This window comes from Sphingosinicella sp. LHD-64 (genome assembly GCF_031157375.1).
Lineage (GTDB): Bacteria > Pseudomonadota > Alphaproteobacteria > Sphingomonadales > Sphingomonadaceae > Allosphingosinicella.
Map to the genome: position 1 here is coordinate 53,365 of NZ_JAVIFV010000005.1, position 55,893 is coordinate 109,257.

Sequence of the window (55,893 nt, forward strand, 5' to 3'; positions counted from 1 at the left end):
CCTTGATCGGGCCGACTGCGACCGGTGTGATCGACAGGCGCTTGACGCCGATGCCGATCAGCGCGAGCGCCTCCAGCGCCCGCCCGCCCATCTCGCCGCATACGCCGATCGGCACGCCATGCGCGTCGGCTTGTATGACGACCCGCTTGAGGAAGCGCAGGATCGCCGGCGAGAGCCAGTCGTAACGCTCGGCCAGCGCCGGATTGGAGCGGTCGGCGGCGAACAGGAACTGGGTGAGATCGTTGGTCCCCACCGACAGGAAATCGAGCCGGGGCAGCAGCACGTCGAGCATCTCGGCGAGCGCGGGCACCTCGAGCATTGCGCCGTAGCGGATCTGGGTCGGAAGCTGCTTCCTGCGGTCGGCGAGCCAGGCGCGCTGCTGCTCGACCAGCGCCCTGGCCTCGTCGAACTCCCATGGCTCCGAGACCATCGGGAACATGACGTCGAGCTCGCGCCCGGCCGCCGCCTCGAGCAGCGCGCGCGCCTGCGCCTTCATCAGCGTGTCGCGATCGAGCGCGAGCCTCAAGGCCCGCCAGCCCATGGCGGGGTTCTCCTCGCCATTCTCGCTGGCGCGCAGATAGGGAAGCTGCTTGTCGCCGCCGACGTCGACGGTGCGGAAGATGACCGGCTTGTCCCCCGCCGCCTCCAGCACCGAGCGGTAGAGCCGCTGCTGGCTCTCGCGCCGCGGAAGAGTAGCAGAAACAAGGAACTGGAACTCGGTCCGGAACAGACCGATGCCGTCGGCGCCGACCGCGTTCAATGCGGCGACATCGTCGCGCAGGCCGGCATTGACCATCACCGAGAGGCGTACGCCATCCGTCGTGACCGGCGGAAGATCCTTGGCGGCAGCATATTCGGCGCGGCGCTTCTGACTGGCGGCGAGTCTCGCGTCGAACGCCTCGTGCACCGCCTGGGTCGGCCGCGCGAAGGCGACGCCCTCGCCGCCATCCAGGAGGACGAGGTCGCCCTCGGCGATCTGCTGACGAACATTGCGCACGCGGCCGATCACGGGGATCCCCATGGCGCGCGCGACGATCGTGACATGGGCGGTCAGGGACCCTTCCTCCAAAATCACACCCTTCAATTTGCGCCGGTCATATTCGAGCAGCTCGGCCGGTCCCAGGTTGCGCGCGATCAGCACGGCGTCCTGCGGCAGGCCGGCCTGGGCGGCGGTGCCGAGCTGGCCGGAGACGATCCTCAGGAGCCGGTTCGACAGATCGTCAAGATCGTGCATCCGGTCTGCAAGCAACGGGTCGCTGATCTGGCGCATGCGCTGCTGCATGCGCTGACGGACGCGCTCGATCGCCGCCTCGGCGGTCAGGCCGGAATCGATCGCCTCGTTGATCCGGCGCGACCAGCCCTCGTCATAGGCGAACATTTTGTAGGTCTCGAGCACCTCCTGATGCTCGCCGACCGTGCCGAACTCGGCCTGGCCGGTCATCGCGTCGATCTGCTCGCGCATCCGGCCGAAAGCGGAAACGACGCGGTGGCGCTCCGCCTCGATATCCTCGGCGACGGTATGCTCGATGAGGACGCGCGGCTGGTGATAGACCGCATGGCCCTTCGCCATGCCGATGACGAGCCGCTGGCCGGTGAGCCGGGCCATGCCGGAATCCCGGTTCTCGCCGGCCGCGGCGCTGGCGCGGTCGGCCAGGCCCGCATTGGCGATCAGCTCGGACAGCACCATCGCGACGGTCTGCAAGGCCTCGATCTCGAGCTCGTCATAGGCGCGCGGATCGGCATGCTGGACGGCGAGCACGCCGATCGCCCGCTCCTTGCGGATGATCGGCACGCCGGCGAAGCTGTGGAACAGCTCCTCGCCCGTCTCGGGCCGGTAGGCGAATTCGGGGTGGCCGGCCGCCTCGGCGAGGTTGAGCACCGCAACCTCGCGCGCGATCGTGCCGACCAGGCCTTCGCCCTGCGCAAGCTTGGTGACATGGACCGCCTCCTGCTTGAGGCCGACCGTGGCGAACAGTTCCAGGACGCCGTCGCGCAGCAGGTAGATCGAGCAGACCTCGCTCGCCATCGCCTCGGCGATGATCTTCACCACCTTGTTGAGCTTGGCCTGCGCGCCGAGCTTGGAGGCCATCACGTCATGAAGGCCCGTCAGGATCTCCCGGGCGGACGTGGCGGACTGGGTGGGCATGGCCGAGCGCTATCAGAAAGCGCGGGTGGTTTCCAATGCGTGGGTGAGGATTTAACGGGGCAGGCCGACGCCGCCGACCGGCTCGGTCTCGGTGCCGTTCTCGAAGCCGGCGATAAGCGGCCGCGCCCGCGCGATGGTCGCGCGTACCGACGGGAGCTGCAGCGAGGCGGCGTGGCTCTCGCGCCGGTCCCAGACCTCGGTGATCCAAATTCCGTCCGGGTCGCCCGGATCCCTGGCGACCACGTAGGAGAGGCAGCCCGGCATCGCCTCCGTGCCTTCGAGAAGCAGGGCGATCAACGCGTCGCGCTCGCCGGCCACTGCTCTCATCTTGCCGATCAGTCCGAACATGCCTGGTCCCCCTCTCGTCTGTGCGAAGGCCGGAACTCCCGCCAGAGTGAGCGCCAGGCCACCCGCCAGAACCTCGCGCCGCGCCAACATCATAGACCCGACCTCCGATTCCGGATGGCTAGCACTGCGGCCGGACCGCCGCCACAGCCGGCTGCATGTCAAGCCGCGTGCATCGGGCGCGCGGGATTGATAGTCAGCGCTCGATGCGACTCCACGCCGGCCTCCTCTCCCTCGCCCTGCTTGCGGGCTGCGCCGGCCATGTCGCAGACTATGTCGGCCCACGATCGACCATCATCACGCCGCAGCTCGTCCGCTACGGCTACACCGTCGTCGAAACGCGCTGCGTCGGCGAGACGCTGGGGCGGACGGTCCGACCGGGGCGGCTGCGCGACCTTGCGGCCGCCGCGGGCGCGGTCAACCGCGGCTTTTACAACCCCGCCGAATTGGGCGTGCGCGATCTGGTCTGGGTCGCGACCACGATCGGTAGCCGTACCCGCTCCGCACTCGAGCAGGCCAATCGCGACTGCGGCGTCGCGGCTGAGCCCGCGCAGCCACCGGTCGTGGCGGTCGCCGCGCCGCCGCCGGTGCCGCCCGCCGCCTGGCTCAATCTCGGCGCGGCAGGATCGGGCCAGTCGATCGCCGTCGATGCCGCGACGATCGAGCGGACCGAGGGGCGGCGAGCCGCCTGGTTCCGGCTGACCGATCCCGGTGCCGATCCCAGCCCCGACCTCTTCCATCTCGTTGTCGATTGCGGCGCGCGCACGATTGACGCGACCGAACGGCGGCGGATCGGCGCCGACGGTTCGGTCGTGGAGCGGCGCGAATATCCGAGCAACCCGCTGCCGGTAGAAGACGACACCGTGATGCAGATCGCCTGGATGTCGCTCTGCACCTAACCCCTGTCGTCATTGCGAGGAGCGAGGCGACGAAGCAATCCAGACTGCCCCGGCGCTGCATTGGATTGCTTCGCTTCGCTCGCAATGACGGAAGTGCTAAACTGAGCGCCGCTCCAGCGCATGGGCGGCTTCGTCCATGAGCTGGGCGAGGATGGTCGCGACCGGCGCTTCGTCCTTGACCATCCCGACCGATTGGCCGGCCATCACCGAGCCAGTCTCGACATCGCCCTCGATCACCGCGCGGCGCAGCGCCCCGGCCCAGTAATGCTCGATCTGGAGCTGCGCCTCCATCATCTCGACCTTCTCCTCGTCGAGCAATTGGGCGACCTCGCGCTGCTTGGCGGCGAAGCTCTCCATCTCGCGGTTCTTGAGCGCGCGGACCGGGATGACCGGCAGGCGCGGGTCGATCTGGACCGAGGTGATCGCATCGCGCGCCGAGGCGCGGATGAAGGCCTTCTTGAAATTGGGATGGGCGATGCACTCGGTCGCGCAGACGAAGCGGGTGCCGAGCTGGACGCCGACCGCGCCCATTTCGAGATAGCCGGCGATCAGGCCGCCATGGCCGATGCCACCGGCGACGAAGATCGGCACGTCGGCCGCGAGCGGCGGCAGGATCTCCTGCGCCAGCACCGAGGTCGAGACCGGCCCGATATGGCCGCCGGCCTCCATCCCTTCGATCACCAGCGCATCGACGCCGGAGCGGATCAGCTTTTTCGCCAGCGCCAGTGCGGGCGCGAAGCAGAGGAGCTTCGCCCCGGACGCCTTCACCTTCTCGATCGCCCCGGCCGGTGGAAGGCCGCCGGCGAAGACGACGTGGCTCACCTCGTGACGCGCGCAGACCTCGATCAGCTCCGACAGCACCGGGTGCATGGTGATGAGATTGACGCCGAACGGCTTCGCGGTGCGCGCCTTCGTCTCGGCGATCTCGGTGTCGAGCAGGTCGGGTGTCATCGCTCCGCAGGCGATCACCCCGAAGGCGCCGGCATTGCTGAGCGCGGAGACGAGGTTGCGCTCCGAGATCCAGCTCATCGCGCCGCCGAGCACCGCGTACTCGCAACCCAGGAATTCGGCACCGCGCGCCATCAGGCGCTTCAGGCGGTCGTGGCCGATTGAGGTAGAAACGTCGTTCATCGAAATCCCGTCATTCCAGCGAAAGCTGGAATCCCTTTGCCTATTAAGAAAGCGAGATTCCAGCTTTCGCTGGAATGACGAAGAGGATCAGGCGGCGTCCTCTTCGGCATCGAGGCCGTAGGCGGTGTGCAGCACGCGCACGGCGAGCTCGGTATATTCCTCGGGGATCAGCACACTCACCTTGATCTCGGATGTGGTGATCGCGACGATGTTGATGCCGCGGTCGGCGAGCGTCTTGAACATGGTCGCAGCGATGCCGGCGTTCGAGCGCATGCCGACGCCGACCGCGCTCACCTTCACGACGTTGGTGTCGGTCAGCATCTCCGCGAAGCCGATCGACTCCTTGAGCTTTTCCAGCTCCGCCGCCGTGTGCGCCAGCGAGGCCGTCGGCACGGTGAAGGTGAGGTCGCTCGCCTCGCCGGCGCGCGGGATGTTCTGGACGATCATGTCGACGTTGATGTTGGCGTCGGCGAGCGGCCCGAACACGGCGGCGACGACGCCGGGCCGGTCGGGAATGCCGGTCAGCGTCACCCGCGCCTCGTTCTTGTCATAGGCGATGCCGGTGATGACGTTGCGTTCCATATTGCTGTCCTCGATGGCCTCGTCGGAAACGATCATCGTCCCGGGCTTGTCCTCGAACGAGGACAGGACCTTGAGAGGCATGTTGTAGCGCATCGCCAGCCCGACCGAGCGGGTCTGGAGCACCTTGGCGCCGACGCTCGCCAGCTCCAGCATCTCCTCGTAAGTGACGAGATCGAGCTTGCGGGCGCGCGGGACGATGCGGGGATCGGTGGTGTAGACGCCGTCGACGTCGGTGTAGATGTCGCAGCGGTCGGCCTTCATCGCGGCGGCAAGCGCGACCGCCGAGGTGTCGGAGCCGCCGCGGCCGAGCGTCGCCACTGCACCTTCGGCCGTCACGCCCTGGAAGCCCGGAATGACGGCGATGCCGCCGCCGTCGAACACGCGCTCCAGAACGTCGACGTCGATCGTCTCGATCAGCGCGGCGGCGTGGCCCGAGGCGCGGATCGGGAGCTGCCAGCCCATATAGGATTTGGCCGGGAGCCCCATGCCCTGCAGCGTGATCGCGAGCAGGCCGCTGGTCACCTGCTCGCCTGACGCCACCACCACGTCATATTCGCGCGGATCGTAGAGCGAGGCGGCCTCGCGGCAGAGCTGGACGAGCCGGTCGGTCTCGCCCGCCATCGCCGAGACGACGACGGCGACCTGGTTGCCCGCCTCGACCTCCGCCTTCACGCGCGACGCGACGTGGCGGATCCGCTCGATCCCCGCCATCGAGGTGCCGCCGAATTTCATCACGATGCGGGCCATGAGGAGCGCGCTTACGGAGCCGTTACGGGTCTGGCAAGCCAATCGGGAATCGCGTCCCCGGCGATCAGCTCCGCGACTTCGATCCGCTTCCTGACCACCGCCCATCTGTCGCCGTCGACCAGAACCTCGGGCGTGACCGCGCGGCTGTTGTAGCTGTTCGCCATCGCCGCCCCGTAGGCGCCGGCGGTGCGGAAGACGACGAGGTCGTCCGCGGCCACTTCGTCCATCTCGCGCGCGGTCGCGAAGGTGTCGCCGCTTTCGCAGACCGGGCCAACGACCGTGGTGGTCATTTTCGGCCCCTTGGGCTCCACCGCCCCGATCTCGTGCCAGGCATCGTAGAGCGCCGGGCGCATCAGATCGTTCATCGCCGCGTCGACGATCAGGAAGGGGTGGGTCGCGCCGGGCTTCACCCGGATCACGCGGGTCAGCAGCACGCCGGCATTGCCGGTGATCAGCCGGCCGGGCTCGAACACCAGCCGGACGCCCCAGTCGCCGGCGATCCGCCGGACCATCGCGCCGTAGTCAGCGGGACTGGGCGGCTCGGGCAGGGCCGGATTGTAGGGAACGCCGAGGCCGCCGCCGAGATCGGCGACCTCGATCGCGCAGCCGACGGCGCGCAGCTCGGCGATCAGCGCGCCGACCCGGGCGAAGGCCGCTTCGAGCGGGGCGAGGCTGGTCAGCTGGCTGCCGATATGGACGGCGACGCCCTGCACCTTCATGCCCGGCAGCCGGCGGATCCGCGCATAGGCGGCGGGCGCGTCGCCGATCGGGATGCCGAACTTGTTCTCGGCGGAGCCCGTGGTGATCTTGGCATGGGTGCCGGCCGCGACGTCCGGATTGACCCGGAAGCCGACCGGCGCCGCGAGACCCATCGAGGCCGCGACCTGCGACAGCATCTCGGCCTCTTCCAGCGACTCCAGATTGAACTGGTAGAGGCCACCCTCGAGTGCGCGGGCCATCTCGTCGGCGGTCTTGCCGACGCCGGAGAAGACGATTTTCTCGGCGGCGATCCCCGCCGCGCGGGCGCGAGCATATTCGCCGCCCGAGACGATGTCGGCGCCGAGTCCCTGCCGCGCCAGCGTCGCCAGCACCGCGACATTGGGATTGGCCTTGACCGCATAGGCGATCAGCGGATCGGCGAGGCCGGCCAGCGCCGCCTTCATCACGCCCGCATGGCGGACCATGGTGGCGGTCGAATAGACGTAGACCGGCGTGCCGATTTCGGCCGCGATCCGGGGGAGCGGCACGCCCTCGCAATGGAGGACGCCGTCCTTCAGGTGAAAATGATCCATTCGGAGCCTTCGCTGTCGATCCGCTTCCACGTCACCCCGGCGAAAGCTGGGGTCTCTTTTCCTTTGGCGGCGAGAAGTGCAAGGAGATTCCAGTCCTCCGGAACGACGAACGAGATCATGGCGACCACCATCGACCCCAAGGAAGCCGCCCATTTCGGCCAGCTCGCCGCCGACTGGTGGGACCCGAAGGGCAGCTCGGCGATGCTGCACAAGCTCAATCCGGTGCGGCTCTCCTATGTCCGGGCGCGGATCGACGCGCATTGGGGGCTGGACGAGCACGACCTGAAGCCGCTCCGGGGCAAGCGCGCCGTGGACGTGGGTTGCGGCGCGGGGCTCCTCGCCGAGCCGCTGTGCCGGCTGGGGGCGGAGGTGACCGCACTCGACGCGGCGCCGGAGAATATCGCAGCGGCGAAGCTGCACGCCGAGGGGCAGGGGCTGACGATCGCCTATCGCGTCGGTGGCACCGAGGCGCTCACGGGGCGCTACGACCTCGTCACCTCGATGGAGGTGGTCGAGCATGTCGCCGACGTGCCGGCCTTCGTCGCGGGGCTGGCCGATGCGCTGGCAAAGGACGGGCTGCTGGTCATGTCCACGCCCAACCGCACCGCCTGGTCGCGGCTGGTGATGATCGGGATCGGCGAAGGACTGGGGCAGATACCGCGGGGCACGCACGACTGGGACAAGTTCCTGACGCCCGGGGAGCTGACCGCCGAGCTCGCGGCGACGGGGCTGGAGGTGACCGACGTCACCGGCCTCGGCTGGACGCCGACGCGGGGATTTGCGCTCACCGAGGATGTGTCCCTCAACTATCTGCTGACGGCGCGGCGCGCGGCCAGCATCTGACGCGAATGTTCCCAATGTTCGCAGTGGCCATGGCGGGTGCGTTCCCCGACCTTTTTCAAGCCTCGGGGACGTCTCGAAGAGGGCGTCAAAACGAACGAATCAAAGAGCCGGCGATCCGGGCAAAGCCCGAGTCGCGGCAATGGTGTCAGTCGAAATCCTATTTGTATCCAACAATCCAGAGAGTCCGCTTTCGACCTCTTGCGGTCTAGGCCAGTGGCAGAATGTGCCCCTCCTGGTCATTTGCAACTCGCCCCTTAAACCTCCTCAAGCATCCGGTTGGAGAGGCGAGTGGCGCCAGCTAACATCGCGGGATGTCCAAATCCGAATCATCGCAATTAATGGATTCTATCGGAACTTGGATTAGGCGGATCGACGACACCCCGGGATGGAAGGAATGGCAGCGAGCTAAAATCGCTGCTGCCATGGACTCAGTTGAGGGGTACCGACATCGAGCAAGCGATCTACCTGATGAATTCAAGTTTCCAGACGATATTGAATCTCAACATGAAGCCATAATGTCCTACCTTAATCTTAATGTCTGCCTACATTCTCTCCAGCAATGTGAATTCTATTTTCGAAGATTTCCGTTTAGATCTTCATGGATATCCAAGGAGGATCACATTCGTAACATATGCGAGATGTATTTTAGTAGGTTCTACGAATTCAAATCACGCTTGAAACGTTGCTTGAACGCTATAAACATGACTATCGACGGGGAATTGGATGTCGGAAAAACTCTAAAAGGGTTTGCAAGGGATTTTGATCAAGAACTTAGGGCACGAAACGCAATTCACCACCACGACCAGTTTGACGACTTGGCGATCCAAGGGATCGGTATTGCCACAATGATGGGTACTGACGAACGAGTCGGTCCGGGCTGGCAACTTGTAGCCCGCATTGGCTATCGGCGCTCCTCCCGAGAATGGGCTGAACGGGTGAAGCGGCGCAGCAAGGACGTCGAGCACTACCTTGACGCGGTAGCGAAAGCTATGTTGGAACATTGCACATTCTTGGACGAGCCTGTCGACAGCCAAGAAACGAAAAAGAAAGCTGTCTGAAAAGTTCGCAGCTTAGCGACGCCCTCAGGCCGCCTATTCCCTTTCCTCCCGGCTCAACCTTGTCATCAGGATCGCCGCGCGCTGGGCCTGGCGGGTGAGGCTGTCGAGGTCGATCCATTCGCCCGGCGCATGGCTGCCGCCGCCGGCGGCGCCGAGGCCGGCGAGGGTGTCGGCGTCGCCCGCGACGAAGCTCGAATCGGCGGCGCCGCGGCGGGCGGGGTCGTATTCGGGCATTTCGGGCAGGCCGAGGTCGCGGTTGACCGCGTTGAGGCGGGTGAGGATGGCGCGGTTGCCCGCGGTCGGCGCCATCGGCGGATAGCCGTCCTCGGCGAAGACCAGCTCGGCCTGGGTCTGCGGCAGGTGCTGCGCGACGATCGCCTGCATCCGGGCGCGGACGCGCGCCTCCTGATCGGCGGAGAGGGTGCGGATGTCGCCGCGGGCGACCGCCTGCTCGGCGACGATGTTGGTCTTGCCCGAGGCGGTGACGCGGAAGCCGTCGGCGTCGATGCTGGCCGGCGTGCCGCCCGCCATCACGCCGACATTGTAGGTGAGGTTGGGTTCGGGCAGCTCGCGGCGGAAGGCGTCGAGGATGCGGGCCAGCTCGTAGATCGCGCCATAGCCGAGCCGCTCGCCGAAAACGCCCGACGAATGACCGGAGCGGCCGCGCGTGGTCAGCGTCCAGCTCGTCGAGCTGCGCCGCGCGACGGTGCCGAAGTCGCGGCCGTCCTGTTGCGCCAGATTCTCGAACTCCAGCGCGACGTCGGCCCAGCGGCCGGCCTCGATCAGGTCGCGCCGCGCGGTCGCGATCGGCGAGCCGGGACGCTCCTCGTCGCCGGTGAGCACGACCATGATGTCGGCGTCGCGCAGCGTCCCCGCCGCCTGCATCGCGCGCAGCGCCGCGACGATTACCGCGATGCCGCCCTTGTCGTCGCCGATGCCGGGGCCTGTGGCGCGGTTGCCCTCGCGGGTGAAGGTCTGGAACGGGCTGTCGGCCTCGAACACCGTGTCGAGATGGCCGATCAGGAGGATGCGCTTGCCGCGGCCGTTGCCGCGATGGGTGGCGACGATATGGCCCGCCCGCCCGGTTTCGCGCATGTCGATCCAGCGCACCTCGAAGCCGAGCGGCTCAAGCTCGGCGCGGGCCATCTCGCCGACTGCGGTCACGCCTTCGAGGTTCAGCGTGCCGCTGTTCCGGTTCACCATTCGCTCGAGCAGGGCGATGGTGCGGTCGCTCTCCTGCGTCGCGACCTCGGCTATGCGGCGTTCGGGCGCGCTGAGCTCGGCCCGGGCGGCGGCAGGGAGGAGGAGAAGGGCGGCGATGAGGGGGAAGATGCGCATGCCCCTTGGTGTCCGCCCGGACCCCTCGCGGTCAAGCCCGGCTGTCCGCATCCGGACGCTCGACTGTTCGCGCGCGAACTTGTTTCGACGTCCGCATGCGCCGGGAATTCCGGATTTCCGCCATTTCCGGCGCTGGCACGATGCTTGCCTGCTAAATTTGTAGCACATGGCAAAATGGAGGGCTCAATGATCAGACAGTTCATCGCGGTGGCATCGGCCGCCCTGCTCGCATGCGCGGCACAGCCGCCGGCATCGGCCGAGGTGCCGGACCGGATCGGCTGGGCGATCGGCCCGGCCGGCGACGCGGCCGATCAGGTTCAGCTGTCGCTCCGCTACCGGACCGCGACCAGCAACAGCACCTGGAGCAGCCGCATCGGCGTGGCGGAATTGCGAGGTATCGCCCCTGCGCAGCTCGCCGCCGCGTCGGCCACCGACGTGCGGTTCCAGATCGTGCGCGAGGCCGGGCGGTTCTTCTGCGACGGCAGCGTGCGTCGCGGCAGCGGCGCCGGCGATTGCAGCTTCGAGGCCGATGCAGGCTTCGCGGCCACCCTCGCCGAACGCGGCGTCGGCCGCCCCAGCCGCGAGGACAGCTTCCATCTCGCCCTCGCCCGGGTCGGGATCGCGCTGGTCGACGAGCTGGCGCGGCAGGACTACCGGACGCCGGGCGTCGACGGCCTGGTCGCGGCCGGCATCCACCGGGTCGATGTCGATTATGTGCGGGCGATGGCCGAGGCCGGCTACCGGGTCGGCACGGTCGACGGTCTCGTCCAGATGCGGATCCACCGGGTCACGCCCGATTATGTGACCGCGCTCGCCGCGGCCGGCTACCGGCCCGATGCCGACATGGCGGTGCAGATGCGCATCCACGGGCTGACCCCGGACTATATCCGCGCACTCGCCGCGGCGGGCGGCGAACGCTTCACCACCGACGACCTGGTCGCGATGCGCATCCATGGCGTGACGCCGGCCTTCGTCGCCGAACTGCGCGATCTCGGCTACCGGGGGCTGTCCGCCGACAACCTCACGGCGATGCGGATCCATGGCGTCACCGGCGATTTCGTCCGCCGCCAGATCGGCGCAGCCGGCGACCGGCCGAGCCCGGACGAGCTGGTCAGCCGCCGCATCCACGGCGGCAGGTGAACAGAACCCGGACGGCGTTGCGACTCTCTCAATTCGCTCATCCTGAGTAGGGACTGAGCGAAGTCGAAGGCCCGTATCGAAGGACCTGTCGGAGACTCCCTGCGCCCTTCGATACGCCGCCTCGACAAGCTCGGCGGCTACTCAGGATGAGCGGATGAAGTGGCTCGAAGGGTGTCAGCGGCCGCCGACGCCGAATTCGAGGAACAGGCCGATGCCGCCGGAGAACTGGTCGCGCGAGCCGAAGGCGCGCACGATCGGGGAATCGGCGGCGTCGCCGACCAGGCGGTCGTACCCGGCATAGGCATAGAGACCGAGGCCCTGGTTCAGCATGTGTGTGATACCGGCTGTCGCGCCGACCGCATAGACGCCGCTGCCGAGACGATAGACCGGAAGCCCGGTCGCCGCTGCCACCCCGTCGTCGACCCCGAAATAGGCGCGGTGGTAGCGGCCGTTGGCGATGCGGGCACGCGGGCCGATCGAGAAGATCGTGCGGTCGCCGCTGCGCATCACGAAATCGGCGCTGACGTCGCCGACCCAGCCGTCATGGCCGCCGATCCCGCGCCGGCCCTCGACGCGGAGGCGGAAATTGTCGGTCACATAGGCCTGGGCGAAGGCGCCGGCCTCGACCGTGAAGCCGACATCGCCCACCGCGGCGCCGACATCGTCCTCCTCGCGCTTGTTCTGGAAGCGGATGGCGGGACCGAAATCGAAACGGCTGCTGGGGCCGAGGAAGCCGAAGCCGGCGCCTTCGTCGGGCGCCTCGAACGGGCGCGGCGCGCCTTCGCGCCTCAGGCCCAGGATCGGCATCGGGTTGATGCCGTAGGAATCGGCGCCCGGATATTTGGGATAGATTTGCGGTCCCGCGCCCAGGGTGACGATCCAGCCGCGGCCTTCACTCTCCTGCGCCGCAGCGGGGGTCGCGAAGAACGGCAAGGCCGCGGCGATCACCGCAAGCGCACCAGCATGAAGTCTTCTCTTCATCGTCGCCCCTCTTTGGCTGCGCGCGATCGTTGCGGCGGTTTCATAACCGCGCAACGCAAGGGCCGGTTCCCGAAGTCGTTCGAGGAGGAGCCTATTCGAACTCCAGGATCACTGCGTCGACGGCGAGGCTGTCGCCAGGCGCGGCCTTCACGGACTTGACCGTTCCGGCCTTCTCGGCACGCAGGATGTTCTCCATCTTCATCGCCTCGACGACGGCGAGCGGCTGGCCGGCTTCGACCGCATCGCCCTCCTTGACGTGGAGCGCGGTGAGCAGGCCGGGCATCGGGCAGATCAGGAATTTGGAGAGGTCCGGCGGCACCTTCTCGATCATGTGCTGGGAGAGCTCGGCGACATGGACGGGGAGGATCTCGACCAGGTGGCTCGCGCCATGGCTGGCGAGGCGCCATTTGCGCCCGGCTTTGGCGATCTGGACGATGTGCGGGCGCCCGTCGACCGCGCCCTTGAAGCGCAGCTCGCCCGGCTGCCATCCGCCGAGGATCTCGTGCGGATGATCCTCGCCGGCGCGGTGGACCAGGGTCGCGCCCTCCGCCTGCTCGACCCGCAGCCGATGCTCGGCGCCGGCAATCCGCACGACCCGGTCCACGGGCGCGGCGACGGTTTCCCCGAGTTGGCCGCTGATCGCGGCGGCGCGGGCGTCGGTCTCGTGGGCGATCAGCGCCGCGATAGCCGCAAGATCGGCAAGCAGCTGGTCATTGGCCGGCGCGCCGTGGAAGCCTTCGGGATATTCCTCGGCGATGAAGCCGGTGGTGATGTTGCCGTCGCGGAAGCGGGAATGCTGCATCAGCGCGGAGAGGAAATCGATATTGTGGCCGATGCCGTCGATGCGGAAGGCGTCGAGCGCGCGGATCTGCCGGTCGATCGCCGCCTCGCGGGTCGGCGCCCAGGTGACGAGCTTGGCGATCATCGGATCGTAGAACATCGAGACCTCGCCGCCCTCGGCGACGCCGTCGTCGACGCGGGTGCGCAGATCCTCGTTGCGCCCTTCCGCCGGCGGGCGGTAGCGGACCAGCCGCCCGGTCGAGGGCAGGAAGCCGCGATAGGGGTCCTCGGCATAGACGCGGTTCTCGATCGCCCAGCCATGGATCTTCACGTCGTCCTGGGTGAAGGCGAGCTTCTCGCCGGCGGCGACGCGGATCATCTGCTCGACGAGGTCGAGCCCGGTGATCTCCTCGGTCACCGGGTGCTCGACCTGGAGCCGGGTGTTCATCTCGAGAAAGTAGAAGCTTTCGCCTGTGGCATCGGCGCCGGAGACGATCAGCTCGACGGTGCCGGCGGAATGATAGCCCACCGCCCGGGCGAGCGCGACCGCCTGCTCGCCCATCGCCTTGCGCATGGCGGGCGTGACGAAGGGCGACGGCGCCTCCTCGACCACCTTCTGGTGGCGGCGCTGGATCGAGCATTCGCGCTCGTTCAGATAGACGATGTTGCCGTGCTGGTCGCCCAGCACCTGGATCTCGATGTGGCGCGGGTCCTCGACGAACTTCTCGATGAAGACGCGATCGTCGCCGAAGCTGGCGAGCCCCTCGCGCTTGGTCGCCTCGAAGCCTTCGCGCACGTCCTGCTCGGACCAGGCGAGGCGCATGCCCTTGCCGCCGCCGCCGGCCGAGGCCTTCATCATGACCGGGAAGCCGATGTCCTGCGCGATCTTCACCGCCTCGTCGGTGTCGGCGATCTCGCCGAGATAGCCGGGGACGACGTTGACCCCGGCCTCCTTGGCCAGCTTCTTCGATTCGATCTTGTCGCCCATCGCCGCGATGGCGCCCGGCGGCGGACCGATGAAGGCGATGCCGGCCTCGGCCAGCGCTTTGGCGAAGCTCTCGCGCTCGGAGAGGAAGCCGTAGCCCGGATGCACCGCCTCGGCCCCGGTCGCCTTGCAGGCCGCGATGATGAGATCGGCCTTCAGATAGGATTCGGCGGCAGGCGGCGGGCCGAGCCGCACCGCCTCGTCCGCCATCAGCACGTGCGGCGCGCGGGCGTCGGCATCCGAATAGACGGCGACGGTCTTGATGCCCATCTTGCGCGCCGTCTTGATGACTCGGCAGGCGATCTCGCCCCGGTTCGCGATCAGGATTTTCTTGAACATTCCGCCCCGCTCTATCTTATCGTCATGCCGGACTCGATCCGGCGTCCATCTTCTCTCTCGCGCACGCACCGGAAGAAAAGGTGGGCGCCGGATCAGGTCCGGGGCGGGGCGATTGGGGATGCATCGCTTTAATGCCCAGCTTCGCGAACATCGCGGCGTCCTTGTCGTCGCCGGCATTGGGCGCGGTCAGCAGCTTGTCGCCGGTGAAGATCGAATTGGCGCCGGCGAGGAAGCAGAGCGCCTGCGTCGATTCGCTCATGCTCTCGCGGCCGGCGGAGAGGCGGACCATGCTTTCGGGCATGGTGATGCGCGCCGCGGCGACGGTGCGGACGAACTCGATATCGTCGATCTTGGCCAGCGGCGTATCGGCCAGCATGTCGCCGAGCACCGTGCCTTTCACCGGCACCAGCGCGTTGACCGGCACGCTTTCCGGATGCTGCGGCAGGGTCGCTAGCGCATGGATGAAGCCGACCCGGTCGTCGCGCGTCTCGCCCATGCCGACGATGCCGCCGCAGCACACCGACATGCCGGACGCACGGACGTGGTCGAGCGTTTCGAGGCGGTCCTCGAAGGTGCGGGTCGAGATGACCGCGTTGTAGCGCTCCGGCGAGGTGTCGATATTGTGGTTGTAGTAATCGAGCCCGGCCTCGGCGAGCATGCGCGCCTGTGTCTCGCTCAGCATGCCGAGCGTCATGCAGGTCTCCATCCCCATTGCCCTGACGCCCTTCACCATCTCGACGATGGCGGGCATGTCGCGGTCCTTGGGGTTGCGCCAGGCGGCGCCCATGCAGAAGCGGGTCGAGCCGTGATCGCGCGCCTGGGCGGCGGCCTGGAGCACCGCGCGCACGTCCATCAGCTTGGTCGCCTTGAGGCCGGTCTCGGCATGGACCGACTGGCTGCAATAGCCGCAATCCTCCGGGCAGCCGCCGGTCTTGATCGAGAGCAAGGTAGAAAGCTGCACCTCGTTCGGCGCGTGATGGGCGCGGTGGACGCGCTGGGCTTCGAAGACGAGGTCCATCAGCGGGAGATCGAACAGGTCCGCAATCTCGGCGCGGGTCCAGTCGTTCCTTACCTCTTCGTCGTGCTGAACTTGTTTCAGCATCCATGCCTCCATCCACACCATCGCGCGTGTTCCAAGATGGACCCTGAAACGAGTTCAGGGTGACGACCAGTGTGTGACCTCATTCGGCAGCCTCGTCGATGCCCTCGGGGGGCAGGTTGTGGCCGAGGAGGCGCAGGACCTCGCCGGCGGCGTTGATCAGGTTGGTGCCGGGGCCGAAGATCGCCTGCACCCCGGCGTCGCGCAGGAACTGGTAGTCCTGCGCGGGGATGACGCCGCCGGCGACGACCTTGATGTCGCTGCGGCCGGCATCGCGCAGATGGCCGATCAGCTCGGGGATCAAGGTCTTGTGACCCGCAGCGAGACTGGAGGCGCCGACCACGTCGACATCGGACGCGATCGCCAGCTCGGCGGCTTCCTTCGGCGTCTGGAAGAGCGGTCCGGCGACAACGTCGAAGCCGAGATCGCCGAACACGGAGGAGACCAGATTGGCGCCGCGGTCATGGCCGTCCTGGCCCATCTTGGCGGTCAGCATACGCGGCTTGCGACCCTTCTGCCGCGCCACCGACTGCACGCCGTCGACCAGCCGGTCCCAGCGCGCATCCTCGGCATAGGCGCCGCCATAGATGCCCTTCACCGGCGTGGGATTCGTGCCGTAGCGGCCGAACACGTCCTCCATCGCCCGGCTGATCTCGCCGAGCGTGGCGCGCTGGCGGGCGGCCTCGACCGCGAGGCCGAGGAGATTACCATTGCCCTTTGCGCCCTCGCGCAGCGCGTCGAGCGCGGCCTGGCAGGCGGCTTCGTCGCGCCCCGCCTTCACGCGCTTGATCCGGGCGATCTGCGCCTCGCGGACCGCATGGTTGTCGACGTCGAGGATGTCGATCGCGTCCTCATTGTCCTTGCGGTACTTGTTGACGCCGACGATCACCTGTTCGCCGCGGTCGATCCGCGCGGCGGTGGCGGCGGCGGCGCTCTCGATCATCGCCTTGGGCCAGCCCGCGGCAACTGCTTTTGCCATACCGCCCTCGCGCTCGACCCGCTCGATGATCTCCCAGGCCTTGTCGACCAGCTCCTGCGTCAGCGCCTCGACATAATAGGAGCCGCCAAGCGGATCGACGACGTTGCACATGCCGGTCTCCTCCTGGATGACCAGCTGGGTGTTGCGCGCAATCCGGGCGGAGAAATCGGTGGGGAGCGCGATCGCCTCGTCGAGCGCGTTGGTGTGGAGCGACTGGGTGCCGCCCAGCATCGCCGCCATCGCCTCGATCGTGGTGCGCATGACGTTGTTGTAGGGGTCCTGCTCGGTGAGCGAGACGCCGGATGTCTGGCAGTGGGTGCGCAGCATCTTGCTGCGTTCGTCCTTCGCGCCCAGCTTCGTCATTACCCGGTGCCAGAGCACGCGCGCGGCGCGCAGCTTGGCGATCTCCATGAAGAAGTTCATGCCGATCGCGAAGAAGAAGCTGAGGCGGCCGGCGAACTTGTCGATGTCGAGCCCGCTCGCGACGCCGTATTTCACATATTCCATGCCGTCGGCGATGGTGAAGGCGAGCTCCTGCACCTGCGTCGCCCCCGCCTCCTGCATGTGATAGCCGGAGATCGAGATGGAGTTGAACTTCGGCATGTTGGCCGAGGTGAAGGCGAAGATGTCCGAGATGATCCGCATGCTCGGCTCGGGCGGGTAGATATAGGTGTTGCGGACCATGAACTCCTTCAGGATGTCGTTCTGGATCGTGCCGTCCAGCGCCGCCTGAGGGACGCCCTGCTCCTCGCCGGCGACGATGAAGAAGGCGAGGATCGGGATCACCGCGCCGTTCATCGTCATCGAGACGCTCATCCGGTCGAGCGGGATGCCGTCGAACAGGATCTTCATGTCGTCGATCGTGTCGATCGCCACGCCCGCCTTGCCGACGTCGCCGACGACGCGGGGATGGTCTGAGTCATAGCCCCGGTGCGTGGCGAGATCGAAGGCGACCGAGAGACCCTTCTGCCCGGCGGCGAGGTTGCGGCGGTAGAAGGCGTTGGATTCCTCGGCGGTCGAGAAGCCCGCATATTGGCGGATCGTCCAGGGGCGGCCGGCGTACATGCTGGCGCGCACCCCGCGGGTGAAGGGCGCGAAGCCGGGAAGGCCGGGGTCGATGTCCGCTATGTCCTCCGCCGTGTAGAGCGGTTTGACGGCGATGCCCTCGGGCGTGTGCCAGGTGAGGTCCTTGCCCTTCACCTCCTTGGCGGCGAGGGTGTCCCAGTCGGCAGGGGTGGATTTCTTGTCAGACATACTCGACTTCCCCCTCTCCCCGGCGGGGAGAGGATACGAAGGCTTGGCGGCTGTGCCGCCTAGCCGGAGTTGGTGAGGGGGCTCGGCGCATCCGGAAATGCCGAGCCCCCTCACCCCAATCCTCTCCCCGTCGGGGAGAGGGGGTTCTAGCGCCCCTCACGCGGCGTCTCCATGATCTCGGTCAGCACCCCGCCCATGTCCTTGGGGTGGACGAAGAAGATCGGCGTCCCGTGCGCGCCGATCCGCGGCTCGCCGAGGATACGGGCGCCTTTCCCCTCGAACCACGCCTTGGCTTCGTGGATGTCCGGCACCTCGAAGCAGACATGGTGCTGCCCGCCGAGCGGGTTCTTCTCCAGGAACTTCACGATCGGCGAGTCCGCGCCCAGCGGCTCGATCAGCTCAATCTGGCTGTTCGGCGTGTCGATGAAGCACACCTTCACCCCCTGCGCCGGCAGATCGAACGGCGCCCGGATCACCTCCGCCCCCATCAGGTCGCGATAAGTGGCGATCGATTGCTCGATCGACGGGGTGGCGACCCCGACATGGTTGAGACGGCCGAGTTTCATGGCACCGCCCTCTTTACTACGTCCCATTTTGGTAGCTTGTCGGCGAAGAGAGGGATGTCTTTGTGGCCCCGAGTCCCATTGAGCCAATCCTGAAACTCAGCGTCCTGCCTTGGACGAAATTCAGAGCCTACATCAAAGCTGACGAGGAGAGTTTCGGTCTCGAGCAGTCGATCCATTTCAACCAGCCAAGCCTCGGTTGCCAAACCGAGATGAAGGTTGACGAGCAGACTCCCCGTGTTGCCCAGTACAACTTGATATCCGCCGATCGAAGGATCAAAGCCCGTTTCTCTCGCTAAATCCTCTGCCCGAAGTCGCTCATCAGCTAGGGCACGTTCGCTGGCTCCGGCGCTGTAAACCGTGGCATGCACCCGTTCCGAATCAACGACATAGCCATTCAGGGTTTGGACGTTGTGCGTGCGGAGGATAAAGCTCCAGCCTTCTGGTCGCATGAGCTTGCGTTCCACACTGCACGTTAGATTGAGCATTTGACGACCTCAGAGCGGAATATTGTCATGCTTCTTCCACGGATTCTCGAGTTGCTTGTCCCTGAGCTTCCGTAGTCCCAGCGCGATGCGTCGCCGCGTCGAATGCGGCATGATGACCTCGTCGATGAAGCCTTTGCTCGCCGCCACGAAAGGGTTGGCGAAGCGGGCTTCATATTCGGCGGTGCGTTCGGCGATCTCCTCCGGCGTCTTGCCGCGGAAGATGATCTCCACGGCACCCTTGGCGCCCATCACGGCGATCTCGGCGGTCGGCCAAGCGTAGTTGAGGTCGCCGCGCAAGTGCTTGGAGGCCATGACGTCATAGGCGCCGCCATAGGCCTTGCGGGTGATGACGGTGATCTTCGGCACGGTCGCCTCGGCATAGGCGAAGAGCAGCTTGGCGCCGTTCTTGATGATCCCGTCATGCTCCTGCGCGACGCCGGGGAGGAAGCCGGGCACGTCGACGAAGGTCACGATCGGAATGTCGAACGCGTCGCAGAAGCGCACGAACCGCCCCGCCTTCTTCGACGATTTGATGTCGAGCACCCCGGCCAACACCATCGGCTGGTTGGCGATCACGCCGACAGTGCGGCCTTCGACGCGGCCGAAGCCGGTGATGATATTGGCGGCGTGCGCCGGCTGGATCTCGAAGAAGTCGCCGTCGTCGACGACCTTCCGGATCAGCTCGTGCATGTCATAGGGCCTGGCGGCGCTGTCCGGGATCAGCGTGTCGAGGCTATCTTCCTGCCGGTCCCAGGGATCGCTCGAGGGACGCTCGGGCAGATCGTGGCGGTTCGACAACGGCAGGAAATCGAAGAAATCGCGGGTCGCGAGCAAGGCGTCGATGTCGTTCTCGAACGCCACGTCGGCGACACCCGACCTGGTCGTGTGGGTGACGGCGCCGCCCAGCTCCTCCTGCGTCACCACCTCGTTGGTAACGGTCTTCACCACATCCGGGCCGGTAACGAACATGTAGCTCGAGTCCTTCACCATGAAGATGAAGTCGGTCATCGCCGGCGAGTAGACGGCGCCGCCCGCGCAGGGTCCCATGATCAGGCTGAGCTGCGGGACGACGCCCGAGGCGAGCACGTTGCGCTGGAACACCTCGGCGTAACCGCCGAGCGAGGCGACGCCCTCCTGGATGCGCGCGCCGCCGCTGTCGTTGAGACCGATGACCGGCGCGCCGACCTTCATCGCCATGTCCATGATCTTGCAGATCTTCTGGGCGTGCCGCTCGGAGAGCGAGCCGCCGAACACGGTGAAATCCTGCGCGAAGACGTAGACGAGCCGGCCGTTGATCGTGCCCGAGCCGGTGACGACGCCGTCGCCGGGGAACTTGGTCGCCTCCATGCCGAAGTCGGTGCAATTGTGCTCGACGAACATGTCATATTCTTCGAAGCTGCCCGGATCGAGCAGCACCGAGAGGCGCTCGCGCGCGGTCAGCCGGCCCTTGGCGTGCTGCGCGGCGATGCGCTTCTCGCCGCCGCCGAGCCGCGCCTGCTCGCGGCGTGCTTCCAGCGCTTCCAACGTCGTCGCCATCAGGCCCTCGCAAATATCGGACGTTCCGCCCTTCCAGTGTTGCGCGCGAAGCGCAAATGTGAATTTGTGAAGATGCATATGGGGAGTTTGCAAATATGAGCGCGCCGCGCCGCCTCTTCGCCGGCGCGCGGGCGCGGGCGCTGCGCGGACGGCTTGGCCTCAGCCAGTCCGCCATGGCCGCGCGCGTCGGCCTTTCGGTCTCCTATCTCTCGCAGCTCGAGAGCGACGACCGGCCGATGACCGATGCCGTCCTCGCCGCCTTCTCCCGGGCCTTCCCGAGCGACTGGGCGGAGATCGGCCCGGACGACCATGCTGCGCTCGTCGCCCGCGCGGCGGCGGCGGCGAACGACCCGACCGTGCCCGGCGCGCTGGCCGAGGATGCGCTGCTCCGCGGCGTCGCCCGCCAGCCTCTGCTCGCCGAGCGCCTGGTCGCCGTCCACGACGCCTATCGCCGCAGCCAGGACCAGCTTCGCAGTCTCGACGATGCGCTGGAGCGGGGGACGGGCGGCGGCATGCCGCTGCCCTGGGACGAGGTCCGCGAATGGTTTCACGATGCCGGCAATTATGTCGACGCGATCGACCGCGCCGCCGAGCGGCTTGCCAGAGAGGTCGGCCCTGATGGAATCGGGGCGCGGCTTGCGGAACATGGCGTCGAGCTCGTGATCGCGACCGGCGCGGAGCTGCGCAGCTTCGATCCCGCGACCCGCCGCCTCGCCGTCGATCGCTCGATCCCGCCCGAGAGCCGCCTGTTCCAGATGGCGCACCAGCTGATGCGATTGGAGCTCGCCGATACGATTGCGGGCGTTGCCGGGAATGCAGGCCTGCATTCGCCCGAATCCGTCCAGCTGCTCAGCGTGGGCCTTGCCAATTATGCGGCTGGCGCCTTCCTGATGCCTTATGCCCCGTTCCGCGCTGAGGCCCGTCGCCTGCGCCACGATATCGACGCGCTCCGTCAGGTGTTCGGGGTCAGCTTCGAGCAGGCCTGCCACCGCCTTTCGACGCTCCAGCGGCCCGGCGCCGCCGGCATCCCCTTCTATTTCTGCCGGGTCGACATGGCGGGTAACATCACCAAACGGCACTCGGCGACGCGCCTGCAATTCGCCCGCTTCGGTGGCGCCTGTCCCCTGTGGATGGTGCATGAGGCGGTGGCGATTCCCGACCGCATCCTCGTCCAGCTCGCCGAGACGCCGGACGGGGTGCGCTACGTGTCGATGGCGAAGGGGCTGGTGAAACCTTCGGGGAGCTATGCGCGCCCGAGCCGGCGCTACGCGGTCGCTTTGGGCTGTGAGGCCGCCCACGCCGCCGACTTCATCTATGCCGATCAGCTCGATCTGAGCGGCGCCGGCAGCGCCACGCCGATCGGCGTCTCCTGTCGCATCTGCCCCCGCGAGAATTGCGACCAGCGCGCCTTTCCGCCCGCGGGCCGCGCGCTCAGCGTCGATCCGGACCGGCGCGCAATCGTCCCCTACGGTTTCGCCTGACGCCCGCGGTCAGCGCCCCAGTCGCCGCCAAGGCGCGCCTGCTCGCGGCGCCGTTCGAGTTCTTCGATGGTGGTCTGCATGGTGCGGTGAAAGACCTTACCGCGCCAAAGGTCAAGCGCATGTGGCGCGGCTATTTGTAGAAGCCTTCGCGCAAATTGATGCCGTGTTCGACCCAGGCCTTCATCGCGCACAGCATCTGCGCCCAGCCCTGACAATTGCCATAACTGCCCTGCAGGCCGCGCTCGGTCTGCCGCCAGCCTTCCTCGGCGATGGTCACGAAGGTGCGCTCGTCGCCCTTCGGCTCGAAGGTCATCGTCACCGTCGTCTGATAGCCGGACGGGGCTTCCGCCGGGGCATCGCTCACCCCGTCGGGCGGCGGGCCCTCATAGGCCTCCCATTTCAGCACGATCCTGCGGTCGGGCACGACCTCGATCACCTCGACGGGAAACGCGCCGGGAAAATCGGCGAAATCCCATATCACGGTCACGCCCGGCTCGATCCGGCCCTTGGCACCGCCGGTGGTGAAATAGCGCGACAGCGTGTCCGGATTGGCCACCGCCTCGAACACCTCGTGGACGGGCCGGGCGATGAAGCCGCTGATCTTGAACTTGAGATCCATGGCGATTCTCCTTGATCGCCGCGCTTATATGTTATAAAACTACAACATGTCAATCGAGGCGCGGAACGACCGGATTTTCAAGGCGCTGTCGGCGGCCACGCGGCGCTCGATCCTCGATCTGCTCAAGGACGATCCGCAGACTACCGGCACGCTTTGCGCGTCGTTCCCGGACCTCGACCGCTGCACGGTGATGCAGCATCTGAAGGTGCTGGAAGAGGCGGAACTGGTGATCGCCGAGCGCCGGGGGCGGGAGCGGTGGAATCACCTCAATCCGCTCCCGATCAAGCACATCCACGACCGCTGGATCGGCCCCTATGCGGCCCGCGCGGTCGGCCTGCTCGATCGGCTGAAAAGCGATCTCGAGCGGGCCTAGCGCCCGTCGAAGCTCGGCGGGCGCTTCTGCAGGAATGCGATGACGCCCTGCCTGAAATCCTCGGTTCGCTCAGCGTCGCGCTGGGCGATCCGCTCGGCGCCGAGCGCCTCGGTCAGCGTCCGCCGCTCGGCCTCGCGGGCGCGGCGGCGGAGCAGGCCTGTCATCGGCTTTCGACGCTCCAGCGGCCCGGTGCGGCGGGCATTCCCTTCTATTTCTGCCGGGTCGACATGGCCGGCAACATCACCAAGCGGCACTCGGCGACCCGCCTGCAATTCGCGCGGTTCGGCGGCGCCTGTCCCTTGTGGATGGTGCACGAGGCGGTGGCGATCCCCGACCGCATCCTCGTCCAGCTCGCCGAGACGCCGGATGGAGTGCGCTACGTCTCGATGGCCAAGGGGCTGGTGAAGCCGTCGGGCAGCTACGCCCGCCCCAGCCGCCGCTACGCCGTCGCACTCGGGTGCGAGGCGGTTCATGCGGCGGACTTCGTCTATGCGGACCAGCTCGACCTGAGCGGCGCGGGCAGCGCGACACCGATCGGCGTCTCCTGCCACATCTGTCCGCGCGACAGTTGCGAGCAGCGCGCCTTTCCGCCCGCCGGACGGGCGCTCAGCGTCGATCCCGACCGCCGCGCGGTGGTGCCCTACGGTTTCGCCTGACGGCGCGCGCGCCAGCGGCTCGGCGGCATGCGATAGGCCCGCCGGAACAATTGGTTGAAGTGTGAAATATCGTTGAATCCGACGTCGAGGGCGATCTCGGTGACGGGCGCCGCGCCGTCCTCCAGCCGCTCGGCGGCGGCGCGGAGGCGGAGGCCGATCAGGAACTGGGTCGGGCTGATGCCGACGAGACGTCGGAACTGGCGTAGGAAATGGAAGCGGCTGATCCCGGCCGCGGCAGCGAGGTCGGTCAGCTGGTTCGGCTCGTCGAAACGGCTTTCGAGAAAGCGGACCACGTCGAGGATGCGACGCGCCTCCTGCTCGGACGACCGGCCGACCGACGCCGGCTCCAGGCCGAATGCGTCGACCAGCAGGGCCACGACGACATCCTCCAGTGCCTCGCGGCTGCGTGCGACCTGACGGATCGCCGCCTGCATGGCGAGATTCCGGGGGCCGGGGGCGAAGATCGCCGTGGCGAAGCGCGGCTGCGCGCCGGCCTCCTCCGCGGCCTCTTCCAGAAGGCCGTCCGCGATCGCGACCACCGAACGCCGGTTGCCCTTGTCGTCGAGATGCGCGCAGCCGAAACTTTCGCCCGCATTGCCGAAGATGATCGACCCCGGCGCGACGATCGCCTCGCCGCTCTCGCAGTGATATTTGAACGCCCCGGATTCCACGACGCCGAAGATCGGCCCGTGATAGCGCCGCTCGAACACCGCGCCGGCATAGCCGCGCCGCAGGTCCTCGCCGGCCGCATAGAGCGCGCTGCGCCGCGGCAAAGCCGGGCCGGTCGTCTCAACCAGGAATTCGCCGTCCGTCGCCATGAACCGCTCCCGCGTTCCGGCGCCCACCATGTCTGATTCTACAGCAATATTCCCCAAGCGCGAGTCCCCAAGCGCAGGATATCCGTCGCAGCGATGTACAATGCGGCGCAGGCGGACGCGCTCTTCTTCGGCGGCGGGGCGACCTGGTTCGGCCTTCCGGGCCTCGCCGCGCTGCTGTTCGCGGCGCTGCCGTCGCCGCTGCGCGCGACACCGAATTACAGCGAAGGCTTGGGCGGGAAGGGCATGGACGCAATGAAACGGTACGACGGCATCATCCTCGCGATCGGAACCCTGGGCTACGGCCTCGTCTGTCTCGCCTTCGGCAATTTCGGCCTGCAATGGCAGCCGGTGCCGGAATGGGTACCGGGCCGGACGCCGCTCGCCTATCTCAACGGCGCGGTGCTCGCCGTGGCAGGCGCGTTGCTGCTCTGGCCCGCCGCTGCCCGCCGGACCGCCGGATTCCTCGCCGGCTACATCCTGCTCTGGGTATTGCTGCTCAAGCTGCCGAAGGTGCTGGCGGCGCCGCTGACGATCCTTCCCTGGCTGGGCTTTGCCGAAATCCTCTCGCTCGCGGCCGGCGCGCTGATGCTGGCGGCGCTGCTCGATCCCACGCCACGGCGGGCATGGCAGCAGGTGGCGCGCTACGGCTACGGCATCTGCCCGATCGTCTTCGGCCTCAGCCATTTCGCCTATCCGGACTTCACCGCCGGCATGGTCCCGGCGTGGATCCCCGCCCCGCTCTTCTGGGCCTGGGCGACCGGGGCGGGCCATTTCGCCGCCGGCCTCGCGATCCTGAGCGGCGTGCTCTCGCGCCTCGCCGCAACCCTGCTCGCCGCGATGATGGGTTGCTTCGTGCTGCTGCTGCACCTGCCCCGCGTCATCGCCGAGCCGGCCAGCCATATCGAATGGACGATGCTCACCGTCGCGACGATGCTGGCCGGCGCCGCGTGGATCATCCGCGCCGGTATCACGCCCCGCGAAAGGTCGGCGGCTGCTTCTGGAGAAATGCAAATACAGCCGACCTGAAATCCTCGGTCCACCCGGCCTCGCGCTGCGCGATCCGCTCGGCCCACAGCGCCTCGCTCAACGGCAGCTGCTCGGCTTCGCGGGCGAGCCGGCGCAGCAGGCCGTAGGCTTTCGTCGGCCCCCGGGCGAGCCGGGCGGCCAACGCACCGGCCTCGTCGAGGAGCGCCTCGTCGTCGACGACGCGGCTGATCATCCCCCAGTCGGCGGCCCGGTCGGCGGGAATGCGCTCGCCCATCATCATCATCTCCATCGCCCGCGCCCGCCCGACGAGGCGGGGCAGCAACCAGGTCGCGCCGGCATCGGGAATGAGCCCGATGTTGATGAAGGCCTGGAGGAAATAGGCCGAGCGGCCGGCGATGACGATGTCGGCGGCCAGCGCAAGGCTGCAGCCGGCGCCGGCGCACGGGCCGTTGACCGCCGCGACGATCGGCAGCGGGCAGGCGAACAGCGCCTCGACCAGCGGATTGAAATGCGCCTCCAGCGCCGCCCCGACATCCTCGGGCAGGCCGCCGTCCGACGCGAGGTCCGCCCCGCTCGAAAAGCCGCGCCCCGCGCCGGTGACGAGCAGCGCGCGTGCGCCCGAATCCGGCAGGCTCTCCACCGCCGCCCGCATCTCGTCGAGCAGCCTGGCGCTCAGCGCATTGAGGGAGTCGGGCCGGTTCAGCGTCAGCGTCGCAACCGCGTTGATATCCTGGTCGAGGCGGATGGTTTCGAAAGCCATGCGCGTTCGTAACGCGGCTATGTGCCGAAGCCTAGCTGCGGCGACAGGCCTTTCCCGTTTTGCCCGCCGCGTCTAGGCGGCGCTTTCGGCGACCGCCGCCTCGAATGCGGCGCGAAGGCGCTCCGATACGCTGGGGCCCGGCCTGGGCGGCACGCCGAGATGGATGGTGCGCAGCTCGTCCATGAAGTCGTCCCAAAGCGCCGGGCCGCCCTCCTCGAGCAGCTGGGCGCGAACCGAGAGCTCGTGGGTCACCGGCAGGTGGCGGCGGCCCCAGGCGCCCATATGGGCGAACAGCGGCACAAGCTGGATCGCCTTCTCGGTGAGGCTGTAGATCGCCTTCTGCTTGTGGGTCGGATCCTCGACCTTCGACAGCAGGCCGGACGCGACCAGCCGCTTCAGCCGGTCGGCGAGGATGTTGGAGGCGATCCGTTCCTCCGATTCGTTCAGCAGCACCCGGAAATGGCGGCGATTGCCGAACATGAGGTCGCGGATGACGATCAGGCTCCAGCGGTCGCCCAGGGTCTCCAGCGTCAGGTTGATCGGGCAGCCGGAACGTTGATCGGTCATAGTTCCCAATATAGGCGCAAAAAAACCGCTTGCAATATGAAATCAGTTGCCCTAGTCACAGCAACTGGTTGCAAATCAAAAGCAGTTCGATCGAGGAGAGAAGAGATGTCCAAGCTTACCGTCAGTGCCTTCACCGTCTCCGTCGATGGCTATGGTGCCGGTCCCGACCAGAGTGTCGAACACCCATTGGGCCGTGGCACAGAGCATCTGCACGACTGGCTGATCCCGACCCGGACCTTCCAGCAGCTCTCCGGCCGGGAGGGCGACACCGGCATCGACGACGGGTTCGCGCAACGCAGCTTCGAGAATGTCGGCGCCTGGATCATGGGCCGCAACATGTTCGGACCCGTCCGCGGGGCATGGCCGGACGAGAGCTGGCGCGGCTGGTGGGGCGAGAACCCGCCCTATCACGTGCCGGTGTTCGTCCTCACCCATCATGCGCGGCCGCCGCTGGAAATGGCGGGCGACACTGTCTTCCATTTCATCACCGGCGGCATCCGCGAGGCGCTGGACCGCGCCCGGGCGGCGGCCCGGGACAAGGACATCCGGATCGGCGGCGGCGCGTCCACGGTCCGCCAGTATCTGGAGGCCGACCTGATCGACGAGATGCATCTCGCCGTGTCGCCGATCCTGCTCGGCCGCGGCGAGCCGCTGTTCGCGGGCATCGACCTTCTCGCGAAAGGTTTTGCCGTGACAGAGCACGTCACCAGCGAACGCGCCATGCATATCGTCCTCACCAAGGGAGCCTAGAACCATGAGCCTCGTCCTCTATGCCCATCCGCTGTCCTCCTATTGCTGGAAGGTGCTGATCGCGCTCCATGAGAACGACACACCCTTCACGCTGCGCCAGCTCGACTTCGACAACGAGGAGGTCGGCCGGGAGTTCGCGGAACTCTGGCCGATCGCGAAGATGCCGATCCTGACCGACCACGGCCGGACGATCGTCGAATCGAGCGTCATCATCGAATATCTCGGCCTGCATCACCGCGGGCCGGCGAACCTGGTGCCGCATCACGCCGATCCGGACGCCGCGCTCAAGGTCCGCGAAATGGACCGGGTGTTCGACAATTACGTCATGATGCCGATGCAGAACATCGTCTTCGATCGCATCCGGCCGGCGGACTCGCGCGACCCGTTCGGGGTCGCCGGTGCGCGGACCCTGCTCGACAAGGCCTATGGCTGGCTGGAGGGCGAGCTTGCGGGCCGCACCTGGGCGGCGGGCGAGGATTTCAGCCTGGCCGACTGTGCCGCGGCGCCGTCGCTTCACTATGCCGAGAAGGTCCATCCGTTCCGCGACCGCTTGCCCGTCCTGGCGGCCTATCTCGACCGGCTTGAGGCGCGGCCGAGCGTCGCAAGGGTGCTGGAGGAAGCCAGGCCCTATGCCCATATGTTTCCGCAGGAACCGGCGGCGTAAGCGTCAGTGATTGTGCCGCGGCGTCTTCGAGGACGTGCCGCGATACTTGAGCGCGAACTCCAGCACGCCGCCTTCGGCGAGCTGGCCGGTCTTCTCGCGATAGAGTTCCTCCCAGGGGGTGGCGCTGTCGGGAACGGGCGGCACGGGCGCAGCCTTGCGGCGCGCGATCTCGGCCTCGGCGACCAGCGCGTCGCAGGTGCCGGCCTCGAGATCGATGCGGACGATGTCGCCGGTGCGCAGCCACGCCAGGCCGCCGCCGGCGGCGCTCTCTGGCGAGGCGTTGAGGATCGAGGGGCTGTCGGACGTGCCGGACTGGCGGCCGTCGCCGATCGTCGGGAGAGAGAGGATGCCGCGCTGGATGAGCGCGTCGGGCGGCTGCATGTTGACCACCTCGGCCGAGCCCGGCCAGCCGAGCACGCCCGAGCCGCGGATGACGAGGATCGAGTTCTCGTCGATGCCGAGCGCGGGATCGTTGATCCGGTGGTGATAGTCGTCCGATCCGTCGAACACGATCGCGCGGCCCTCCAGCACGCCGTCCTTGATGTAGCGGTCGCGAAAGGCATCGGAGATGACGCTGGTCTTCATGATCGCGAAGTCGAACAGATTGCCCTTGAGGACGAGGAAGCCGGCGCGCTCCCTGAGCGGCTGGCCGTAGGGGCGGATCATCTCACGATCGGTCGCTTCGCGCAGGCCTTCCGCCAATGTCCGCCCGGTGACGGTCAGGCAATCGCCGTCGAGCTTGCCGGCCTGGAGCAGTTCCCAGAGCACGGCGGGGACGCCGCCGGCGCGGTGGAAGCGCTCGCCGAGATAGGCGCCGGCGGGCTGCATGTTGACGAGCAGGGGGATGTCGTAGCCGTGCGTCATCCAGTCGCTCTCATGCAGCTCGACGCCGGCATGACGGGCCATGGCGACGATGTGCGGCTGGGCGTTGCTGGAGCCGCCGAGCGCGCTCACCGCGCGGATCGCGTTGAGGAAGCTTGCGCGGGTCAGGATCCCCGACGGCCGCAGGTCCTCATAGGCCATGTCGACGATCCGCCGGCCCGTTTCGTAGGCGATCTGGCCGCGCTCGCGATAGGGCGCGGGAATGGCGGCGCAGCCGGGGAGCGAGAGGCCGAGCGTCTCGGCGACCGCGTTCATCGTCGAGGCGGTGCCCATCGTGTTGCAATGGCCGGGCGAGGGCGCGCTGTCGCAGGCCCGGCTCAAGAATTCCTCCTCGTCGATCTCCCCGGCCGCCAGCTTGCGCCGCGCGCGCCAGATCACCGTCCCGGAGCCGACCAGCTCGCCCTCGTGCCAGCCGTCGAGCATCGGTCCGCCGGAGAGGACGATGGCGGGGATGTCGACGGTCGAGGCGGCCATGATCCCGGCCGGCGTCGTCTTGTCGCAGCCGGTGGTGAGCACCACCGCGTCGATCGGATAGCCGTTCAATATCTCGACGAGGCCGAGATAGGCGAGGTTGCGGTCGAGCGCCGCCGTCGGCCGGCGGCAATTCTCGAAGATCGGATGGACCGGGAATTCGATCGGCACGCCGCCCGCGTCGCGGATGCCGTCGCGCACGCGCCTGGCGAGATCGAGATGGATGCGGTTGCAGGGCGACAGATCGGAGCCGGTCTGGGCGATGCCGACGATCGGCTTGCCCGAGCGCAGCTCGCCCGGCGTCAGGCCGTAGTTCATGAAGCGCTCGAGATAGAGCGCCGCCATGTCGCTGCGGCCCGGCGCGGCGAACCAGTCGCGCGAGCGGAGGGGGCGGGCGGGGGTGCGGCGCATCTTCAGCCCGTCATCTCCTCGAGCTCGCGGCCCTTGGTCTCCTCGATGATCTTCGCGACGAAGACATAGGAGACGACCGCGCTCAGCGCGTAGAAGCTGTAGGTGATCGTGAGGCCGATATTGGCGGCGAGCCAGGGGAAGGTCGCGCTGATCGCGAAGTTCGCCGCCCATTGCGCGAGGCCGCAGACGGCCAGCGCGGAGCCGCGGATCTGGTTCGGGAACATCTCGCCCAGCATCACCCACATGACGGGTCCCCAGCTGACGTTGAAGAAGATGACGTAGAGATTGGCCGCGACCAGCGCGACGATCCCGGTCGACTCCGCAAGCTGGAGATTGCCGGCGGCGTCGAGTGTGCCGTTGGCGAAGGCGTAGACCATCGCGAACAGGGTCACGGCCATGCCGGCCGAGCCGATCATCAGCAGCGGCTTGCGCCCGATCCGGTCGATGACGAGCACGGTGAAGATGCAGGCGGCGATCGAGACGGCGCCGGAGACGACGTTGATCTGCAGCGCCTGGTCCTCGGTGAAGCCGCCGAGCTGCCAGAGCGTCGCGCCGTAATAGAAGATGACGTTGATGCCGACGAGCTGCTGGAAGATGGCGAGGCCGAGACCGGCCCAGACGATCATGCGCAGCTTGCCGGTCGCCGGATTCCTGAGGTCGGAGAGGCGCGGCTGGTGATCGGCGACCAGCGAGGCGCGGATCTCGGCGACCTTGGCGCGCGCCTCGGCCGGGCCGAACAGGCGGGTGAGCACCCGCTCGGCGTCGGCGTCGCGGCCCTTGACAACGAGATAGCGGGGGCTTTCCGGGATGAAGAGCAGGGAGACGAGGAACACCGCGGCCGGAATGGCCTGCATCCAGTACATCCAGCGCCAGGCCGGATAGCCGAGCCAGAACGGTTCGGTCGACGCGCCGGCATGCTGGGCGAGCAGATAGTTGACCACGAATGCGCCGGTGAGGCCGGTGATGATCATGATCTGCTGGATGCTCGAGAGACGGCCGCGGATCGCCGCCGGCGTCACCTCGCTGATATAAGCGGGGGAGAGGACCGACGCCGCGCCGACCGCCATGCCGCCGAGCACGCGGGCGACGACGAACAGCGCGGTCGATCCTGCCGCGCCGGCGACGAGCGCGCTGACAAGGAAGGCGATCGCGGCGAGCAGCATCACGTTGCGCCGCCCGATCACGTCGGCCAGCCGCCCGGCGAGGAAGGCGCCGATCGCGCAGCCGATCAGGAGCGAGGAGACGGTGAGGCCGAGCTGGGCCTCGGTCAGGCCGTAGGCGCTCCTGAGGCCCTCCTGGGTGCCGTTCACCGCGCCGCTGTCGTAGCCGAACATGAAGCCGCCGATCGTCGCCACCGCGACGATCGCGCCGATGAAGGCGATATTGGCCCGGCCCGCGGGACTGTCGTTCATCCTCTCCTCCCTTTCCGCCCGGTTCAGGCCGGTGTCGATCCAGTCATGGTAGCGATAACAATCAGAATGTCAGCCGGAGATTTGCAAGGTCTGTCGAAAAATCGCCGGCATCGCTTCAGGCGCCGGCCGGGGACAGCGCGGTTCCGCGCCCGCGACGGTCGGCAGACGCGGCGACCTTGCGCGGCGCGGCGGCGGATTCCCGGATGACGACCGAATGGTCGAGCACGTGCTCGGCGCCCTCGGGCTCCTCGCCGGCGCGGCGCGCGCGAAGGTCGGCGAGCAGCATGTCGACCGCCGCCGCCGCCATCGGGGCGATCGGCTGCCGCACCGTGGTGAGCTCGGGCCAGACCGTCGTCGCCGGCGCGGTGTCGTCGAAGCCGACGACGCTGAGGTCGCCCGGCACCTCGAGCCCGGCGCGGTGGGCGACGTTGATCACGGCCGCGGCCATGTCGTCGTTGGAGGCGAAGATCGCGGTCGGGCGCGGATCGCGCGCCAGCAGCCGCTGTGCGGCGATCAGGCCGGAGCGATAGGTGAAATAGCCCTGCTCGATCGGCGCCCGGGCCGGATCGAGGCCGGCGTCCTCGAGCGCGGCGAGGAAGCCGTTCTGGCGCTCGCCGCTCGCCGTGTTGTTCGGATGGCCGGCGATGAAGCCGATCGCGCGGTGGCCGAGGGAGACGAGGTAGCGGGTCATCGCCGCGGCCGCCTCGCGGTCGTGGATGCGCACGTTGAGCCCGCCGGGCTGGGGCAGGCCCATCGCCACCGTCACCACCGGCGTGCCGGCGGCCGCCAGCTCGGCATGGACGGGGATCGATTCCGACAAGGGCGGTGGCAGGATCACCCCGTCCACGCCGGAGGCGGCGAAGCGCCGGGTCGCCTCCGCCTGCTCGTCGGCGCGCTCGGATTCGCAGGCTTCGAGGACGATGTGGCAGCCGGCCCGGCGCGCGGCGTCGAGCGCGCCGACCAGGAACTGGCTCAGATAGGCGGCGGAGGGATTGGCGTAGAGCAGGCCGATATGGGTGGCGTCGCCGGCGGCGAGGCTGCGCGCCGCGGTATTGGGCGAATAATTGAGCCGGCTGATCGCCTCGAGCACCGCGGCCCGCGTGGATTCGCGCACGTTGCGCTCGCCGTTGATCACCCGCGAGACGGTCATCGCCGAGACGCCGGCCTCGCGCGCGACGTTCTGAATCGTGACGCTTCCCCGTCCCCGCCGGCTCGGCCTCTTCATCCCGCTCCCTTCGCCATGTCTCGGGCGGACACTATACCCGCACGCGGCTCTTGCAAATCTTCTCCGGTTGACGCTGACGCGCCCGTCGGACTAGGAATTGGTAGCGCTATCATAATCGGCCGCTGGATCGCAAACGGCAAGCGCACAGGGAGGATGACGAAATGGCGACCCTCGCGAAGCATGGACCGATGCGCTGGGCCGCGGCAGCGGTGGCGGCCTGCACGCTCGCGCTGACCGGCTGCATCGCCCTTGCCGGGGCGAGCCAGGGGGACCAGCGCCCGGCCTACAAGGACCCGTCCCAGCCGATCGAACGGAGGGTCGAGGACCTGCTCGCGCGCATGACGCTGGAGGAGAAGGTCGCCCAGATGCAGTCGGTCTGGGAGCACAAGGATCGCATCCAGACACCCGCCGGCGACTTCTCCCCCGAGCGCGCCTCCGGCGCCTTCCCGCACGGCCTCGGCCAGATCGCCCGCCCCTCCGACCGGCGCGGCGTCGCGGCCGATGCGAACGGCCCCGCCGGCGCCACCGCCGGCCAGGTCAACCGCAACGCCCGCGAGACCGCCGACTATATCAATGCCGCGCAGCGCTGGGCGGTCGAGCGGACCCGGCTCGGCATTCCGCTGATCATGCACGAGGAGGCGCTGCACGGCTATGTCGCGCGCGACGCGACCAGCTTTCCGCAGTCGATCGCGCTCGCCAGCAGCTTCGATCCCGCCATGGTCGAGCGGATCTTCAATGTCGCCTCGCGCGAGATGCGGGCACGCGGCGCCAATCTCGCGCTCGCCCCCGTCGTCGACGTCGCGCGCGATCCGCGCTGGGGCCGGATCGAGGAGACCTATGGCGAGGACCCCCATCTGGTCAGCGAGATGTCGCTCGCCGCGATCCGCGGTTTCCAGGGGACGACATTGCCGTTGGGCCGCGAGCGGGTGTTCGTGACGCTGAAGCACATGACCGGCCACGGCCAGCCCGAAAGCGGCACCAATATCGGCCCGGCGCCGTTCGGCGAGCGGACGTTGCGCGAAATCTTCTTCCCGCCGTTCGAGCGAGCGGTGCGCGAGCTGCCGATCCGCGCGGTCATGCCGTCCTACAACGAGATCGACGGCGTCCCCTCCCACGCCAACCGCTGGATGCTCCATGACGTGCTGCGCCAGGAATGGGGCTTCAGGGGTGCGATCGTCAGCGATTATTTCGCGATCCGCGAGATGGTGACCCGCCACCGCATGTTTCCCGACATAAGCGATGCCGCGGTGGCGGCGATGAACGCCACCGTCGATGTCGAGACGCCGGACGGCGAAGGCTACCTCCATCTCCCCGAACTGGTCCGCCAGGGCCGCGTTTCCGAGGCGCGGATCGACGATGCGGTGCGCCGCATCCTGCGCATGAAGTTCGAGGCCGGCCTGTTCGAGAATCCCTATGTCGACGCCGCGGCCGCGGACGGTCTGACCGCGACCCCCGACGCAGTCGCGCTCGCCCGCGCGGCGGCGGCCCGCTCGATCGTGCTGCTCAGGAACGAGAACAACCTGCTGCCGCTCGATGCATCACGCATCCGCCGCATGGCGGTGATCGGCACCCACGCCCGCGACACGCCGATCGGCGGCTACAGCGACATCCCGCGCCATATCGTCTCGGTGCTCGAAGGCATGCAGGCGGAATCGCGCGGCCGCTTCCAGGTCGACTATGCCGAGGGCGTGCGCCTCACCGAGCAGCGCATCTGGGCGCAGGATGAGGTCAACCTGACGCCGCCGGAGGTCAACGATCGCCTGCGCCGCGAGGCGATCGAGACGGCGCGAGGTGCCGACACGATCGTGCTGGTGCTCGGCGACAACGAGCAATTGAGCCGCGAAGCCTGGGCCGACAATCATCTCGGCGACCGCTCCTCGCTCGATCTGGTCGGGCCGCAGGAGCAGCTCGCCCGGGAGATTTTCGCGCTCGGCAAGCCGACCGTCGTCATCCTGCTCAACGGCCGCCCGCTGTCGGTCAACTATCTCGCCGAAAACGCGCCGGCCCTGCTCGAAGGCTGGTATCTCGGCCAGGAGACCGGCCATGGCGTCGCCGACGTGGTCTTCGGCCGGGTCAATCCGGCCGGCCGCCTGCCAGTCTCGATCGCGCGCAACGTCGGCCAGCTCCCGGTCTTCTACAACCGCAAGCCCAGCGCCCGGCGCGGCTATCTCTTCGACACGACGGCGCCGCTCTACCCGTTCGGCTTCGGCCTTTCCTATACCAGCTTCGAGATGTCGCCGCCGCGGCTCGCGCGGCGCACGATCGGCACGAACGACAGCGTCGCGGTCGAGGTCGATGTCCGCAACACCGGCCGGCGCGCCGGCGACGAGGTGGTGCAGCTCTACGTCCGCGACGACGCGGCCTCGGTGACGCGTCCGCTGCTGGAGCTGAAGCGCTTCCAGCGCGTCGCCCTGCGCCCCGGCGAGCGGCGCACGGTCCGTTTCGAGCTGACGCCGGCGGACCTGTCGCTCTGGAACCTGGAAATGCGCCGCGTCGTCGAGCCAGGTACCTTCACCATCTCGGTCGGGCCCAATTCGGTGGACCTCGAGAGCGTGACGCTGACCGTGCGCTAGTTCGTCTCGGTCGCCGTCCTCAGATTTCGGCTTCGAGGACGTCGAAAGCATCGCGCAGCAGCTCCACGAGGGGGCGCTTGCCGCCCTCCCGATTGAAGGCGTCGAGCGACAGGCGGACGGCGCCGAATGACAGCATGGCAATGAGCCGGAGGGCGGTCTCCCGCTCCGGCTCCGGCCATTTCTCGCGCAGGGCCGCGAACAACGTGCCTTCGTGCTGGACATAGCTCGCCACCTTGCGCGCCTGAACCGCCTCGCTGGAGCGCATCAGCCGGTCGAGAACGAGCATCTCGTCCTTTGGAACGGTTGCGGAGACCCGGAGCGCCGCATCGCGCACTGCGTCCAGAGGTCGCTTGTCGTCAGGCTCCTCCCGCAGCCGTTCGGCGAGAATGTCGCCCAGCGCGCTCTGCAGGCTCATCAGAATGTCGTCCTTGGACTTGTAATAATAGAAGAAGGTGCGCCGCGAGATGCCCGCCTCGGCTGCAATGTCGTCGATCGTCGCGGCATCATAGCCCCGTTCGATGAACAGGCGGATCCCGGTCTCCTTGATACGCTTCGCGGTCTCGCGGCGCTTGCGCTCCCTGAGGCCTTCCCCGGGTGGATTTCTGCCGGCGGTTTGCTTCATAAAAATTTCCCTTGATGCAAACTTGCACTGAGTGTAGTGTAATTTTACACCAAGTGCGAATCATTGGGAAGGCGTTATCATGGCGAAGTGGACAGCATCCGACATTCCCTCCCAGAAAGGCCGCTCGGCCATTGTCACCGGCACCGGCGGCCTCGGCTATGAGACGGCCCTCGCGCTGGCGCGGGCGGGCGGCGAGGTCATCATCGCCGGCCGCAATCCCCGGAAGGGCGTGGAGGCGGTTGCAAGAATCCGCGACGAAGTTCCATCCGCCGCCGTCCGGTTCGGAGAGGTCGATCTGGCGAGCCTCAGATCCGTCGCGGACTTTTGCGAACGGCTGCGGGATCAGGGAGACAGCCTCGATCTGCTGGTCAACAATGCCGGTGTCATGACTCCGCCCGAACGCCGCGAGACAAGCGACGGTTTCGAGCTGCAGTTCGGTACCAACCATCTCGGCCATTTCGCGCTGACGGCAGGACTCCTGCCGCTGCTGCGAAAGGGCAGGAACCCGCGTGTCGTCACCGTATCGAGCATCGCCGCGCGGAACGGCGCGATCGACTTCGACGATCTCAATGCGGAGAAGAGCTACCGCCCGTTTCCGGTCTATGGACAATCGAAGCTCGCCTGTCTCATGTTCGCCCTCGAGCTGCACCGCCGCAGCAAGGCGGGCCGATGGGGCATTGCCGGCATCGCCGCACATCCCGGCATCACCCGCACCGATCTTCTTCCGAACGGCGCGGGCAATGACAGCCTCAGCGGGCGGGTTCGCCGCTTCCTGCCCTTCCTGTTTCAGCCCGCGTGGCAGGGCGCTTTGCCAACGCTTTTCGCCGCGACATCGCCGGAGGCTCGGGGCGGCGCCTATTATGGCCCGGACAGGCTCAGCGAGACTCGTGGCTATCCCATAGAGGCGAGAGTTCCCGCTCAGGCGCTCGACCAAGGCGACGCTGCAAGGTTGTGGGCCGCGTCGGAACGGCTGACAGGGATGACGTTTTCCCCCGGCGAGGCGCAGGTCGCAAAGTGAGAGGCGATCGCGTGGCGTCGGTTTCGCCGTCCCCGGGAGCGCATCGTCCGTGTCCATCCCGTCAGCTGGAGAATCGAAAATCGACGCATCGCCGTATTCTTGGGAAGCAGTGACCTCACCCGACGCTCAAGCCGGTGCGGAGCCGGAAATGCCCTCAGTCGGCGGCCGGTGTCCCGGCGGAATAGGCATGGAGTCCGAATACCGCGCCGACGAATCCGCCGGCCGTGCGCGTGCTGAGGATCGTGCCGTCCTGCGGCTCGCCCAGCCGCTGCCATTTCCCGGTCTCGGCCGCATAGGAGAAGCGATAGGTCAGGCTGTCGCTCTCGATGCGCAGACGCACCGGCATGCCGGCTTCCCCGGCAAGCGGCACAGCGGCGACGGTCACGCCGCCCGCCGGATCGGACGGGCCGGTGCGCCGCTCCAGCTTGACGACCGGCCGGCCACCCTCGCGGCCGACGCTCAGCGCATACCAATAGTCGTCGCTCTGGAAGGCGGCGATGCCGGCCTCGTCGCCGTCGCGCGCCGGTGTGAAGCGCACGACCGTGGAAGCGCTCGCATGCATATGCTGCTGCCGGCGGGCGAGGAAGGAGGGATTGGCCATGCCGCCGAGCGGCACCGGCCGCGCGCGCAGGGCTAATTGGCCGCCGCGCAGGCTGTACCAGGGCTCGCGCGGATTGCGGACCATCATCCAATAGGGCGGGAGCCTCGGCCCGTCGAACTCTTCGCGCAGCGCGAAAGGACCCGTCGTCGGGATCGCGGGCGCTGCCTGGCGCGGCAGATCGGGACGGACATGGGCATAGGGAATGAGGTCGCCCGGATCGGTCATGCGCGGCCAGCCGTCCTCCCAGCGGACCGGCAGCAGGAAGGTCTCGCGGCCGGTATTGTAATAGTCGCCGCGATAGGGGCGCACCGCGAGGAAGGTTGCCCACCACTCGCCGTTCGGGGTTTCGACGAAATCGGCATGGCCGGCCGAAGTGATCGGAAAGGGGCGGTCGACGGGCAGGCCGCGCTGGGTCAGGATCGGGTTGCCGGGATAGGGCTGGTAAGGGCCGGCGACGCTGCGGCTGCGCAGCACGACCTGGCTGTGCCCCTCGGCGGTGCCGCCCTCGGCGCAGATGAGATAGTACCAGCCGTCGCGCTTCAGGATGTGCGGCCCTTCGATCCAGATCGGGTTGGTCGCCGGATCGACTCCGCCGTCCACCAGCACCCGGCGCGGCCCGATCGTGCGCAGGTTGGCCGCGTCGAACTCCTGGATCCAGATCGCCCGGTGGCCGGAATAGCGGGGCGGGCCTTCCGGTGGTCCGTTGTTGACGATCCAGGTCCGGCCGTCTTCGTCGAAGAACAGGCCGGGATCGATCCCGCCCTCCAGATCGGGCAGCCAGACCGGATCGGACCACGGCCCGGCCGGATCGCGCGCAGTGATGACGAAATTGCCGCCGCAATCGACGCAGGTGTTGAGGATGTAGAAGGTGCCGTTCTTGTGCTCGATGGTGGGCGCGAACACGCCGCGCGACAGGCCGAGCCGGCCGAAATCGAGCTGGTCCGGCCGGTCGATCGCATTGCCGATCTGCGTCCAGCTGACGAGGTCGCGGCTGTGGAAGACCGGGATGCCGGGGAAATAAGCAAAGGTCGAGGTGACGAGATAATAATCGTCGCCGGCGCGGGTGATGCTGGGGTCCGGGTAGAAGCCTTGCAGGATCGGGTTGCGATAGTCGTCGGGCCCCGCATTCAGCGTGACATCGACCGGATCCGAACCCTGATAGTCGAACCAGTCGAACCGCGCCTCCTGCGCGGCGGCTGGTGCGGCGAGGGCCAGGGCCAGCACGGCAATAAACCCTCTCCCCAGCGGGGAGAGGGTAGGGTGAGGGGATGCGGCGTTCAGGGGTGCCTGCCGAATCAGAGCCCCCTCACCCCAACCCTCTCCCCGCCGGGGAGAGGGAGATGGGCGGAGTGGCGACTTAATGGCCCGGCGCATAGGGGGTCCGGATGGCGCGGTAATAGTCCAGGCTGTGCGCCGGCGCGGCATAGCCGGCGGGGAGCGGGCGGCGGGCGATCGACTGGAAATAGGCGATGCTGGCGTCGCGCCACCATGTCGCCTCGTCGGTCTGGATGGCGAGGAAATCGCGCACCTCGGCATGGCGCTGTGGATCGATCCCTGGCGCAAGCCTGTCCCAGGTCCGGGCCATGCCGCGCACCGTCTCGACGCCCTGGGTGTAGCGGACGACCAGCTCGTCCCACAATGTCCGGCCCGAACCCACACGCTCGTCCCAGCCGACATGGTGGAACCAGAGCAGGAAGCGCTCCGGCACCCGCTGGCGATCGCCGAACACGGCGGCGACCGCGGGCGCATATTGCGCGACCGCGTTGCTGCCGGTGCGGGTGCGGTCGAAGCCGATGCCGACGGCGTCGGCGCGGTGGAAATAGACTGGGTTCCAGTCGGCCCGCAGCAGATCGTCGACCCAGGGTCCCGGACCGTAATGGTGACCGGTGGCGAAGAGGTGGTTGAGGCCGAGCGGGTTCATATAGTCGACCACCGCCTCGCGCGAGCCCATCATCATTTCGACGATCGGCTGGACGAGGGCGGGATCGTTGCCCCAGGTCATCCGCGTCCACTCCTCGGCAATGTCGCGGGCGGAAGCCTCCGGATCCCAGGCGAAGCGGCCGAAGGCGTACCAATTGGCCTGGTCGAACTGGGAGCCGGACCAGCTGCGGCTGTTGCCGATATTGGCGACGCCGGCGACCAGCGTGTGCCGATAATTATGGAGCTGGCCGTCGATCACCCGGGCCACGGTCGAGCCCGGCCCGCGGACATGGGTGTCGGCGTCCAGCACCTCCTCCCACATCGTGCCCAGATAGGCGAGATGGGTGTTGAAGCCGAGATATTCCTTGGTGATCTGGAACTCCATGCCGAGCGGTGTTCCCGGCATCGCGCCGAACAGCGGGCTGAACGGCTCGCGCGGCTGGAAGTCGATCGGGCCGTTCTTGACCTGTACGATCACATTGTCGCGGAACCGGCCGTCCAGCGGCACGAACTCGCTATAGGCCTGACGGGCGCGGTCCTCGGGATTCTCGTTCGAATAGACGAAGGCCCGCCACACCACGATGCCGCCATGCGGCGCCACCGCCTCCGCGAGCATGTTGGCGCCGTCGGCATGGGTGCGGCGATAGTCCTGCGGCCCCGGCTGGCCTTCCGAATTGGCCTTGACCAGGAAGCCGCCGAAATCGGGAACGTAGCGGTAGATTTCGTCCGCCTTGGCCCGCCACCAGGCGCGCACCCTGGGGTCGAGGGGGTCGGCGGTCGGCAGGCCGCCGATCTCCATCGGCGCCGAGAAGCGGGCCGAAAGATAGACGCGGATGCCATAGGGCCGGAAGACGTCGGCGAGCGCCCTCACCTTTTCCAGATAGGGTGGGGTCAGGATGTCGGCGTTCGAATTGACGTTGTTGAGGACGGTGCCGTTGATCCCGAGCGACGCGTTGGCGCGGGCGTAATCGGTGTAGCGTGGGTCGCGGAAGCGCGGCAGCGTCTGCCAGTCCCACAGCGAGAGGCCGGCATAGCCGCGCTCGATGCTGCGATCGAGATTGTCCCAATGGTTGAGCATGCGGAATTCAGCTTTGGGGCGGTCCGCGAGGTCGATCTCGGCGATCGGCTGGCGGGTCTGGATCAGCCGCAGCAGCCGGAAGGCGCCGTAGAGCACGCCGACGTCGCTGTTCGCTGCGATCACCGTGGCGCGTCGGCCGCCGATGCGGACCGCGCGGATCAGGAAACCCTCGTTGCCGAGGTCCGTCAGCGGCAGGTTAAGACCGGCGATCAGGGGCGAAGATGCCGGCGTGCCGATCACGATCGCGCCGTTTCGTACCCGATCGACGCGCTCCACCGCGCGACCGGTCAAGCCGCCCAGGCCGCGGACGAGCTCGGCGCGGGCAGCGCCGAGCGTCGGCGAGTCGCCCTCCTGGACAATCCCCGTCGCGGCGCTGCGATAGCGCGCCGCCCAGGGCGCTTCGACCGGCGCATAGCGCAGCCACAGGTCGTAGCCGTCCTCTGCCAAGGCGGGCATCGAAGCGAGCGCGGCCAGCGCGATCAGCAGCAGGCGCAGGGCGGCGAAAAAGCGCATCCTCATCCTCTCCATCCGGCGCGCGCCATTGACAAGGCGGCCTGCGCTCTTTCATGTGAGCGCTAACATAAATCGTCGTCCGCGCGCGGCAACAGGAAAATGCGCGCTGCATTTTCGTCGCGGACGGGGCTAGGGAGAGGCCATGCTCGAGATCACCGGCGCCCGCGTCATCGTCACCTCGCCGGGGCGCAACTTCGTCACGCTGAAGATCGAGACGAAGGACGGCCTCACCGGCCTCGGCGATGCGACGCTGAACGGCCGCGAGCTCGCCGTCGCCTCCTACCTCACCGACCATGTCATTCCCTGCCTGATCGGCCGCGACGCGCACCGGATCGAGGACATCTGGCAATATCTCTACCGCGGCGCCTATTGGCGGCGCGGGCCGGTGACGATGAGCGCGATCGCCGCGGTCGACATGGCGCTGTGGGACATCAAGGGCAAGGCGGCCGGCCTGCCGCTCTACCAGCTGCTCGGCGGCGCGAGCCGCGAGGGCTGCATGGTCTACGGCCATGCCAACGGCACGACGATCGAGGAGACGATCGACAACGCCCTCCACTACAAGGAGCAGGGCTACAGGGCGATCCGCCTGCAATCGGGCGTGCCGGGCCTGGCTTCGACCTACGGCGTCTCCAGGGACCGCTATTTCTACGAGCCGGCCGACGCCGACCTGCCGACCGAGACTCTCTGGTCGACCGAGAAATATCTGCGCTCCGTCCCGCCCCTGTTCGAGGCGGCGCGCGCGGCGCTGGGCTGGGACGTCCACCTGCTCCACGACGTCCATCACCGGCTGACCCCGATCGAGGCCGGGCGGCTGGGCAGGGACCTGGAGCCGTATCGCCCGTTCTGGATGGAGGATGCGACGCCGGCCGAGAACCAAGCCAATTTCCGCCTGATCCGCCAGCACACGACGACGCCGCTCGCGGTCGGCGAGGTTTTCAATTCGGTCTGGGACTGCAAGCAGCTCATCGAGGAGCAGCTGATCGACTATATCCGCGCGACCGTCGTCCATGCTGGCGGCATCACCCACCTCAGGCGCATCGCCAGCTTCGCCGACCTGCACAATGTCCGCACCGGCTGCCACGGCGCGACCGACCTGTCGCCGGTCTCGATGGCCGCCGCGCTCCATTTCGGCCTGTCGATCCCGAATTTCGGCATCCAGGAATATATGCGCCACACCGGGAAGACCGACGCGGTCTTCCCGCACGCCTACAGCTTCGCCGACGGACTGATGCATCCGGGCGAGGCGCCCGGCCTCGGCGTCGAGCTCGATGAGGCGCTCGCGGCCGAACATCCCTACAAGCGCGCCTATCTGCCGGTGAACCGGCTGGAGGACGGCACGCTCTACAACTGGTAGGCCCGCTCATGACCCGTCCGCTCGCCCTCCATCCCGACCGCCTCTTCCCGGCCGACCCGGCGACCCGCGCCATCGCCCGCGCGCTCTATGCGCCGGTCAAGGACCTGCCGATCGTCAGCCCGCACGGCCATACCGATCCGGCCTGGTTCGCCGATGACGCGCCCTTTGCCGATCCGGCCCGGCTGCTGATCGTGCCCGACCATTATGTGTTCCGGATGCTCTACAGCCAGGGGGTGTCGCTGGAGGCTCTGGGCATACCGACCGAGGACGGCAGCCCGACCGAAGGCGATCCGCGCAGGATCTGGCGGCTCTTCGCCGAACGCTATCACCTGTTCCGCGGCACGCCCTCGCGGATGTGGCTCGACTGGGTGTTCGCCGAGGTGTTCGGGCTCGACGTGCTGCTCGAGGCGGATACCGCCGATCTCTACTACGATACGATCGAGGCGGCGCTGAAGCGAACCGAATTCCGGCCGCGCGCCCTGTTCGACCGCTTCGGCATCGAACTCATCGCCACCACCGAAAGCCCGCTCGATCCGCTGGACCATCATCGCGCGATCCGGGAGAGCGGCTGGGGCGGACGCGTCGTCACCGCCTACCGGCCCGATCCGGTGATGGACCCCGAGCATGGCGGCTTCGCCGGGAATCTGCAGCGCTTCGGCGAGCTCGCCGGCGAGGATATCGGCACCTATGCCGGCTATCTGCGCGCGCATGAGAACCGCCGCGCCTTCTTCCGCGAGGCGGGTGCGACCTCGACCGATCACGGCCATCCCAGCGCCCTCACCGCCGATCTCCCACGGGCGGACGCGGAGGCGCTCTACGCGAAAGTCCTCTCGGGCGACTTCACGCCGGCCGAGGCCGAGCTGTTCCGCGGCCAGATGCTGACCGAGATGGCGCGCATGTCGATCGACGACGGGATGGTGATGCAGATCCATCCCGGCGTCCTGCGCAACCACAACGCCGCCGTCCTCGCCCGTTTCGGCCGTGACAAGGGCGCCGACATTCCCGGCCAGACGGAGTTCGTCCGCGCGCTGAAGCCGCTGCTCGACCGCTTCGGCAGTCATCCCGGTTTCACCCTGATCCTCTTCACCATCGACGAGGATGTCTATTCGCGCGAGCTGGCACCGCTCGCCGGCCACTATCCGGCGGTGCGGCTCGGCCCGCCCTGGTGGTTCCACGACAGTCCGGAAGGGATGCGTCGTTTCCGCGAGGCGGCGACCGAGACGGCGGGCTTCTACAACACGGTCGGCTTCAACGACGACACCCGCGCCTTTCTCTCGATCCCGGCGCGGCACGACGTCGCGCGGCGGATGGACTGCGCCTTCCTCGCCCGGCTGGTCGCCGAGCACCGGCTGCCCGAGGACGAGGCCCACGAGGTCGCCCGCGCGCTCGCCTACGATCTCGTCAAGGCGGCCTACAAATTGTGAGGGCTGTTCGCCCTTCCGTCACTCCGGCGAAGGCCGGGGTCTCAGGCCGGAAGATCCCGGCAGGTCTCCCTGGGATCCCGGCCTTCGCCGGGATGACGTGACATGAACCGGCTCTCTGAAGCCACGCTCGACCGGCTGCCTTCCTTCGTGCGCAGACCAGCCCCGCGCCCCGCGCCGCGTGTCGTCCATCTCGGCATCGGCGCCTTCCACCGCGCGCATCAGGCCGTGGTCTTCGACGATCTCGGCTGGGGCGTGACCGGCGCGTCGCTGCGTTCGCCGGCGGTGCGCAAGGCGATGGTGCCGCAGGACTGTCTCTACAGCCTCGTCGTCGGCGAGGAGGTGCGGGTGATCGGCGCGGTGCGCGACGTGCTGCTTGCCTCCGACGCGCTGACCGAGGCGCTGGCCGCGCCGGAGACGGACATCGTCACGCTGACCGTGACCGAGAAGGGCTACCTCCCCGATCCGTCCGGGAAGGGCGCCGCCGATTTTCTCGCCGCCGCGCTGAAGCTGCGCCATGCCCGGGGCATCGCGCCCTTCACCGCCATCTCCTGCGACAATCTCCCCGAGAACGGCCGGCGGCTGCGCGAGGCCGTTCTGGCCGCCAGCGATCCCGACACGGCCGACTGGATCGCGCGCGAAGGCGCGTTTCCGCAGACGATGGTCGACCGGATCGTGCCGGCGACCGAGGAAGCGGACATCGACGCTCTGGCCGCGCGCACTGGCCTCGTCGACCGCGCGATGGTGAAGGCCGAGCCCTTCCTGCAATGGGTGATCGAGGACAGGTTCGCCGGGCCGCGCCCGGACTTCGCCGCGGCTGGCGTGCAGCTCACGGCCGAGATCGCGCCGTGGGAGGATGCGAAGCTGCGCCTGCTCAACGGCGCGCACAGCGCCATCGCCTATCTCGGCGCGCTGGCCGGGCTCGATTTCGTCCACGAGGTCATCGCCGTTCCGGCCTATGCCCGCTTCGTCGCGGCCTTGTGGGACGAGGTGGATGCGACCCTTTCGCCGCCGCCCGGGCTCGACATCGCCGCCTATCGCCGGGCGCTGATGGCGCGCTTCGCCAATCCGGGCCTGCAGCATCGCACCCGCCAGATCGCGATGGACGGCTCGCAGAAGCTGCCCCAGCGCCTGCTCGCGCCGATCGCGGCCCGGCTCGAGCGGGATCAGCCGATCGCGGCGCTCGCGCTCGCGGTCGCCGGCTGGATGCGCTGGCAGAGCGGGCGCACCGATGCGGGCGAGGCCTTCATCGTCGACGATCCCCTCGCCGCCGAGATGGCGCGGCGGATCGCCGGACTCTCCAACCCTGCCGAACAGGCCAAGGCCTTGATCGGGATCGACGCGATCTTCCCGCCGCGCCTCGCCGCCGATCCGCGTTTCGCGGAGGCAGTGGCGCGCCAGCTTGCGCGACTTGCAACGCTTGGCGCGCGCCGGACGATCGAGGAGTTCCGACCATGAAGCTCAATCGCCGGGAAAGCTTCCTGCTCGCCTTCGGCCTGATGGCAGCGCCCGCGCCCGCTGCCGGGCGGCACGACTCGCTCGATGCGCTGGCGCAGCGCTCGGGCCGCCGCTTCGGCTCCACCGTCGGCATCGGCAACGGCGCGTTCGACGACCCGCGCTATCGCGCGCTGCTCACCGGGGAGTGCGGCGTGCTGGTGCCCGAGAACGAGCTCAAATGGGGCGCGATCCGCCGCCGGCCCGACAGTTTCGATTTCGCGCCGTTCGACCGGCTCATGGCCTTTGCCGGCCAGAACGGCCTCGGGATGCGCGGCCACACGCTGCTCTGGCATCACCCGCAATGGTTCCCCGCTTGGGTCGAAACCCATGACTTCGGCGCGAATCCCCGCACGCGGGCGGAGGCGGTGATCCGCGATCATGTCGCCACCGTCTGCCGCCGCTACGGCCCGCGCATCCACAGCTACGACGTGGTCAACGAGGCGGTCGACGCCGAGACCGGCGCGATGCGCGAGACCGCCTTCTCGCGCGCCGTCGGCAGCGCCGAGGCGGTGGTCGATCTCGCCTTCCACACCGCGCGCGAGGCGGCGCCCGGCGCCCAGCTCGTCTACAACGACTATATGTCGTGGGAGCCGGGCAACGAAGCGCATCGCGCCGGCGTGCTGCGTCTGCTCGAAGGGTTCCGGCGGCGCGGCACGCCGGTCGATGCGCTCGGCATCCAGGGCCATATCGGCAGCGGCAACAATCCCGGCGACCAGCCGACCTTCGGCCGCCATGACGAGGCCGCCTGGCGCCGCTTCCTCGACGAGGTGGTCGGCATGGGCTACGGCCTCGCGATCACCGAGTTCGACGTGCACGACCGCGGCCTTGCCGGAGACATACCGGCGCGCGACCGGGCGGTGGCCGACTATGCCCGCGCCTATCTCGATCTGATGCTCTCCTATCCCGCGCTCGGCGAGATCCTCGTCTGGGGAATGAGCGACCGCTATTCCTGGCTGCAGGAGCGGCCGGCCCGGCCCGACGGCCTGCCCAAACGGCCCTGCCCCTACGACGAGGCGTTCCGGCCGAAGCCGCTGCGGCAGGCGATTGCCGATGCACTGCGCGACGCGGGCACCGTGCACCGGCGCGCATGACGGACTATCGGCTCGACAACGGCAACGGCCTGACCCTCCGGTTCCTCGACCGCGGCGGCATCATCACGGCGATCGAAGCCCCGGACCGGGAGGACCGCCGGGCCAATGTCGTGCTCGGCCTGGCCTCCCCGTCCGACTATGAAAGCCTGGCGCGACATTACTATCTGGGCAGCCTGATCGGCCGCTATGCGGGACGGATCGCCGGCGCGCGTTTCGCGATCGACGGGCACGAATTCCGCCTTGACGCGAATGACGGGGCGAACACGCTTCACGGCGGCCGTGCGGGCTTCGACATCGCAACCTGGGCGGTGGAGCCGATCGGTCCTGACTGCGCCACCCTCCACCTGGCAAGTCCCGACGGCGCGGGCGGATTCCCCGGCCGGCTGGACGTGGCCGTGACCTACCGGCTGCTTGCGGACAACGCGCTCCGCATCGACTATCGGGCGGTGACGGACGCGCCGACCATGCTCAATCTCACCCATCACGGCTATTTCAACCTCGGCGCCGGCGCGCGCGATATCCGCGAGCATCGGCTCGAAATCGCCGGCGACCGGGTCGCGGAGGTCGATGCGTCGGCATTGCCGACGGGCGCGCTGCTGCCGGTTGCCGAGACGGCGTTCGATTTCCGCTCGCCCCGGGCGATCGGCGCGCGCTTCGACGAAGGGCCCTGGCTCGGCGGCCTTCCCGGCTACGACCACAGCTGGGTGCTGGCGGACTTGCCGCGGGCAGACCCCCGCTTCGCCGCACGGATGGCCGATCCGCTCTCCGGCCGCACGCTGGAGGTCTGGACGACCGAGCCCACTCTCCACGTCTACACGGCCAACCATTTCCCGGGCGCCGCCCATGACGCCGCCGGCGTTCCGCTCGGGCCGCATCGCGGCGTCGCCCTGGAAACGCAGCATCTGCCGAATAGCCCAAACCTCCCCGGCTTCCCCACGACGCTGCTGCGTCCTGGCGAGAGGTTCCGCTCGACGACGATCTTCCGGTTCGGGACCGGGGATTAGGATCGGCTGATCGCCAGGCGCAAAAAGGCGCCCGCCGAAGCCTCGCACCTTCGACGGACGCCAGCCGCTCCCTGTCCGAGCACTTCAGGCAGGCGGGCGGTTTCCCGCCGCCCTCCCAGCGGGCGGCAGGGGAGGGACTAGTGGACGAGCGCCGATGTCTCTCCGAAGGGGTGGCGCCGTACGGTGCGGATGATCTGGCCGCCCGCGACCAGCGCCGCATTCTCCAGCGGCAGCGCGGTGCCGCAGAACGCGCATTCGGCCATGATCCGGCCGATATACCAGTGCGCCCGCCCGCAACCCGGGCAGTGATTGGTCTCCTGGTCGCGATAGACGATGTGATAGCCGCGCTGCGCGGCGGGGGGGACAAGGCTGCCGCCGCGGTCCTCGAGAACGTTCGTCGCCATACTTCGGCTCCTTCAAACTCACGCCTGTGCGCTCCAACGGACCTGCCGGGCACAAGGTTGCATGGACGCCGGATGAACGGTTCGGCGCCGTTACCTTCGGCTCGATGGCGCCCGAGTAGCTGAAAAGACGACGGGGAGCGCCGAGCCGTGGAATTCCCGCGCCATGCGGAACCCGAGGCGTGTCTCGCGCGCTTTGTCGACCATGACATTCCTCCTTCACGATCGGCCGGACAGCGCGGCGTTTCAGGCCCTGATCCTGACCGAGGCCGAGGCGGCCCGTCAGCAGGCCGAACGCAGCTGGCGTGTGGCGCGCACGCGCCGCCTGCCCGATTTTCGCGGCGGAGCCTTCCAGTGAGACGCCGCTATCGGCCGCTCGCGGCCGGCGTGATGGCGTTCGCGCTCGTCCTCGCCGTCGCGCTGGTCCTGACCTCGGGCGGGGACGCCGGCAGCGAGGCGCCCGCCAATGCCGCCGCACTGGCCCGCATCGCCGCGCAGAATGACGACGCCGCCAGCCGCGCGGCCTCGCGGATGCGAGAGGATTCGGCGCGGGCCGCCGCCGCGGCCGATGCGCGCGCCGATACCGACATGGCATCCGTCGACCTTCCCTAGGTTCGGGCACCGGGTTTTCACGAGGGCAATGGTTACCGCGTCGTTAACCTTTATCTGTCAACTTCCGCCCTGACGCACGCCCCCAGGACCCCTACCCCCCCGGGCGTGCCATTGCGAGAGGCCCGCCGCGCTCCGGTCGCGGCGGGCCCTTTTTTCTCGTCGTCCGTCTAGACGACCCGCCGACCGGAGATCAGCTGGAAGATGAGGACGACGACCGCGATCACCAGAAGGGCATGAATGAGGCTGCCGCCGACGCTGAACGAGAAACCCAGCAGCCACAGCAGCAGAAGAATGCCGATAAGGGTCCAAAGCATATCCAAGCTCCTATCGAACGCCGGTTCGACCGGCCTTATGAAGCCGGAACGTTGCCTGGCGGGCTCTGTTCCGGCTCCGCGTTCGTGAAGCGTGGGTCTCTCGCGCCGGCCGAGGGACGGTCGATCGCCCCTAAACCGTCCCCAGCGCCTGATCGAAATCGGCGATGAGATCGTCCGGATCCTCGACGCCGATCGAGATGCGCACCAGATTGTCGGTGATGCCGAGCGCCGCCTTGCGCTCCGGCGGGACCGACAAATGGGTCATCGCGGCCGGGCAGCTCGCCAGCGTCTCGGTGCCGCCGAGGCTGACCGCGAGATGGGCGATCTTGAGCGCGTCCAGAAAGGCGAAGCTCTCGCGCTCCCCGCCCTTGAGGTAGAGCGAGAAGGTCGATCCCGCGCCGGTGCAATGGCGCCGGTAGATGTCCGCCTGCCGCCCCTCGGTCAGGAAGCCGAGATAGCCGACGCTCTCCACCTTCGCATGGTCCTTGAGGAAGGCGCAGACCTTCGCGGCATTCTCGCCGGCGCGGCTCATGCGCAGCTCCAGCGTCTCGAGGCTCCGCAGCAGCATCCATGCCGTGTTGGGATCGGTGATCGTGCCGATCGTGTTGCGGAGCATGCGGATCGTGTTGATCAGCTCCTTCGAGCCGGTGATCCCGCCCGCGACCAGATCGCTATGGCCGCCGGCATATTTGGTGAGGCTATAGACCGAGAGGTCGGCGCCGTGTCGCAGCGGCTGCTGCCAGAGCGGCCCGAGGAAGGTGTTGTCGATCGCTATCGGCGGGCGCTCGCCCTCGGCGAACAGGCTGTCGCGGACCTTGCGCACCGCCTGCACGTCGACCAGCGCGTTGGTCGGGTTGGCCGGGCTTTCGAGATAGATGAGCGGGACGCGGCCCTGCGCCTTGGCCTTGCCGACCACATCGGCGATCTCGTCCTCGGTCGCGCCGGCCGGGAAATCGAGCCAGGTGATGCCGAACCGGCCGAGGATGCGGCCGATCAGCGTCTCGGTCGCCGCGTAGAGCGGCCCGGAATGGACGACGACATCGCCCGGCTGGACGAAGGCGAGCAGCAAAGTCGCGATCGCCGACATGCCGCTGGAAAAGGTCAGCGCGTCCTCGGCGTCTTCCCAGAGGCCCAGCCGGTCCTCGAGGATCTCCTGGTTCGGCCCGTTGAAGCGCGAATAGACGAGGCCCTCGGCGCCGCCCGGCCGCTTTCCGGTCACGCCCTCGAAGTGGCGCTTGCCGGCGGCCGCATTCTCGAAGACGAAGGTCGAGGTGAGGAAGATCGGGGGTTTGAGCGAGCCTTCCGACAGGGCCGGGTCGAAGCCGTGGCCCATCATCAGGGTCGAGGGCTTGAGCTTGCGCCCGCCGATTTCCAGCACGTCGGGCTTGGGGCGACGACGGGGAGTCGCGCCGGTCAGGTCGTTTTCGTCGGTCATTGTGCATCCCTTTGTTCGGCCAGCCGAAGCTGCCGCCTGGAAGACCGGGCCTGCCGGGATGAGACAGGCCCACCGGCCGCGACGAGCGGCCCAGGGGGTGAGGTCCGTTGCCCGCGCGCTTCCTAGCCCAGGTCGCGGTGTTGCCGCTAGCCCCGACCGCTCCGGCTAGGGACCTCAGCATGATCCTGATGTGCGGCTGTCGAGCACCAGCGCCGGAAATGGCGGGAGGTCGGAGAATTGGAAGGTCCGGGAAAAGGCTGGTGCCGCTTGGGGGACTCGAACCCACGACCCCATCATTACGAATGATGTGCTCTACCAGCTGAGCTAAAGCGGCATGCCCGGAAAAGAGCGCGCCCCTTATCAGCGCGTTCGCCCAAAGACAAGCGGCCGCCCCGGCGATTAGGCTTAACCATATCTCAACCACGCGCGTGCACCTTTCGCTCCGAGCAAGAACGGCGGGGGCCTCAGCGCCAGATGGACAGCTTTCGGGGATTCGAGGACGAGACGGCGCTGACCGGCGTGCCGGAGGAGGAGCCGGCGATGGAGGCGCCGCCCGAGATCGGCGTCGACGAGCGGCGCATGCATGTGCGCGCCTACAATTACTGGGTCTCGCTGCTCGACGGGCGTGCCTATCCCTCGATCGAGGACATCGATCCGCACAGCCTGGCCGATTTCGGTCCGCACAGCGTGCTGGTCGATTTCTCGAAGAACGAGCATGATCCGGCGATCGCCTTTCTCGGGGCGGCGCTGCGCGACGAATGCGGGCTCGATCAGGATCTGGACAGCATCGGCCAGGTGCCGAGCCGCTCGCTCCTGTCCCGGCTCACCGACCATTATCTCCAGATCATCGCCAATAGCGCGCCGATCGGATTCGAGGCCGAGTTCGTCAGCCATCGCGGCCACAACACTCTCTATCGCGGCATCCTGATGCCGTTCTCGTCGAACGGCGAGGCGATCGACTTCATCTACGGCGTGATCAACTGGAAGGAAGTGGCCGACGGCGAGATGCTGAACGGCATTCATGGCGAGGTCGGCCGCGCCATCGCCGCGGCGCCGGCGCCGTCGGAGAATCCGGTGTGGGCCGACGGTCCCCATGCCGATTTCGATGCGCACGCGATCGAGGCTGCGCCCGAGCCGTTGGACGATGCGACGCTGAGCCTGTGGCCGGAGGCCGACGGCCTCGCCGACAGGCTGGTCGCGGCGCGCGAGTCGGCCGAAGCCGCGCGCGGCGACGCGCAGCGCAGCCGCAGCGCCCTCTACCGGGCGATCGGGCTTGCTCATGATTTCGCGCTGGCGACGCAGGACGATCCCGAAGGCTATGCCGAGCTGCTCGAGGATGCCGGCCTCAAGGTCCAGGCGCGCGCGCCGATGACGCCGATCGTGAAGCTCGTCTTCGGCGTCGGCTACGACAAGACCCGCCTCACCGAATTTGCCGCCGCCCTCGCCTGGGCGGAGCGCAGCTGCGTGCCCGCCGGCGCGTTCGCCGAGCTGATCGAGCGCCATGACGGGGGCCTCAAGGCGATCGTCGCCGAGGAGCGCGCCTTCCGCCGCCCCGCGCCGAAGCCCGACCGCTGGACGGAGATCCGCGCCGAACTGCAGGCCCGTCCGCCGCTTGCGAGGGTGGACATCGCCGTCGACGGCACCGAGGAATTCGTCCTGCTCGTCGCCCGCCGCGAGGGCGAGGGGCTCGCCATCGTCGCCCCGATCGCCGACCCGCGCCTCGTCGACCAGGCCCTCCGCAAGACCGCCGCCTGAAGCCGGAACGGCCACGGGAGTATCCGAGGCCCGCTTCCGAATGCTATAAGCCGCCGCGCAAGGGGGTTCGTCGGAGTCGGACCATGCGCATCCTTCCGTCCCTCGTCCTCGTTGCCCTCGCCGCACCGGCATTCGCCCAGGACGCGGTGCGCACCGTCGAGGTCGATCTTGCGAGCTTCTCGTTCACCCCGAGCACGATCGAGCTTCGTGCCGGCGCGCCGATCGTGCTGAAGCTCGTCAACACCGGGCGCGGCGGGCACAATTTCTCGGCACCGGAATTCTTCGCCGCGGCCCGGCTCGCGCCCGGGCAGGCGGCAATTGCCGAAGGCACGGTCGAGGTCCCTTCACGTCAGACGATCGAGGTCCGGCTGACCCCGGCGCGCGGCCAATACAGCCTGCGCTGCACCCACACGCTCCAAACCGCGTTCGGCATGCGCGGCGAGATCGTCGTCCGGTAAACTCCGCAAGCCTTGCTCGTCTGCGGACGGCAGGTCTATAGGCCCGCCATGAGGCGCGTCGCGCCGGTCCCGGGAGCGGATGGAATATGGCATCCAAGAGTAAGGTTGCGGAGGACGCCGCCCGTCGGCGTCTGCTGGACAGTCTCGTCCATGCGTTGTGCGACGGCGCGCTGCCGGGGGAGCTGGAAGGCTTTACCGCCGACGACCGCCAGGCGGCGGCCGAATTCATCGCCGACGCCGCCTATCTGCGCCCGCCCGGCATGGCACTGGTCCGCCTGGAATCGACCGGGACGCAGCTCGGCCAGCGACGCATGCGGCTTGTCATCGCCAATGACGACATGCCGTTCCTGGTCGACTCCGTTGCCGCCGCCATCTCGGCCCGCGGGCTGATCATCCACCGCCTGCTCCACCCGGTGATCTGCATCGCGCGCGACGCGGACGGCGCGCTGGTCGGGCTCGACGCCAAGGGCGACGGCACCAAGGCGCGCGAGTCGATCATGTATCTCGAGATCGACCGCGCCGACGCCCGCATCCGTTCCGAGCTCACCGCCGAGCTGCACCAGGCGCTCGCCGACGTCCGCGCCGCGGTCGCGGATTGGCCGCAGATGCAGGCGCGGATGCGCGCCGATGCGGTCGAGGTCGACGATCCGGAAGTCCGTGCGCTGCTCGAATGGTTCGCGGACGGGGCGATGACCTTGCTCGGCTTCGAGGTCGAGCGGCCGGGCAAATTCTCCTCCGAGGGCCTCGGTCTCTATCGCAAGCCGAACCCGCCCGACGAGGAAGGCGGCTCGGAAAGCGCGGTGCGCTTCTTCGAGAAGAGCGGCGAGGCGCTGCTCGCCGCCAAGGCCGAGCGCAAGTCGACGGTGCACCGTCGCGTTCCGCTCGATCTGATCGTGGTGCCGGTCCGCGACGGCAAGAAGGTTGCCGGCATCGGCGTCCATGCGGGCCTGTGGACCAGCCAGGCGCTCTCCGCCCCGGTCGAAGAGGTGCCGGTGCTGCGCCGCCGCCTCGCCGAACTGGAGACCGAATTCGGCTTCGATCCCAGGGGTCATAGCGGAAAAGGGCTCCGGCACGCGATGACCTCGTTGCCGCATGACCTGCTGATCAACCTCGACAAGGAGTCGGTGAAGACGCTGGTCGTCACCGCCATGTCGCTGGCGGACCGGCCCCGGCCCACCCTGACGCTGGTGCGTTCGATTCTGAAGGGCCACCTCTTCGCGTTCGTCTGGCTGCCGCGCGACGAGCTGACGACGCGCCGCCGCGTCGAGATCGGCGAGATGATCGAGCGCGCCGCCAAGGGCACGATCGGCAGCTGGTCGGTCGATCTCGGCGACGGTGACCTCGCCCTCGTCCGCTACACGCTCTCGATCAGCACCCGGACGCCCACGCCCGATTCCGCCGAGCTCGACCGCCAGCTCGACGATATGGTGCGCGGCTGGGGCCCGGCGGTGGAGGGGCGCCTGACCGAGCTGGTCGGCGCCGCCCGTGCCACCCGCCTCGCCCTCGGTTTCGCCGGCGCCTTCCCGCTCGCCTATCGCGGTCGCTATCCGATCGAGGACGCGGCCGAGGACATCCTGCGCCTCGATTCGCTTGGCGACGAGCGCGCCCGATCGGTCCGCTTCTATCGCCTGCCGATCGATCCGGAGGAGCATCTGCGCCTCAAGATCTACCGGCGCGGCGGGCTGGTGCCGCTGTCCGACGTGGTGCCGGTGCTGGAGAATTTCGGCTTCCGCGTGCTGAAGGAAGCGCCGACCCGCCTCGAAGGCGGCGTCACCGGCCATATCCACGAGTTCACGGTCGAGACCGCCGGTGCCGCGGCCGCGGAGTCGCTGATGGCGCGCACCGACATGATCGAGGCGACGATCGCCCAAGTGCTCGAGGGGCGTGCCGAGAACGACGCCTTCAACCAACTGCTCGTCTCGGTCGGGCTCGATCCCAAGGGCGTCGTGCTGCTCCGCGCCTGGTTCCGTTACCTTCGCCAGACCGGCCTCTCCTACGGCCTCGCCACCGTGGTCGAGGCGCTGCGCAAGGCGCCCGATGTCGCCCGGGGGCTCATCGCCCTGTTCGAGGCCGGCCACGATCCCGCGCTGACCGGCGACCGCGTCGAGGTCGTGAACGCGGCCGAGGCACGGATCGCCAAGGGCCTCGCCGCCGTCGCGGCGATCGACGAGGACCGCATCCTGCGCCTGATCCGCGGCGTCATCGTCGCCATCCTGCGGACCAATGCCTTCGCGCCGGCCGCCGGGGAGGCGCTCGCCTTCAAGCTCGACTCCGCCGCCGTGCCGGGCCTGCCGGCGCCGCGGCCCTGGCGCGAGATCTGGGTCTATTCGCCGCGCATCGAGGGCATCCACCTGCGCGGCGGCCCGATCGCCCGCGGTGGCCTCCGCTGGTCCGACCGGCGCGACGATTTCCGCACCGAGATCCTCGGCCTGATGAAGGCCCAGCTCGTCAAGAATGCGGTGATCGTGCCGACCGGCGCCAAGGGCGGCTTCTATCCCAAGCAGCTCCCGCCGGCCTCGGATCGCGACGCCTGGCTGGCGGAGGGGACGGAAAGCTACCGCAGCTTCATCCGCTCGCTGCTCTCGGTCACCGACAACATCGTCGACGGCAAGGTCGTCCATCCCGAGAGCGTGACGATCCGCGACGGCGAGGACCCCTATTTCGTCGTCGCCGCCGACAAGGGCACCGCGACCTTCTCCGACGTCGCCAATGCGATCGCGATCGAGCGCAAGTTCTGGCTCGGCGACGCCTTCGCCTCGGGCGGCAGCCAGGGCTACGATCACAAGGCGATGGGCATCACCGCCAAGGGTGCCTGGGTCTCGGTCCAGCGCCACTTCCGCGAGATGGGCGTCGACGTCCAGAAGGATCCGATCGCCGTCGCCGGCTGCGGCGACATGTCGGGCGACGTGTTCGGCAACGGCATGCTGCTTTCCAAGGCGATCAGGCTGGTCGCCGCCTTCGACCACCGCCACATCTTCCTCGATCCCGATCCCGATCCGGCCAAGAGCTGGAAGGAGCGCAAGCGGATGTTCAATCTGCCGCGCTCCAGCTGGGCGGACTACGACAAGGAGCTGATCTCGAAGGGCGGCGGCGTGTTCCCGCGCAGTCAGAAGTCGATCCCGCTCTCCAAGCCGGTCCGCGCGCTGCTCGGCGTCGAGGCCGAGGAGATGGAGCCGGCGGCGCTGATCAACACGATCCTGCGTGCCCAGGTCGACCTCATCTGGTTCGGCGGGATCGGCACCTACATCAAGGCGACCCACGAAAGTAACGTCGATGTCGGCGATCCCGGCAATGACGCGATCCGGGTGAGCGCGACCGAGGTCCGCGCCAAGGCGGTCGGCGAGGGCGCCAATCTCGGCGTGACGCAGGCCGGCCGCATCGAATTCTCGGACGTCGGCGGGCGGATCAACACCGACTTCATCGACAATTCGGCCGGCGTCGACTGCTCGGACAACGAGGTCAACATCAAGATCCCGCTCAATCGCGAGATGCTCGAGGGGCGGCTCGAATTCGAGACCCGCAACGCCCTCCTCGCCGAGATGACCGACGAGGTCTCCGATCTCGTCCTCGAGGACAACCGCCTGCAGACGCTGGCGCTGTCGATCGCCGAGCGCGGCGGCGCCAA

49 protein-coding genes, 1 tRNA gene and 1 pseudogene (2 of these 51 cut by a window edge) are annotated in these 55,893 nt (G+C 68.1%); 22 read left to right on the forward strand and 29 right to left on the reverse strand.

Annotation, left to right across the window (positions count from 1 at the left end):
• Both ptsP and RCO27_RS17715 read right to left on the reverse strand, forming a co-directional pair.
• Window positions 1-2,146 carry the 5' portion of a phosphoenolpyruvate--protein phosphotransferase gene (gene ptsP, locus RCO27_RS17710; RefSeq protein ID WP_309004043.1) on the reverse strand. It extends 128 nt beyond the left edge of the window, so only the first 2,146 of its 2,274 coding nucleotides appear in the window; the start codon lies at window positions 2,144-2,146; its stop codon lies beyond the left edge, outside the window.
• A 51-nt stretch (window positions 2,147-2,197) separates the two neighbouring features.
• Entirely contained in the window at window positions 2,198-2,494 is a 297-nt protein-coding gene (locus RCO27_RS17715) for a putative quinol monooxygenase (protein WP_309004044.1), read from the reverse strand.
• 203 nt (window positions 2,495-2,697) lie between these two features.
• Here RCO27_RS17715 and RCO27_RS17720 point away from each other — a divergent pair, with 203 nt between their 5' ends.
• A complete protein-coding gene (locus tag RCO27_RS17720; protein WP_309004045.1) occupies window positions 2,698-3,390 on the forward strand; it encodes a hypothetical protein in 693 nt (230 codons plus the stop codon).
• 96 nt (window positions 3,391-3,486) lie between these two features.
• On the opposite strand, the gene RCO27_RS17725 is transcribed toward RCO27_RS17720, so the two are convergent.
• The 4 genes from RCO27_RS17725 to RCO27_RS17740 all read right to left on the reverse strand — a co-directional run bounded on the left by RCO27_RS17725 (window position 3,487) and on the right by RCO27_RS17740 (window position 7,261).
• The gene (locus RCO27_RS17725) at window positions 3,487-4,521 is read right to left on the reverse strand and encodes a nitronate monooxygenase (RefSeq protein ID WP_309004046.1); all 1,035 of its coding nucleotides are present in this window, start codon (window positions 4,519-4,521) and stop codon (window positions 3,487-3,489) included.
• 87 nt (window positions 4,522-4,608) lie between these two features.
• A complete protein-coding gene (locus RCO27_RS17730; RefSeq protein WP_309004047.1) occupies window positions 4,609-5,850 on the reverse strand; it encodes an aspartate kinase in 1,242 nt (413 codons plus the stop codon).
• Window positions 5,851-5,861: 11 nt separating this feature from the next.
• Complete coding sequence (gene lysA / locus RCO27_RS17735; protein WP_309004048.1) at window positions 5,862-7,142, reverse strand: diaminopimelate decarboxylase; 1,281 nt, start codon at window positions 7,140-7,142, stop codon at window positions 5,862-5,864.
• Window positions 7,124-7,261, reverse strand: coding sequence for a hypothetical protein (locus RCO27_RS17740; protein ID WP_309004049.1), 138 nt, complete (start codon window positions 7,259-7,261; stop codon window positions 7,124-7,126). The genes lysA and RCO27_RS17740 overlap by 19 nt, the downstream gene beginning before the upstream one ends.
• On the opposite strand from RCO27_RS17740, the gene ubiG reads away from it, so the two are divergent.
• Together ubiG and RCO27_RS17750 are read left to right on the forward strand one after the other, a co-directional pair.
• Window positions 7,260-7,985: a bifunctional 2-polyprenyl-6-hydroxyphenol methylase/3-demethylubiquinol 3-O-methyltransferase UbiG gene (gene ubiG, locus RCO27_RS17745; protein ID WP_309004050.1), complete on the forward strand. Its 726-nt coding sequence runs from the start codon at window positions 7,260-7,262 to the stop codon at window positions 7,983-7,985. The two genes, RCO27_RS17740 and ubiG, sit on opposite strands and share 2 nt — an antisense overlap.
• 701 nt (window positions 7,986-8,686) lie before the next feature.
• Window positions 8,687-9,043 carry a hypothetical protein gene (locus RCO27_RS17750; RefSeq protein WP_309004051.1) on the forward strand — a complete coding sequence of 119 codons (357 nt, stop codon included), beginning with the start codon at window positions 8,687-8,689 and terminating at the stop codon, window positions 9,041-9,043.
• Window positions 9,044-9,076: 33 nt separating this feature from the next.
• On the opposite strand, the gene RCO27_RS17755 is transcribed toward RCO27_RS17750, so the two are convergent.
• Window positions 9,077-10,381: a M20/M25/M40 family metallo-hydrolase gene (locus RCO27_RS17755; protein WP_309004052.1), complete on the reverse strand. Its 1,305-nt coding sequence runs from the start codon at window positions 10,379-10,381 to the stop codon at window positions 9,077-9,079.
• A 186-nt stretch (window positions 10,382-10,567) separates the two neighbouring features.
• Here RCO27_RS17755 and RCO27_RS17760 point away from each other — a divergent pair, with 186 nt between their 5' ends.
• Window positions 10,568-11,521, forward strand: coding sequence for a hypothetical protein (locus tag RCO27_RS17760; RefSeq protein ID WP_309004053.1), 954 nt, complete (start codon window positions 10,568-10,570; stop codon window positions 11,519-11,521).
• A gap of 174 nt (window positions 11,522-11,695) precedes the next feature.
• Here RCO27_RS17760 and RCO27_RS17765 read toward each other — a convergent pair whose 3' ends face one another.
• From RCO27_RS17765 to RCO27_RS17795, 7 genes are all read right to left on the reverse strand, one after another.
• Window positions 11,696-12,502: a MipA/OmpV family protein gene (locus RCO27_RS17765; RefSeq protein WP_309004054.1), complete on the reverse strand. Its 807-nt coding sequence runs from the start codon at window positions 12,500-12,502 to the stop codon at window positions 11,696-11,698.
• Between the two features lie 91 nt (window positions 12,503-12,593).
• Entirely contained in the window at window positions 12,594-14,606 is a 2,013-nt protein-coding gene (locus RCO27_RS17770) for an acetyl/propionyl/methylcrotonyl-CoA carboxylase subunit alpha (RefSeq protein ID WP_309004055.1), read from the reverse strand.
• Between the two features lie 22 nt (window positions 14,607-14,628).
• A complete protein-coding gene (bioB, locus tag RCO27_RS17775; protein WP_309004056.1) occupies window positions 14,629-15,708 on the reverse strand; it encodes a biotin synthase BioB in 1,080 nt (359 codons plus the stop codon).
• 79 nt (window positions 15,709-15,787) lie between these two features.
• Window positions 15,788-17,938 carry a methylmalonyl-CoA mutase gene (scpA, locus tag RCO27_RS17780; RefSeq protein WP_309004057.1) on the reverse strand — a complete coding sequence of 717 codons (2,151 nt, stop codon included), beginning with the start codon at window positions 17,936-17,938 and terminating at the stop codon, window positions 15,788-15,790.
• A 146-nt stretch (window positions 17,939-18,084) separates the two neighbouring features.
• Entirely contained in the window at window positions 18,085-18,504 is a 420-nt protein-coding gene (mce, locus tag RCO27_RS17785) for a methylmalonyl-CoA epimerase (RefSeq protein WP_309004058.1), read from the reverse strand.
• Window positions 18,501-18,968, reverse strand: coding sequence for a hypothetical protein (locus tag RCO27_RS17790; RefSeq protein WP_309004059.1), 468 nt, complete (start codon window positions 18,966-18,968; stop codon window positions 18,501-18,503). The genes mce and RCO27_RS17790 overlap by 4 nt, the downstream gene beginning before the upstream one ends.
• A gap of 30 nt (window positions 18,969-18,998) precedes the next feature.
• Window positions 18,999-20,525: an acyl-CoA carboxylase subunit beta gene (locus RCO27_RS17795; RefSeq protein WP_309004060.1), complete on the reverse strand. Its 1,527-nt coding sequence runs from the start codon at window positions 20,523-20,525 to the stop codon at window positions 18,999-19,001.
• Window positions 20,526-20,620: 95 nt separating this feature from the next.
• On the opposite strand from RCO27_RS17795, the gene RCO27_RS17800 reads away from it, so the two are divergent.
• Window positions 20,621-22,006 (forward strand): short-chain fatty acyl-CoA regulator family protein, encoded by a 1,386-nt coding sequence (locus RCO27_RS17800; RefSeq protein ID WP_309004061.1) that lies wholly within the window; start codon window positions 20,621-20,623, stop codon window positions 22,004-22,006.
• 130 nt (window positions 22,007-22,136) lie between these two features.
• On the opposite strand, the gene RCO27_RS17805 is transcribed toward RCO27_RS17800, so the two are convergent.
• Window positions 22,137-22,625, reverse strand: coding sequence for an SRPBCC family protein (locus tag RCO27_RS17805; protein ID WP_309004062.1), 489 nt, complete (start codon window positions 22,623-22,625; stop codon window positions 22,137-22,139).
• A gap of 46 nt (window positions 22,626-22,671) precedes the next feature.
• On the opposite strand from RCO27_RS17805, the gene RCO27_RS17810 reads away from it, so the two are divergent.
• Complete coding sequence (locus RCO27_RS17810) at window positions 22,672-22,998, forward strand: helix-turn-helix domain-containing protein (RefSeq protein WP_309004063.1); 327 nt, start codon at window positions 22,672-22,674, stop codon at window positions 22,996-22,998.
• On the opposite strand, the gene RCO27_RS17815 is transcribed toward RCO27_RS17810, so the two are convergent.
• Window positions 22,995-23,162: a hypothetical protein gene (locus RCO27_RS17815; RefSeq protein WP_309004109.1), complete on the reverse strand. Its 168-nt coding sequence runs from the start codon at window positions 23,160-23,162 to the stop codon at window positions 22,995-22,997. The two genes, RCO27_RS17810 and RCO27_RS17815, sit on opposite strands and share 4 nt — an antisense overlap.
• Between RCO27_RS17815 and RCO27_RS17820 the strand changes: the two are divergent.
• Window positions 23,136-23,654 (forward strand): annotated as a pseudogene (locus RCO27_RS17820) (short-chain fatty acyl-CoA regulator family protein); the annotation flags it as partial. The gene RCO27_RS17815 and the pseudogene RCO27_RS17820 sit on opposite strands and share 27 nt — an antisense overlap.
• On the opposite strand, the gene RCO27_RS17825 reads toward RCO27_RS17820, so the two are convergent.
• Entirely contained in the window at window positions 23,639-24,472 is an 834-nt protein-coding gene (locus RCO27_RS17825) for an AraC family transcriptional regulator (protein WP_309004064.1), read from the reverse strand. The pseudogene RCO27_RS17820 and the gene RCO27_RS17825 sit on opposite strands and share 16 nt — an antisense overlap.
• 93 nt (window positions 24,473-24,565) lie before the next feature.
• Here RCO27_RS17825 and RCO27_RS17830 point away from each other — a divergent pair, with 93 nt between their 5' ends.
• Complete coding sequence (locus RCO27_RS17830) at window positions 24,566-25,498, forward strand: DoxX family membrane protein (protein WP_309004065.1); 933 nt, start codon at window positions 24,566-24,568, stop codon at window positions 25,496-25,498.
• Here the strand turns inward: RCO27_RS17830 and RCO27_RS17835 are convergent.
• Together RCO27_RS17835 and RCO27_RS17840 are read right to left on the reverse strand one after the other, a co-directional pair.
• Window positions 25,440-26,219 carry an enoyl-CoA hydratase-related protein gene (locus RCO27_RS17835; protein ID WP_309004066.1) on the reverse strand — a complete coding sequence of 260 codons (780 nt, stop codon included), beginning with the start codon at window positions 26,217-26,219 and terminating at the stop codon, window positions 25,440-25,442. The genes RCO27_RS17830 and RCO27_RS17835 overlap by 59 nt on opposite strands.
• A 72-nt stretch (window positions 26,220-26,291) precedes the next feature.
• Window positions 26,292-26,786: a helix-turn-helix domain-containing protein gene (locus tag RCO27_RS17840; RefSeq protein ID WP_309004067.1), complete on the reverse strand. Its 495-nt coding sequence runs from the start codon at window positions 26,784-26,786 to the stop codon at window positions 26,292-26,294.
• A 105-nt stretch (window positions 26,787-26,891) separates the two neighbouring features.
• On the opposite strand from RCO27_RS17840, the gene RCO27_RS17845 reads away from it, so the two are divergent.
• Window positions 26,892-27,536 (forward strand): dihydrofolate reductase family protein, encoded by a 645-nt coding sequence (locus RCO27_RS17845; protein WP_309004068.1) that lies wholly within the window; start codon window positions 26,892-26,894, stop codon window positions 27,534-27,536.
• Window positions 27,537-27,540: 4 nt separating this feature from the next.
• Complete coding sequence (locus RCO27_RS17850) at window positions 27,541-28,200, forward strand: glutathione S-transferase family protein (RefSeq protein WP_309004069.1); 660 nt, start codon at window positions 27,541-27,543, stop codon at window positions 28,198-28,200.
• 3 nt (window positions 28,201-28,203) lie between these two features.
• On the opposite strand, the gene RCO27_RS17855 is transcribed toward RCO27_RS17850, so the two are convergent.
• From RCO27_RS17855 to RCO27_RS17865, 3 genes are all read right to left on the reverse strand, one after another.
• Entirely contained in the window at window positions 28,204-29,964 is a 1,761-nt protein-coding gene (locus RCO27_RS17855; protein ID WP_309004070.1) for an IlvD/Edd family dehydratase, read from the reverse strand.
• A 2-nt stretch (window positions 29,965-29,966) separates the two neighbouring features.
• Window positions 29,967-31,376, reverse strand: a complete 1,410-nt coding sequence (locus tag RCO27_RS17860) for a sugar porter family MFS transporter (RefSeq protein ID WP_309004071.1) — start codon at window positions 31,374-31,376, stop codon at window positions 29,967-29,969.
• A gap of 115 nt (window positions 31,377-31,491) precedes the next feature.
• Window positions 31,492-32,601 (reverse strand): LacI family DNA-binding transcriptional regulator, encoded by a 1,110-nt coding sequence (locus RCO27_RS17865; protein ID WP_309004072.1) that lies wholly within the window; start codon window positions 32,599-32,601, stop codon window positions 31,492-31,494.
• 161 nt (window positions 32,602-32,762) lie between these two features.
• On the opposite strand from RCO27_RS17865, the gene RCO27_RS17870 reads away from it, so the two are divergent.
• On the forward strand, window positions 32,763-35,174 hold the full coding sequence (locus RCO27_RS17870; RefSeq protein ID WP_309004073.1) for a glycoside hydrolase family 3 N-terminal domain-containing protein: 2,412 nt from the start codon (window positions 32,763-32,765) through the stop codon (window positions 35,172-35,174).
• Between the two features lie 19 nt (window positions 35,175-35,193).
• On the opposite strand, the gene RCO27_RS17875 is transcribed toward RCO27_RS17870, so the two are convergent.
• The gene (locus RCO27_RS17875) at window positions 35,194-35,796 is read right to left on the reverse strand and encodes a helix-turn-helix domain-containing protein (RefSeq protein ID WP_309004074.1); all 603 of its coding nucleotides are present in this window, start codon (window positions 35,794-35,796) and stop codon (window positions 35,194-35,196) included.
• A 79-nt stretch (window positions 35,797-35,875) separates the two neighbouring features.
• Between RCO27_RS17875 and RCO27_RS17880 the strand changes: the two genes are divergently transcribed.
• Entirely contained in the window at window positions 35,876-36,814 is a 939-nt protein-coding gene (locus RCO27_RS17880; RefSeq protein WP_309004075.1) for an SDR family oxidoreductase, read from the forward strand.
• 154 nt (window positions 36,815-36,968) lie between these two features.
• Here the strand turns inward: RCO27_RS17880 and RCO27_RS17885 are convergent, their stop codons facing one another.
• Both RCO27_RS17885 and RCO27_RS17890 read right to left on the reverse strand, forming a co-directional pair.
• Window positions 36,969-38,639, reverse strand: coding sequence for a glycoside hydrolase family 43 protein (locus RCO27_RS17885; protein ID WP_309004076.1), 1,671 nt, complete (start codon window positions 38,637-38,639; stop codon window positions 36,969-36,971).
• A gap of 133 nt (window positions 38,640-38,772) precedes the next feature.
• The gene (locus tag RCO27_RS17890; protein WP_309004077.1) at window positions 38,773-40,926 is read right to left on the reverse strand and encodes an alpha-glucuronidase family glycosyl hydrolase; all 2,154 of its coding nucleotides are present in this window, start codon (window positions 40,924-40,926) and stop codon (window positions 38,773-38,775) included.
• Between the two features lie 142 nt (window positions 40,927-41,068).
• Here RCO27_RS17890 and manD point away from each other — a divergent pair, with 142 nt between their 5' ends.
• From manD to RCO27_RS17915, 5 genes are all read left to right on the forward strand, one after another.
• Window positions 41,069-42,280, forward strand: a complete 1,212-nt coding sequence (gene manD / locus RCO27_RS17895; RefSeq protein ID WP_309004078.1) for a D-mannonate dehydratase ManD — start codon at window positions 41,069-41,071, stop codon at window positions 42,278-42,280.
• Window positions 42,281-42,288: 8 nt separating this feature from the next.
• Window positions 42,289-43,704, forward strand: a complete 1,416-nt coding sequence (gene uxaC / locus RCO27_RS17900; RefSeq protein ID WP_309004079.1) for a glucuronate isomerase — start codon at window positions 42,289-42,291, stop codon at window positions 43,702-43,704.
• 102 nt (window positions 43,705-43,806) lie between these two features.
• Window positions 43,807-45,159 (forward strand): mannitol dehydrogenase family protein, encoded by a 1,353-nt coding sequence (locus RCO27_RS17905; protein ID WP_309004080.1) that lies wholly within the window; start codon window positions 43,807-43,809, stop codon window positions 45,157-45,159.
• Window positions 45,156-46,289 carry an endo-1,4-beta-xylanase gene (locus RCO27_RS17910; RefSeq protein WP_309004081.1) on the forward strand — a complete coding sequence of 378 codons (1,134 nt, stop codon included), beginning with the start codon at window positions 45,156-45,158 and terminating at the stop codon, window positions 46,287-46,289. The genes RCO27_RS17905 and RCO27_RS17910 overlap by 4 nt, the downstream gene beginning before the upstream one ends.
• Entirely contained in the window at window positions 46,286-47,293 is a 1,008-nt protein-coding gene (locus tag RCO27_RS17915; RefSeq protein ID WP_309004082.1) for an aldose epimerase family protein, read from the forward strand. Before RCO27_RS17910 ends, RCO27_RS17915 begins: the two co-directional genes overlap by 4 nt.
• A gap of 137 nt (window positions 47,294-47,430) precedes the next feature.
• Here the strand turns inward: RCO27_RS17915 and RCO27_RS17920 are convergent, their stop codons facing one another.
• On the reverse strand, window positions 47,431-47,697 hold the full coding sequence (locus tag RCO27_RS17920) for a hypothetical protein (RefSeq protein WP_309004083.1): 267 nt from the start codon (window positions 47,695-47,697) through the stop codon (window positions 47,431-47,433).
• Window positions 47,698-47,899: 202 nt separating this feature from the next.
• On the opposite strand from RCO27_RS17920, the gene RCO27_RS17925 reads away from it, so the two are divergent.
• A complete protein-coding gene (locus RCO27_RS17925; RefSeq protein WP_309004084.1) occupies window positions 47,900-48,052 on the forward strand; it encodes a hypothetical protein in 153 nt (50 codons plus the stop codon).
• A complete protein-coding gene (locus tag RCO27_RS17930) occupies window positions 48,049-48,306 on the forward strand; it encodes a hypothetical protein (protein WP_309004085.1) in 258 nt (85 codons plus the stop codon). Before RCO27_RS17925 ends, RCO27_RS17930 begins: the two co-directional genes overlap by 4 nt.
• A gap of 167 nt (window positions 48,307-48,473) precedes the next feature.
• Here RCO27_RS17930 and RCO27_RS17935 read toward each other — a convergent pair whose 3' ends face one another.
• The 3 genes from RCO27_RS17935 to RCO27_RS17945 all read right to left on the reverse strand — a co-directional run bounded on the left by RCO27_RS17935 (window position 48,474) and on the right by RCO27_RS17945 (window position 50,389).
• Complete coding sequence (locus RCO27_RS17935; protein WP_309004086.1) at window positions 48,474-48,620, reverse strand: lmo0937 family membrane protein; 147 nt, start codon at window positions 48,618-48,620, stop codon at window positions 48,474-48,476.
• Between the two features lie 130 nt (window positions 48,621-48,750).
• The gene (locus tag RCO27_RS17940) at window positions 48,751-50,055 is read right to left on the reverse strand and encodes a cystathionine gamma-synthase family protein (RefSeq protein WP_309004087.1); all 1,305 of its coding nucleotides are present in this window, start codon (window positions 50,053-50,055) and stop codon (window positions 48,751-48,753) included.
• A 258-nt stretch (window positions 50,056-50,313) separates the two neighbouring features.
• Window positions 50,314-50,389 (reverse strand) — tRNA-Thr (locus tag RCO27_RS17945).
• A gap of 140 nt (window positions 50,390-50,529) precedes the next feature.
• Between RCO27_RS17945 and RCO27_RS17950 the strand changes: the two genes are divergently transcribed.
• From RCO27_RS17950 to RCO27_RS17960, 3 genes are all read left to right on the forward strand, one after another.
• Window positions 50,530-51,810, forward strand: coding sequence for a hypothetical protein (locus RCO27_RS17950; RefSeq protein ID WP_309004088.1), 1,281 nt, complete (start codon window positions 50,530-50,532; stop codon window positions 51,808-51,810).
• Window positions 51,811-51,893: 83 nt separating this feature from the next.
• Entirely contained in the window at window positions 51,894-52,268 is a 375-nt protein-coding gene (locus RCO27_RS17955) for a cupredoxin domain-containing protein (RefSeq protein WP_309004089.1), read from the forward strand.
• Window positions 52,269-52,354: 86 nt separating this feature from the next.
• A protein-coding gene (locus tag RCO27_RS17960) for an NAD-glutamate dehydrogenase domain-containing protein (protein WP_309004090.1) crosses the window boundary here: on the forward strand, window positions 52,355-55,893 show its 5' portion. It continues 1,123 nt past the right edge of the window; 3,539 of the gene's 4,662 nt are visible here — the first part of the coding sequence; it begins with the start codon at window positions 52,355-52,357; its stop codon lies beyond the right edge, outside the window.

Excerpts from the sequence above, each read along its gene's own strand:
- lysA (WP_309004048.1), bottom strand. The coding sequence starts at position 7,142 with ATGGATCATTTTCACCTGAAGGACGGCGTCCTCCATTGCGAGGGCGTG.
- RCO27_RS17920 (WP_309004083.1), bottom strand. The coding sequence starts at position 47,697 with ATGGCGACGAACGTTCTCGAGGACCGCGGCGGCAGCCTTGTCCCCCCC.
- RCO27_RS17935 (WP_309004086.1), bottom strand. The coding sequence starts at position 48,620 with ATGCTTTGGACCCTTATCGGCATTCTTCTGCTGCTGTGGCTGCTGGGT.
- RCO27_RS17725 (WP_309004046.1), bottom strand. The coding sequence starts at position 4,521 with ATGAACGACGTTTCTACCTCAATCGGCCACGACCGCCTGAAGCGCCTG.
- scpA (WP_309004057.1), bottom strand. The coding sequence starts at position 17,938 with ATGTCTGACAAGAAATCCACCCCTGCCGACTGGGACACCCTCGCCGCC.
- RCO27_RS17810 (WP_309004063.1), top strand. The coding sequence starts at position 22,672 with ATGTCAATCGAGGCGCGGAACGACCGGATTTTCAAGGCGCTGTCGGCG.
- RCO27_RS17805 (WP_309004062.1), bottom strand. The coding sequence starts at position 22,625 with ATGGATCTCAAGTTCAAGATCAGCGGCTTCATCGCCCGGCCCGTCCAC.
- RCO27_RS17765 (WP_309004054.1), bottom strand. The coding sequence starts at position 12,502 with ATGAAGAGAAGACTTCATGCTGGTGCGCTTGCGGTGATCGCCGCGGCC.
- RCO27_RS17890 (WP_309004077.1), bottom strand. The coding sequence starts at position 40,926 with ATGCGCTTTTTCGCCGCCCTGCGCCTGCTGCTGATCGCGCTGGCCGCG.
- RCO27_RS17865 (WP_309004072.1), bottom strand. The coding sequence starts at position 32,601 with ATGAAGAGGCCGAGCCGGCGGGGACGGGGAAGCGTCACGATTCAGAAC.
- RCO27_RS17850 (WP_309004069.1), top strand. The coding sequence starts at position 27,541 with ATGAGCCTCGTCCTCTATGCCCATCCGCTGTCCTCCTATTGCTGGAAG.
- RCO27_RS17880 (WP_309004075.1), top strand. The coding sequence starts at position 35,876 with ATGGCGAAGTGGACAGCATCCGACATTCCCTCCCAGAAAGGCCGCTCG.
- RCO27_RS17835 (WP_309004066.1), bottom strand. The coding sequence starts at position 26,219 with ATGGCTTTCGAAACCATCCGCCTCGACCAGGATATCAACGCGGTTGCG.
- RCO27_RS17925 (WP_309004084.1), top strand. The coding sequence starts at position 47,900 with ATGACATTCCTCCTTCACGATCGGCCGGACAGCGCGGCGTTTCAGGCC.
- RCO27_RS17750 (WP_309004051.1), top strand. The coding sequence starts at position 8,687 with ATGACTATCGACGGGGAATTGGATGTCGGAAAAACTCTAAAAGGGTTT.
- RCO27_RS17950 (WP_309004088.1), top strand. The coding sequence starts at position 50,530 with ATGGACAGCTTTCGGGGATTCGAGGACGAGACGGCGCTGACCGGCGTG.
- uxaC (WP_309004079.1), top strand. The coding sequence starts at position 42,289 with ATGACCCGTCCGCTCGCCCTCCATCCCGACCGCCTCTTCCCGGCCGAC.
- bioB (WP_309004056.1), bottom strand. The coding sequence starts at position 15,708 with ATGCTGAAACAAGTTCAGCACGACGAAGAGGTAAGGAACGACTGGACC.
- RCO27_RS17825 (WP_309004064.1), bottom strand. The coding sequence starts at position 24,472 with ATGGCGACGGACGGCGAATTCCTGGTTGAGACGACCGGCCCGGCTTTG.
- RCO27_RS17830 (WP_309004065.1), top strand. The coding sequence starts at position 24,566 with ATGTACAATGCGGCGCAGGCGGACGCGCTCTTCTTCGGCGGCGGGGCG.
- RCO27_RS17845 (WP_309004068.1), top strand. The coding sequence starts at position 26,892 with ATGTCCAAGCTTACCGTCAGTGCCTTCACCGTCTCCGTCGATGGCTAT.
- RCO27_RS17870 (WP_309004073.1), top strand. The coding sequence starts at position 32,763 with ATGGCGACCCTCGCGAAGCATGGACCGATGCGCTGGGCCGCGGCAGCG.
- RCO27_RS17740 (WP_309004049.1), bottom strand. The coding sequence starts at position 7,261 with ATGATCTCGTTCGTCGTTCCGGAGGACTGGAATCTCCTTGCACTTCTC.
- RCO27_RS17955 (WP_309004089.1), top strand. The coding sequence starts at position 51,894 with ATGCGCATCCTTCCGTCCCTCGTCCTCGTTGCCCTCGCCGCACCGGCA.
- mce (WP_309004058.1), bottom strand. The coding sequence starts at position 18,504 with ATGAAACTCGGCCGTCTCAACCATGTCGGGGTCGCCACCCCGTCGATC.
- RCO27_RS17800 (WP_309004061.1), top strand. The coding sequence starts at position 20,621 with ATGAGCGCGCCGCGCCGCCTCTTCGCCGGCGCGCGGGCGCGGGCGCTG.
- RCO27_RS17840 (WP_309004067.1), bottom strand. The coding sequence starts at position 26,786 with ATGACCGATCAACGTTCCGGCTGCCCGATCAACCTGACGCTGGAGACC.
- RCO27_RS17760 (WP_309004053.1), top strand. The coding sequence starts at position 10,568 with ATGATCAGACAGTTCATCGCGGTGGCATCGGCCGCCCTGCTCGCATGC.
- RCO27_RS17720 (WP_309004045.1), top strand. The coding sequence starts at position 2,698 with ATGCGACTCCACGCCGGCCTCCTCTCCCTCGCCCTGCTTGCGGGCTGC.
- RCO27_RS17875 (WP_309004074.1), bottom strand. The coding sequence starts at position 35,796 with ATGAAGCAAACCGCCGGCAGAAATCCACCCGGGGAAGGCCTCAGGGAG.
- RCO27_RS17730 (WP_309004047.1), bottom strand. The coding sequence starts at position 5,850 with ATGGCCCGCATCGTGATGAAATTCGGCGGCACCTCGATGGCGGGGATC.
- RCO27_RS17905 (WP_309004080.1), top strand. The coding sequence starts at position 43,807 with ATGAACCGGCTCTCTGAAGCCACGCTCGACCGGCTGCCTTCCTTCGTG.
- RCO27_RS17815 (WP_309004109.1), bottom strand. The coding sequence starts at position 23,162 with ATGACAGGCCTGCTCCGCCGCCGCGCCCGCGAGGCCGAGCGGCGGACG.
- RCO27_RS17860 (WP_309004071.1), bottom strand. The coding sequence starts at position 31,376 with ATGAACGACAGTCCCGCGGGCCGGGCCAATATCGCCTTCATCGGCGCG.
- RCO27_RS17910 (WP_309004081.1), top strand. The coding sequence starts at position 45,156 with ATGAAGCTCAATCGCCGGGAAAGCTTCCTGCTCGCCTTCGGCCTGATG.
- RCO27_RS17940 (WP_309004087.1), bottom strand. The coding sequence starts at position 50,055 with ATGACCGACGAAAACGACCTGACCGGCGCGACTCCCCGTCGTCGCCCC.
- RCO27_RS17715 (WP_309004044.1), bottom strand. The coding sequence starts at position 2,494 with ATGTTCGGACTGATCGGCAAGATGAGAGCAGTGGCCGGCGAGCGCGAC.
- manD (WP_309004078.1), top strand. The coding sequence starts at position 41,069 with ATGCTCGAGATCACCGGCGCCCGCGTCATCGTCACCTCGCCGGGGCGC.
- ubiG (WP_309004050.1), top strand. The coding sequence starts at position 7,260 with ATGGCGACCACCATCGACCCCAAGGAAGCCGCCCATTTCGGCCAGCTC.
- RCO27_RS17795 (WP_309004060.1), bottom strand. The coding sequence starts at position 20,525 with ATGGCGACGACGTTGGAAGCGCTGGAAGCACGCCGCGAGCAGGCGCGG.
- RCO27_RS17855 (WP_309004070.1), bottom strand. The coding sequence starts at position 29,964 with ATGCGCCGCACCCCCGCCCGCCCCCTCCGCTCGCGCGACTGGTTCGCC.
- RCO27_RS17770 (WP_309004055.1), bottom strand. The coding sequence starts at position 14,606 with ATGTTCAAGAAAATCCTGATCGCGAACCGGGGCGAGATCGCCTGCCGA.
- RCO27_RS17915 (WP_309004082.1), top strand. The coding sequence starts at position 46,286 with ATGACGGACTATCGGCTCGACAACGGCAACGGCCTGACCCTCCGGTTC.
- RCO27_RS17755 (WP_309004052.1), bottom strand. The coding sequence starts at position 10,381 with ATGCGCATCTTCCCCCTCATCGCCGCCCTTCTCCTCCTCCCTGCCGCC.